Annotated in this window: 50 protein-coding genes (2 of these 50 running past the window's edge); 39 read left to right on the plus strand and 11 right to left on the minus strand. The window is 35.0% G+C overall.

Going from position 1 to position 57671, the window contains the following annotated elements; all coding sequences use genetic code 11:
* Together NiCM35_RS02930 and NiCM35_RS02935 are read left to right on the plus strand one after the other, a co-directional pair.
* On the plus strand, window positions 1-379 hold the 3' end of the coding sequence (locus NiCM35_RS02930) for a GntT/GntP/DsdX family permease (RefSeq protein WP_095329972.1). Its footprint begins 953 nt before the window's first position; 379 of the gene's 1332 nt are visible here — the last part of the coding sequence; the start codon falls outside the window, past its left edge; the stop codon is at window positions 377-379.
* 337 nt (window positions 380-716) lie between these two features.
* Window positions 717-1766 (plus strand): C45 family autoproteolytic acyltransferase/hydrolase, encoded by a 1050-nt coding sequence (locus tag NiCM35_RS02935; RefSeq protein ID WP_095329971.1) that lies wholly within the window; start codon window positions 717-719, stop codon window positions 1764-1766.
* A gap of 105 nt (window positions 1767-1871) precedes the next feature.
* Here NiCM35_RS02935 and NiCM35_RS02940 read toward each other — a convergent pair whose 3' ends face one another.
* Window positions 1872-2717, minus strand: coding sequence for a MurR/RpiR family transcriptional regulator (locus tag NiCM35_RS02940; protein WP_095329970.1), 846 nt, complete (start codon window positions 2715-2717; stop codon window positions 1872-1874).
* Between the two features lie 179 nt (window positions 2718-2896).
* Between NiCM35_RS02940 and gnd the strand changes: the two genes are divergently transcribed.
* Together gnd and NiCM35_RS02950 are read left to right on the plus strand one after the other, a co-directional pair.
* Window positions 2897-3793 carry a phosphogluconate dehydrogenase (NAD(+)-dependent, decarboxylating) gene (gnd, locus tag NiCM35_RS02945; protein WP_095329969.1) on the plus strand — a complete coding sequence of 299 codons (897 nt, stop codon included), beginning with the start codon at window positions 2897-2899 and terminating at the stop codon, window positions 3791-3793.
* Between the two features lie 124 nt (window positions 3794-3917).
* A complete protein-coding gene (locus tag NiCM35_RS02950) occupies window positions 3918-4214 on the plus strand; it encodes a TIGR04104 family putative zinc finger protein (protein WP_095329968.1) in 297 nt (98 codons plus the stop codon).
* Between the two features lie 233 nt (window positions 4215-4447).
* Here the strand turns inward: NiCM35_RS02950 and gntK are convergent, their stop codons facing one another.
* Window positions 4448-5992 carry a gluconokinase gene (gene gntK / locus NiCM35_RS02955; RefSeq protein WP_123257267.1) on the minus strand — a complete coding sequence of 515 codons (1545 nt, stop codon included), beginning with the start codon at window positions 5990-5992 and terminating at the stop codon, window positions 4448-4450.
* A gap of 271 nt (window positions 5993-6263) precedes the next feature.
* On the opposite strand from gntK, the gene NiCM35_RS02960 reads away from it, so the two are divergent.
* Window positions 6264-6512 (plus strand): hypothetical protein, encoded by a 249-nt coding sequence (locus NiCM35_RS02960; RefSeq protein WP_095329966.1) that lies wholly within the window; start codon window positions 6264-6266, stop codon window positions 6510-6512.
* 3 nt (window positions 6513-6515) lie between these two features.
* Here NiCM35_RS02960 and NiCM35_RS02965 read toward each other — a convergent pair whose 3' ends face one another.
* Complete coding sequence (locus NiCM35_RS02965; RefSeq protein WP_095329965.1) at window positions 6516-7385, minus strand: AraC family transcriptional regulator; 870 nt, start codon at window positions 7383-7385, stop codon at window positions 6516-6518.
* 248 nt (window positions 7386-7633) lie between these two features.
* Between NiCM35_RS02965 and NiCM35_RS02970 the strand changes: the two genes are divergently transcribed.
* From NiCM35_RS02970 to galT, 3 genes are read left to right on the plus strand one after another with little or no spacing between them, the layout of a single operon-like run.
* On the plus strand, window positions 7634-8806 hold the full coding sequence (locus tag NiCM35_RS02970) for a galactokinase (RefSeq protein ID WP_123257268.1): 1173 nt from the start codon (window positions 7634-7636) through the stop codon (window positions 8804-8806).
* 30 nt (window positions 8807-8836) lie between these two features.
* A complete protein-coding gene (gene galE, locus NiCM35_RS02975; RefSeq protein ID WP_095329963.1) occupies window positions 8837-9826 on the plus strand; it encodes a UDP-glucose 4-epimerase GalE in 990 nt (329 codons plus the stop codon).
* Window positions 9827-9861: 35 nt separating this feature from the next.
* Window positions 9862-11379, plus strand: coding sequence for a UDP-glucose--hexose-1-phosphate uridylyltransferase (gene galT / locus NiCM35_RS02980; RefSeq protein ID WP_095329962.1), 1518 nt, complete (start codon window positions 9862-9864; stop codon window positions 11377-11379).
* Window positions 11380-11508: 129 nt separating this feature from the next.
* Here galT and NiCM35_RS02985 read toward each other — a convergent pair whose 3' ends face one another.
* Window positions 11509-13056: a glycosyltransferase family 2 protein gene (locus NiCM35_RS02985; protein ID WP_164463593.1), complete on the minus strand. Its 1548-nt coding sequence runs from the start codon at window positions 13054-13056 to the stop codon at window positions 11509-11511.
* Window positions 13057-13330: 274 nt separating this feature from the next.
* Here NiCM35_RS02985 and NiCM35_RS02990 point away from each other — a divergent pair, with 274 nt between their 5' ends.
* The 6 genes from NiCM35_RS02990 to NiCM35_RS03015 all read left to right on the plus strand — a co-directional run bounded on the left by NiCM35_RS02990 (window position 13331) and on the right by NiCM35_RS03015 (window position 19223).
* Window positions 13331-14314, plus strand: a complete 984-nt coding sequence (locus NiCM35_RS02990; RefSeq protein WP_303982636.1) for a LacI family DNA-binding transcriptional regulator — start codon at window positions 13331-13333, stop codon at window positions 14312-14314.
* Between the two features lie 283 nt (window positions 14315-14597).
* On the plus strand, window positions 14598-15806 hold the full coding sequence (gene nagA / locus NiCM35_RS02995) for an N-acetylglucosamine-6-phosphate deacetylase (RefSeq protein WP_433778568.1): 1209 nt from the start codon (window positions 14598-14600) through the stop codon (window positions 15804-15806).
* Window positions 15803-16555, plus strand: coding sequence for a glucosamine-6-phosphate deaminase (nagB, locus tag NiCM35_RS03000; protein ID WP_095329958.1), 753 nt, complete (start codon window positions 15803-15805; stop codon window positions 16553-16555). The genes nagA and nagB overlap by 4 nt, the downstream gene beginning before the upstream one ends.
* Window positions 16552-17271 (plus strand): GntR family transcriptional regulator, encoded by a 720-nt coding sequence (locus NiCM35_RS03005; protein ID WP_095329957.1) that lies wholly within the window; start codon window positions 16552-16554, stop codon window positions 17269-17271. The genes nagB and NiCM35_RS03005 overlap by 4 nt, the downstream gene beginning before the upstream one ends.
* Window positions 17272-17587: 316 nt before the next feature.
* Window positions 17588-18352, plus strand: a complete 765-nt coding sequence (locus NiCM35_RS03010) for a LamB/YcsF family protein (RefSeq protein WP_433778569.1) — start codon at window positions 17588-17590, stop codon at window positions 18350-18352.
* Between the two features lie 379 nt (window positions 18353-18731).
* Window positions 18732-19223, plus strand: a complete 492-nt coding sequence (locus NiCM35_RS03015; protein WP_095329955.1) for an RNA polymerase sigma factor — start codon at window positions 18732-18734, stop codon at window positions 19221-19223.
* A 96-nt stretch (window positions 19224-19319) separates the two neighbouring features.
* Here the strand turns inward: NiCM35_RS03015 and NiCM35_RS03020 are convergent, their stop codons facing one another.
* The gene (locus NiCM35_RS03020; protein ID WP_371472254.1) at window positions 19320-20813 is read right to left on the minus strand and encodes a peptide MFS transporter; all 1494 of its coding nucleotides are present in this window, start codon (window positions 20811-20813) and stop codon (window positions 19320-19322) included.
* A 263-nt stretch (window positions 20814-21076) separates the two neighbouring features.
* Here NiCM35_RS03020 and NiCM35_RS03025 point away from each other — a divergent pair, with 263 nt between their 5' ends.
* Both NiCM35_RS03025 and NiCM35_RS03030 read left to right on the plus strand, forming a co-directional pair.
* Complete coding sequence (locus NiCM35_RS03025; protein ID WP_433778572.1) at window positions 21077-21865, plus strand: hypothetical protein; 789 nt, start codon at window positions 21077-21079, stop codon at window positions 21863-21865.
* Window positions 21862-22305 carry a hypothetical protein gene (locus tag NiCM35_RS03030; protein ID WP_433778574.1) on the plus strand — a complete coding sequence of 148 codons (444 nt, stop codon included), beginning with the start codon at window positions 21862-21864 and terminating at the stop codon, window positions 22303-22305. The genes NiCM35_RS03025 and NiCM35_RS03030 overlap by 4 nt, the downstream gene beginning before the upstream one ends.
* A gap of 38 nt (window positions 22306-22343) precedes the next feature.
* Here the strand turns inward: NiCM35_RS03030 and rpe are convergent, their stop codons facing one another.
* From rpe to pepT, 3 genes are all read right to left on the minus strand, one after another.
* Window positions 22344-22988 (minus strand): ribulose-phosphate 3-epimerase, encoded by a 645-nt coding sequence (rpe, locus tag NiCM35_RS03035; RefSeq protein ID WP_095329951.1) that lies wholly within the window; start codon window positions 22986-22988, stop codon window positions 22344-22346.
* Between the two features lie 191 nt (window positions 22989-23179).
* On the minus strand, window positions 23180-23602 hold the full coding sequence (locus NiCM35_RS03040) for a hypothetical protein (protein ID WP_123257273.1): 423 nt from the start codon (window positions 23600-23602) through the stop codon (window positions 23180-23182).
* A 457-nt stretch (window positions 23603-24059) separates the two neighbouring features.
* Window positions 24060-25292, minus strand: a complete 1233-nt coding sequence (gene pepT, locus NiCM35_RS03045) for a peptidase T (RefSeq protein WP_433778575.1) — start codon at window positions 25290-25292, stop codon at window positions 24060-24062.
* Between the two features lie 215 nt (window positions 25293-25507).
* Here pepT and NiCM35_RS03050 point away from each other — a divergent pair, with 215 nt between their 5' ends.
* The 16 genes from NiCM35_RS03050 (at window position 25508) to rhaD (ending at window position 45072) form a co-directional block, all read left to right on the plus strand.
* Complete coding sequence (locus NiCM35_RS03050; RefSeq protein WP_095329948.1) at window positions 25508-26113, plus strand: thioredoxin fold domain-containing protein; 606 nt, start codon at window positions 25508-25510, stop codon at window positions 26111-26113.
* Window positions 26114-26252: 139 nt separating this feature from the next.
* Window positions 26253-26378, plus strand: coding sequence for a hypothetical protein (locus NiCM35_RS03055; protein ID WP_433778578.1), 126 nt, complete (start codon window positions 26253-26255; stop codon window positions 26376-26378).
* Between the two features lie 250 nt (window positions 26379-26628).
* Window positions 26629-28698: a bifunctional aldolase/short-chain dehydrogenase gene (locus NiCM35_RS03060; RefSeq protein WP_123259750.1), complete on the plus strand. Its 2070-nt coding sequence runs from the start codon at window positions 26629-26631 to the stop codon at window positions 28696-28698.
* A gap of 369 nt (window positions 28699-29067) precedes the next feature.
* Window positions 29068-29670, plus strand: coding sequence for an NDxxF motif lipoprotein (locus NiCM35_RS03065; RefSeq protein WP_095329946.1), 603 nt, complete (start codon window positions 29068-29070; stop codon window positions 29668-29670).
* 255 nt (window positions 29671-29925) lie between these two features.
* Window positions 29926-30891: an AraC family transcriptional regulator gene (locus NiCM35_RS03070; protein ID WP_095329945.1), complete on the plus strand. Its 966-nt coding sequence runs from the start codon at window positions 29926-29928 to the stop codon at window positions 30889-30891.
* A gap of 169 nt (window positions 30892-31060) precedes the next feature.
* On the plus strand, window positions 31061-32479 hold the full coding sequence (rhaB, locus tag NiCM35_RS03075; RefSeq protein ID WP_095329944.1) for a rhamnulokinase: 1419 nt from the start codon (window positions 31061-31063) through the stop codon (window positions 32477-32479).
* A gap of 15 nt (window positions 32480-32494) precedes the next feature.
* Window positions 32495-33748: an L-rhamnose isomerase gene (gene rhaA / locus NiCM35_RS03080; protein ID WP_095329943.1), complete on the plus strand. Its 1254-nt coding sequence runs from the start codon at window positions 32495-32497 to the stop codon at window positions 33746-33748.
* 454 nt (window positions 33749-34202) lie between these two features.
* Window positions 34203-34658, plus strand: coding sequence for an IS200/IS605 family transposase (tnpA, locus tag NiCM35_RS03085; protein WP_095330205.1), 456 nt, complete (start codon window positions 34203-34205; stop codon window positions 34656-34658).
* 213 nt (window positions 34659-34871) lie between these two features.
* A complete protein-coding gene (locus tag NiCM35_RS03090; protein ID WP_123259747.1) occupies window positions 34872-35873 on the plus strand; it encodes a substrate-binding domain-containing protein in 1002 nt (333 codons plus the stop codon).
* A gap of 19 nt (window positions 35874-35892) precedes the next feature.
* Window positions 35893-37695 carry a cache domain-containing sensor histidine kinase gene (locus NiCM35_RS03095; RefSeq protein WP_095332077.1) on the plus strand — a complete coding sequence of 601 codons (1803 nt, stop codon included), beginning with the start codon at window positions 35893-35895 and terminating at the stop codon, window positions 37693-37695.
* A gap of 6 nt (window positions 37696-37701) precedes the next feature.
* On the plus strand, window positions 37702-38928 hold the full coding sequence (locus tag NiCM35_RS03100) for a response regulator transcription factor (protein ID WP_095332079.1): 1227 nt from the start codon (window positions 37702-37704) through the stop codon (window positions 38926-38928).
* A gap of 328 nt (window positions 38929-39256) precedes the next feature.
* The gene (chvE, locus tag NiCM35_RS03105; RefSeq protein WP_235850310.1) at window positions 39257-40306 is read left to right on the plus strand and encodes a multiple monosaccharide ABC transporter substrate-binding protein; all 1050 of its coding nucleotides are present in this window, start codon (window positions 39257-39259) and stop codon (window positions 40304-40306) included.
* Window positions 40307-40336: 30 nt separating this feature from the next.
* Entirely contained in the window at window positions 40337-41872 is a 1536-nt protein-coding gene (mmsA, locus tag NiCM35_RS03110) for a multiple monosaccharide ABC transporter ATP-binding protein (protein WP_249878944.1), read from the plus strand.
* A gap of 88 nt (window positions 41873-41960) precedes the next feature.
* The gene (mmsB, locus tag NiCM35_RS03115; protein ID WP_235844462.1) at window positions 41961-43073 is read left to right on the plus strand and encodes a multiple monosaccharide ABC transporter permease; all 1113 of its coding nucleotides are present in this window, start codon (window positions 41961-41963) and stop codon (window positions 43071-43073) included.
* Window positions 43074-43221: 148 nt separating this feature from the next.
* Entirely contained in the window at window positions 43222-43986 is a 765-nt protein-coding gene (locus NiCM35_RS03120; protein WP_095332085.1) for a DeoR/GlpR family DNA-binding transcription regulator, read from the plus strand.
* A 249-nt stretch (window positions 43987-44235) separates the two neighbouring features.
* Window positions 44236-45072: a rhamnulose-1-phosphate aldolase gene (gene rhaD, locus NiCM35_RS03125; RefSeq protein WP_433778583.1), complete on the plus strand. Its 837-nt coding sequence runs from the start codon at window positions 44236-44238 to the stop codon at window positions 45070-45072.
* Between the two features lie 291 nt (window positions 45073-45363).
* Here the strand turns inward: rhaD and NiCM35_RS03130 are convergent, their stop codons facing one another.
* Entirely contained in the window at window positions 45364-46215 is an 852-nt protein-coding gene (locus tag NiCM35_RS03130) for an STAS domain-containing protein (RefSeq protein WP_420915973.1), read from the minus strand.
* 695 nt (window positions 46216-46910) lie between these two features.
* On the opposite strand from NiCM35_RS03130, the gene treC reads away from it, so the two are divergent.
* The 6 genes from treC (at window position 46911) to rfbG (ending at window position 55246) form a co-directional block, all read left to right on the plus strand.
* A complete protein-coding gene (treC, locus tag NiCM35_RS03135) occupies window positions 46911-48593 on the plus strand; it encodes an alpha,alpha-phosphotrehalase (RefSeq protein ID WP_433778586.1) in 1683 nt (560 codons plus the stop codon).
* 111 nt (window positions 48594-48704) lie between these two features.
* Entirely contained in the window at window positions 48705-49178 is a 474-nt protein-coding gene (locus NiCM35_RS03140; RefSeq protein WP_095332091.1) for a PTS sugar transporter subunit IIA, read from the plus strand.
* A 330-nt stretch (window positions 49179-49508) separates the two neighbouring features.
* Window positions 49509-50255 carry a sugar phosphate nucleotidyltransferase gene (locus NiCM35_RS03145; RefSeq protein ID WP_123259745.1) on the plus strand — a complete coding sequence of 249 codons (747 nt, stop codon included), beginning with the start codon at window positions 49509-49511 and terminating at the stop codon, window positions 50253-50255.
* A gap of 24 nt (window positions 50256-50279) precedes the next feature.
* Window positions 50280-53198, plus strand: coding sequence for a cell envelope integrity TolA family protein (locus NiCM35_RS03150; RefSeq protein WP_433778588.1), 2919 nt, complete (start codon window positions 50280-50282; stop codon window positions 53196-53198).
* A gap of 12 nt (window positions 53199-53210) precedes the next feature.
* Window positions 53211-54155, plus strand: a complete 945-nt coding sequence (locus tag NiCM35_RS03155; RefSeq protein ID WP_172859646.1) for an NAD-dependent epimerase/dehydratase family protein — start codon at window positions 53211-53213, stop codon at window positions 54153-54155.
* Between the two features lie 20 nt (window positions 54156-54175).
* Window positions 54176-55246, plus strand: a complete 1071-nt coding sequence (gene rfbG, locus NiCM35_RS03160) for a CDP-glucose 4,6-dehydratase (protein ID WP_123257281.1) — start codon at window positions 54176-54178, stop codon at window positions 55244-55246.
* A 166-nt stretch (window positions 55247-55412) separates the two neighbouring features.
* On the opposite strand, the gene NiCM35_RS03165 is transcribed toward rfbG, so the two are convergent.
* Window positions 55413-56504, minus strand: a complete 1092-nt coding sequence (locus NiCM35_RS03165) for a polysaccharide pyruvyl transferase family protein (protein WP_433778591.1) — start codon at window positions 56502-56504, stop codon at window positions 55413-55415.
* Window positions 56501-57457: a glycosyltransferase family protein gene (locus NiCM35_RS03170; protein ID WP_249928264.1), complete on the minus strand. Its 957-nt coding sequence runs from the start codon at window positions 57455-57457 to the stop codon at window positions 56501-56503. The genes NiCM35_RS03165 and NiCM35_RS03170 overlap by 4 nt, the downstream gene beginning before the upstream one ends.
* Window positions 57458-57613: 156 nt before the next feature.
* Here NiCM35_RS03170 and NiCM35_RS03175 point away from each other — a divergent pair, with 156 nt between their 5' ends.
* On the plus strand, window positions 57614-57671 hold the 5' portion of the coding sequence (locus NiCM35_RS03175) for a polysaccharide pyruvyl transferase family protein (RefSeq protein WP_095332107.1). It continues 1052 nt past the right edge of the window; 58 of the gene's 1110 nt are visible here — the first part of the coding sequence; the start codon lies at window positions 57614-57616; its stop codon lies off the right edge, out of view.

The raw sequence follows: 57671 nt of genomic DNA on the forward strand, positions 1-57671 counted from the left end.
AGTGTTAATTGCTAGTGGAGTAGGCGATACAATTGGATCAATGTCAGAGAGCTTATCATTATCCCCACTTGTATTAGCTTTTATGATTGCAGGATTGATTCGGATAGCAACTGGTTCTGCAACAGTAGCCTTAACAACAGCAGCAGGGATAGTGTCACCAATAATCGCAGGAATGTCTGGCGTAAATGTGGAACTATTAGTGATTGCAACCGGTGCTGGTTCCTTAATGTTCTCCCATGTAAATGATGCTGGGTTCTGGATGGTAAAAGAATATTTAGGACTAACAGTCGAAGAAACCTTCAAAACATGGACAGTATTAGAAACGATATTATCATTCATTGCATTTGCAGGCGTCTTGATTTTAGATTTAATTGTTTAATAGACAGTTGTATAAGTTAATAAAAGGCAAGAGGGATTATTCCTTCTTATATGATATGTACTTTAGTTAATCGTTTAATGGTAACCAGTTTATTGGAACGGTAAGTGATTGGTCAGATCTAAGTTAGTTAGAAAAATTTACACGAGCAATTTATTTGTCATTCCCCCTTGCTTCATGTACAGTAAAGCTCTCACCTTTTTAGGTGAATGCGCGGAAGGTTGACGTCTGTAAAACTCGAATGGTTCAATTATTCAGTTGAACTGCTAGAAGTTTTCCTTTTACTGAAATAGAGTATTCTTCAACTCTCCATAGGGAAGCAATTAAAGGGGAAATGTTAATGAAACAAGTATATAGTGATTTCATCCAGTTTCGCGGAAGTCATTATGATTTTGGATACATGCAGGGAGAATTATTAAAGGATTCACCCATTCTCCCTAATCGCATAAAGCACTGGACATCTAAGCGAAAACGCTATTTTACCATAAATGAAAAAGAATCTATCCAACTCCTAAATAAATTTATTCCTGGAATGCTAGCAGAAATCACTGGATTAGCTGACGCTCTTCAGTGGAGAATAGAGGATGCATTACGAGAATTTGGCGGCCATTATGTAGAGTATGGAAGAAGTGGATGCTCTATTTTAGCAGGCTCCCAGTATTTAATTAGAAACTATGATAGTCATCCAGGTTCCTATGAGGGTCGCTATATGATCTATCAGCCAACTGATACTGGATATGCAGTAATCGGTCCATCTATGCAAATAACAGGAAGAATAGATGGGATAAATGAAAAAGGTCTCGCAATGGGTTATAACTTTATTAATCGAGTTGGTTCAGGGGATGGTTTTATTTGTAATATGATTGGTCGAATGATTTTAGAGACATGTGCAAATGTAGAAGAGGCCATTGATTTATTAAAAGAAATACCACACCGAACATCCTTTAGTTATGTGTTATTAGATCCAAGTGGAGAGGCGTATGTTGTAGAAGCAACTCCACGATCTGTCATTGCCAGAAAATCTAATATTAGTACGAATCACTTTGAAATATTAAAAGAAGAAAACCGCTATCAGATGGATGAATCTATACAAAGAAAGCAGAATATCGAAAAGCAGCAGGGAAATCATTCAAATGTGTATGAGGCCTTTCGAATATTGAATGACAGAGATAAAGAGATATTTTCAAATAAGTATAATGCTTGGTCTGGAACACTGCACACCGCAGCATATTTACCTAATGAAAGAAAAGCGTGGTTTGCGCTTGGGAGTGATCGAATGCCTGTTATCATCGATTTAGAATCTTTCTTAAAGGGAGAAAAGCTGAACTTTAAAAAAATTATAGGGCAGCTTGATTATGATACTCCCTTTATTAATATGGAGCTATTATAGTGTATTTATATAAAAAGGAAGTTAGTGATGGTAAGAACAATCATAATTAACTTCCTTTTTTGCGTTTGCTGAAACTCTGAAGTAGGGAATATTGTTTTTCTTCCGTTAGATTCGTGTATCAGAAATGGCATTCCTAATTCTTTCTAATGATTGATTAGCAACATTTTTATTTAAAATCATTACATTGACATACAATGCATCTATTAAACTAAGCTGGCCAATTCTTGATGATAAAGCTTCCGAACGATATTCTGTTTCCTCAGAGCTTGTGAACAGTGCTACATCTGTATTCTGGCCGATTGGTGATTTAGGATACCCAGTGATACCGATTGTTTTGGCACCATTGTTTTTTGCTGTTTTCATTATGTTAATAGTATCTTTATTAGTGCCAGAATGTGAAATAATTACAGCTACATCCTTCTCTGAAAGCTGAGAAGAGGACATTAGTTGAAAATGAGAGTCAACGAATGAAAACGCTTTAATTCCAGTTCGGACAAATTTATGAAAAGCATCCATAGCGATAACTGCTGAACCACCTGTACCATAGAATTCAACCCGATTTGCCTGTAAGAGAAATTCCACTGCTTTTTGAATCGAATGACCATTTAATATTTCTAATGTATTTTCTAGTGTACGTACATTCGACTTAAATACTTTTTCAGTAACGGTTTTTACACTGTCATTTTCATTAATCTCTTCATGTATTTGCTGAATAGGTTCAATTACTTCTGAGGCCAATGCTATTTTCATTGCTTGATAGCCTTTAAATCCAATTCGTTTACAGAAACGAAAAACAGTAGCATCTGCTACTCCTAGATCCTCTGCTAATTCGTTAATGGTGGAATGAATGATTTTTTCTGGATTCTCAAGAATATAATCAGCGATTTTTTTTTCTTTTTCACTCAGTCTAGCGTAATAGGAACGAATTTTCCCAAGACAATTTTGCGCCATTGACTTCTATCCTTTCCAAATTAATATAGTTGTAGTATAACACAATTAGTCTCTTGAAAAAAAATTTCTTATTAAAATAATTTTTTTCAAAAAATATTTTCAAGGGGGTATATTTTCGAAAAAAATTTCTATATAATAGTATATAGAAAGAAATATTTTTTCAAAAGGAGAGATAACGAATGAACATCGGTCTTATAGGTTTAGGAAAAATGGGTTTTAACTTGGCTTTAAATATGGTGGACCATAAGTATAGTGTAACAGCTTTTGATATAAATGAAAGCGCTGTAAAAGAAATTTCTAATAAAAATGTAACAGGAGTTAATACAATTGAAAAATTAGTAAGAAATTTGCCAGCTCCAAGAGTAATTTGGCTAATGGTGCCAGCAGGAGAAGTAACGGAAAATGTCTTGCGTGAAGTAAAGAAATATGTGGAAGCAGGGGATATTATTATCGATGGTGGGAATTCCCATTATAAAGATTCCAAGAGAAGAGGATTAGATTTACAAGAGTTAGGAATCTTCTATCTAGATGTTGGCACAAGCGGCGGAGTAGATGGAGCTCGACATGGTGCCTGTATGATGATTGGCGGCAATAAAGGAATATTTGATAAGGTAGAAGGATTATTTAAAGATTTATGTGTGGAAAATGGTTATACGTATACCGGCGTGTCTGGAAGCGGCCATTTTCTGAAAATGGTTCATAATGGAATTGAGTATGGCATGATGCAATCCATTGCAGAAGGATTTGAATTGTTAGAGAAAAGTGAGTATGATTTTGATAATGAAGGAGTTGCAAAGGTTTGGAATAATGGCTCTGTTATTCGTTCGTGGTTAATGGAATTAGCACAAAATGCCTTTTCTAAGGATTCAAAACTGGAAGGAATCAAAGGAGTAATGCATTCCTCTGGTGAAGGCAAATGGACGCTAGAAACAGCCCTAGATTTACAAACTGCTATGCCAGTTACAGCCTTATCTTTAATGATGCGTTATCGTTCGTTAGAGGAAGATACCTTCTCTGGAAAAGTGGTTGCTTCCTTACGAAATGAGTTTGGTGGGCATAGTGTAGAATCAAAATAGAATGACAAGAAAATCCTTTAGCAGGTAGAAGTAATGCTGAAGGATTTTTTTGATAAAATAATATTAATGTATCGGAATGGTTTCTTAACTATGGTAAGAATACAGAAAAAGGAGGCGGAAATACATGAGAACTTGTCAGAATTGTGATCAAAAATGGACTTGGAAGCAAACTTTAAAAAGCTCTTTTACATTAGATAATAAACTGATTTGTCCACATTGCAGGGAAAAGCAATATGTTACCTCTCGAACAAGAGGGATAACGTTTATGGCAACTATTTTAATAATCACATTTACGCTGCTTAGCAATCTTCTCTTTGGACCTTCCTTTGTCTTTGTAGTTATTCTAATAAGTTTTATCCTAATCGTTCTTGGACTTTATCCTTTCTGGGTCGAACTTTCCAATAAAGAAACAGGGTCATAGCAATAAGCAGGCTAACTAATAAAAGGTGGAAAGACAAAATCTTTAATTTAGTAGCGCGGCCCAATTCGTTACACTACAGACTGTGGATGATCCACAAACCTTCTTTCTTAAAAAGCATAAAAAACCCAAACAATTATACGATATATTGGTATCACCGTAAAATTGTTTGGGTTTGAATTCGTTCGACTGAGTTACTTTATATGCAGGTAATTTTCTTAAGATGTTTGTGGTGCTTATTTAACCCATTTATTCTGAAAAGATGCTATGGCATCATATTCTTTTTCTAAAGCTCGAGAAATACGGATATAAATAGCGGTTAAATCTTGATAGATATCAACATTCTCTTGAATTGGCTGATGGGAATGTGTACTACCGACTAATTGTTTCATAATCGAAAAATCATCAATTTCTCCGAGTGCATACATACCTAAAACGATGGCACCAAGACAAGAGCTTTCAAAGCTTTCTGGAACGACTACTTCTTGATCAAAAATGTCTGCCATCATTTGTCTCCATAGTTCAGAACGAGCAAAGCCACCTGTTGCTTGAATTTGCTTTGGTGCTCCAATCACTTCTTGTAAGGCTAACATCACCGTATAAAGATTTAAGATAACTCCTTCTAATACAGCTCTCACCATATGTTCTTTTTTATGATGTAAACCTAGTCCAAAGAAGGAGCCTCTTGCATTGGCATTCCATAAAGGCGCTCGTTCCCCAGCAAGATATGGATGGAATAATAAACCGTCCGCACCAGGTGTAACTCTAGAAGCAATTTTTGTTAAAACTTCATAAGGATCAATTCCGAGTCTCTTTGCCGTTTCCACTTCCGAGGAAGCTAATTCATCACGAACCCAGCGGAATGTCATGCCGCCATTATTTACAGGGCCACCAACTACCCAGTGATCTTCTGTTAAGCAATAACAAAAGATTCTTCCTTTAGGATCGGTTACTGGTTTATCGGTTACAGTACGAATCGCCCCGCTTGTACCGATTGTCACAGCGACAACTCCAGGGTCAATAGCATTTACCCCAAGATTAGATAGTACGCCATCACTTGCGCCAACCACAAATGGAGTTTCAGCAGGAATTCCAAGTTCCGCTGCATAGTTATCCTTCAGTCCTGTTAAATAATGGGTCGTCGGAACGGGTCTTGCCAACTGCTCAGATGTTACGCCGGCAACTTTTAAAGCTTCTTGATCCCAATTTAAGTGTTCAAGATTAAACATTCCTGTTGCAGAAGCAATTGAGTAATCGATCACAAATTCGTTAAATAAGCGATAGAAAATATATTCTTTAATGCCAATAAATTTAGCTGCCTTTGTAAAAATATCTGGTTGATCATTTCTTAGCCAAGTTAATTTTGATAAAGGAGTCATAGGGTGAATTGGCGTTCCTGTTCTGCGGTATATTTCCAAGCCATTATATTCTTCTTTGATTTTTTTTGCCCAAGAGGAAGAACGGCTGTCAGCCCAAGTAATACAACGTGTTATTGGTTTCCCCTTTTCATCTAATGCAATAACACTGTGCATTGCTGAACTAAAGGAAACTAATTTTATTTTACTAGTATCCACGTTCGCTTTTTTAATAGCTGTTTTCATTGTTTCCATTACAGCCTGAAAAATTTGCTCTGGATCTTGCTCTGCGATGGCTGGTGCAGGGCTATGCAGCGGATATTCGACATGATGCATGCTTAATACTTTGCCAGCTTCAGCAAATAAGACAGATTTTGTACTCGTTGTACCAATGTCTACACCTAAATATAGGGATGATAATTGCATATTAAAAACTCCTTTAATAAAAAGTCTAAAAAATATTTCATAAAAATATAAATTCGCAGAAAAAAATTTCTTTAATTATATTTTAAAGGAAACAAAATGATTTTGAAACTGTTTTCATTCATTATTTTAAATTAATTTCCCATTATTCTTCCTCAAAAGATAAAATAATTGTTGATTTCTCAGATAGCTGTAAATTTTTGCCCTGGTTAGCATAAAAATAAAGCAAAAATATGCTAAACTTAATCTATCTTATGGGGAAGGAGTTTTTTGAATGAATAACGAGATTGAAACGACTTATGAGGCTATTTATAATCAAATTCTCCATTTTCAACTGCAACTGGAAGCGTTGAGTATACAAGCAGGTTCATGGCAAGAAGAGGATCAAGAACAGTTAATTAGAATGTCTATTGCCCTTCAAGCCTCGAAAGATATTTTGGAAAATATGCTTACACCAGGGAAAAAGCTGAACTTTATTTATGAAAAAGGAATGTTCAGCTTGGAAATGTTTGATGAAAAATAAGCATTAAAGAAGAATATCCTCGCTTGGCCGAATATTCTTCTTTCGAAATTCTCCAGGAGTAATACCAGTAGATTTCCGAAATACTTTTGTAAAATAGTTGGCATTCGCAAAACCTACTTGGACTGAAATGTCTTCAATAGAATATTTGGTTTGATATAATAACTCTGCTCCCTTTATGATACGGATATTCGTTAAATATTGAATCGGTGTAATTCCAAGTACCTTTTTGAATAAACGAGTGAAGTGGAAGCGGGAAAGCGCAGCAGCCTCTGCCATATCATCTGGTCCGATTGGTTTATGATAGTGATTTTGAGCAAATAATGTCGCATTTAGTATACTTTCAGGAAGCTGAATGTCTCCTATGTTCTTCTTATATTGATACAATTCCATGATAAAGGAATAGGCGAGACTTGAAGCATAAAAAGCGTTATTTATCTGTTTATCTTTTGCTAGCTGATAAATATGCAGAAGGTGCTGAATGGGTCTCGAGTCCGAAGCTAATTGAATAATTGGCTGCTCGTTTTCCGTAAAAGAACGCCAGCATTTTTTTACCGTTTCACCATATAGTGTAATAAAAATAAATTCCCAATGCTCACTAGTTGGAGGCAGATAGTATCTGTATTCCTCTGAAATATCAATTAAAAATGCCTTTCCAGCTGTCAATTTATGATTTTTACCTCCAAGTTCAATAGCACCAATTCCAGATATGGTATATTGAAAAACATACATACTATCCTCTTTACGCTTTTTTCCTTTCCAATTATATAGATGGGAGGTTTGATTTTCCCATCCGATTGACCAAATTTGGGCTACCTCTTTTGTAATTTTTTCCGTAAATCTGTAAGCAAATACATTATTATCTTTTTTGGACAATAGAATGCTCCTTTCTTAGTAGAGCTGGCATTGGTAGATACTTGCCTTGGATAAGATAGGAGTAATAGATAGAAATTAAGTGTTTGGCATAAAAATTTGAAATTTATTAGCAAATTATTACCCTTTTCCCTTTCTTATTTTACCATTGAGAGAGAAAGGTTTGAAGCATAAAATAAAATTGTAAACGGTTTAATGGAAGTCTAGAAATATGAGTAAGCATAAATGTTCATAAAAAAGGAGAGATAGAAATGGCAAAAAATCTATTTGCAACTTTTACAAATATTTTTAATGAAACAGAAACAAGCATCCGTACTTTTTTTGCACCAGGACGTGTGAATTTAATAGGTGAACATACTGATTATAATGGAGGACATGTTTTTCCTTGTGCCTTATCTATTGGTACGACAGCACTTGTAAGAAAAAGATCAGATCGAGTGATTCAATTTTATTCTACAAATTTTGCGGATTTAGGTATTATTAATGTTTCTTTAGACGATCTATCCTTTAATCAAGCAGATGATTGGGCGAATTATCCAAAGGGAGTAATAGTAACGCTTGCGCAATATGGATATCAGCTCGATGCTGGATTCGATGTTTTATATGAAGGAGAAATTCCCAATGGTGCTGGCTTATCTTCGTCTGCATCCATTGAAGTAGTGACAGCCATTATGTTAAATGAGTTGTATTCCTTTGCAATTGATCAAGTCAGCTTAGTAAAAATGTGTCAAAAAGCAGAAAATGAATATATTGGTGTGAGCTGTGGAATTATGGATCAATTTGCAATCGGAATGGGCAAAGAAAAACATGCTATATTACTAGATTGCGACACACTTGACTATGTGTACAGCCCACTAGATTTAGATGCAGCTTCTTTAATTATTGCCAATACAAATAAACGCAGAGGGCTAGCGGATTCTAAATATAATGAGAGACGAGGAGAGTGTGAAAGAGCATTAAGAGACTTGCAGGGAGAATTAGAGATTCGATCATTAGGTGAATTAACGCCAGAGGAATTCGATTCGCATGCTCATTTGATTAAGCAAGATGTCGATAGAATGAGAGCAAAGCATGCTGTGTATGAAAATGCTCGAACAATAGAAGCTGTAAAAAAACTTCAAGCAGGAGATATTGCAGGATTTGGACAATTAATGAATGCATCACATATCTCCTTACGTGATGATTATGAAGTGACCGGAAAGGAATTAGACGCATTAGTGGAAGCTGCTTGGGAACAAGCAGGGGTTATTGGATCTCGTATGACGGGAGCAGGCTTTGGCGGTTGTACGATCAGTATTGTCAACAATGAGCATATTGATTCTTTTATCGAGACGGTCGGAGCGAAATATGAGGAGCAAACAGGATTGAAGGCAGACTTTTATGTTGTTCAAGTTGGAGATGGAGCCAAGGAAATTGTTGAATAGTAACAGTAAAATAAAAAGGAGAGAGAAAATATGGCGATATTAGTATGTGGTGGTGCCGGTTATATCGGAAGTCATATGGTTTCTGAATTATTAGACCTAGGTGAAGAAGTAATTGTTGTTGATAATCTTCAAACTGGGCATAAAGCTGCTGTAAGAGCGGAAGCAACCCTTTATATTGGCGATTTACGGAATGAAAGCTTCTTAGAAGAGGTCTTTAAGAATCATACGATTGAAGCGGTAGTCCATTTCGCTGCTGACTCTTTAGTAGGTGAAAGTGTAACAAATCCGTTGAAATACTATGATAATAATGTAAACGGTGCGATGACTTTATTGAAAGTGATGCACGCAAATGATGTGAAGAGAATTGTTTTCTCGTCAACTGCAGCAACTTATGGAGAGGCAAAGAATTTTCCGATTCAGGAGAGTGATGACACGATTCCAACGAATCCCTATGGAGAAACCAAACTAGCCATCGAAAAAATGCTAAAGTGGTGTGAAGCAGCATATGGGATTCATTATGTAGCTCTTCGTTATTTTAATGTAGCAGGTGCGCATATAGATGGGAGATTAGGGGAAGATCATTTTCCAGAAACGCATTTAATTCCCATTATACTGCAAGTAGCGTTAGGAAAGAGAGAAGTAATTAGTATTTTTGGTGATGATTATGAGACACATGATGGGTCATGTATTAGAGATTATATTCATGTCACCGATTTGGCTAATGCTCATATCCTTGCTTTAAAAAAATTGCAGAAAGAAGAAACAAGCGGTATTTACAATCTAGGGAGTGGAACAGGTTTCACGGTGAAAGAAGTAATTGAGACAGCGAGAAAGGTAACGGGGCATCCTATTCCAGCAGAAATTGCTCCAAGAAGAGCAGGGGATCCGGCGCGATTAGTTGCTTCATCAGAGAAAGCGCAAGTAGAGTTAGGGTGGAATCCACAGTACACTTCACTGGAGACAATGATAGGAAGTGCATGGAACTGGTTCCAAGCAAATCCGAATGGCTATAAAGAATAAATGAGAATGCACTAAGAGGAAAGGAGCAATGTTATATGACAACCACTATTTATCAGCATGTAGAACAATTGCTTCATTATGGAATAGAATCAAACTTAATTACAAAATGGGATATAGATGTAGTGCGGAATAAATTACTCGAAATCTTAGAATTGGATGATTTTGTCCCATCAGAGATTAGCGCTCCAGTGAAAATAGAGTTGCGTGAACTATTAGATACTATTTTAGATTGGGCTGCTGAACATAATCTCTTGGTAGAAAATACAATTACCTATCGAGATTTACTAGATACTAAATTAATGGCTTGCTTTGTTCCGCTGCCCTCTGAAATAAATAATAGATTTGCCATGCTCTATAAGGATAAGGGAGCAAAGAGTGCAACTAGTTGGTTTTATGACTTTTCAAAAAAAGTTGATTACATCCGCACGGATCGAATTGCTAAAAATGAAGAGTGGCTGGCGCATACGAGTTATGGAGATTTAGAGATTACGATTAACTTGTCTAAGCCAGAAAAAAATCCACAAGAAATAGCTGCTCTAAAAAAAGTAAAACAAGGTTTTTATCCTAAATGTTTGTTATGTAAAGAAAATGCTGGTTATGCAGGAAGAGTTAATCATCCGGCTAGACAAAATCATCGTATTATACCAGTGACTCTAGAAGAGGAACAATGGTTCCTGCAGTTTTCGCCATATGTTTACTATAATGAGCATGCTATTTGTTTTTCTGAACGGCATGAGCCAATGACCATTTCGAAAAGAACATTTACTAGATTACTAGAATTTGTTCACCAATATCCTCATTACTTTATGGGGTCTAATGCCGATCTGCCGATAGTTGGAGGGTCCATTCTTGCCCATGAGCATTTTCAAGGGGGATATCATGAATTTCCGATGGCAAAGGCAGAAATAGAAGCTGGATTTACGTTGGAGCAGTTTCCTGCTATCCATGCAGGAATAGTTAAATGGCCGATGTCTGTTTTACGTCTAAATGGTACAGACAAACAACAATTAGTGGAAGCATCTGATTATATATTAAAAAAATGGCTGGATTATAGTGATGAAAGTGTTGATATTCTTGCATATACAAACGGTGTTCGTCATAATACGATCACGCCAATTGCAAGAATGCGCAATGGCCAATATGAAATGGATTTAGTGCTCCGTAATAATCGTACAAGTGAAGAATATCCATTCGGGATCTTCCATCCACATGAGGAAGTTCATGCGATTAAACAAGAGAATATTGGTTTGATTGAAGTGATGGGGTTAGCAGTTTTGCCAGGAAGATTGAAAGTAGAAATGAGCTTACTTGCAGAGAATATCGTCAAAGCTGATTTTGAAGAGCGCATCCGTCTAGAGCCAGCTATTGTAAAACACTTAGCATGGGCAAAAAAAGTTAAAGAAAACAATCCACAGATGACAAAAGAAAATGTAAGTACTATCTTACAAACAGAAATAGGAATTGTTTTTGAGACAATCTTACATCATGCCGGTGTATTTAAAAGAGATGACGATGGAACAAAAGCCTTTTATCGGTTTATAGAGACACTATAAAAAGTGCAGAGGAAAAAGATTAGATTGGTTAAGGTTAGAATATGAATGAGAGATGAAAAAAATTCTTAGAGATCACTCGTTTTATAAGAAAACAGGCGGTCTCTAAGAAATCAACTCTTAAACTTAATATTAAAGAACCTTTAGCGCCAAGTGATTGTGAATGGTTTTATAAAAATGCTGCTTATCTGTTTGCTGCTTTTTTAACCGGAGCTTAGGGTTCGGGATATGTAATTGGACTTTATGATAATCTCTATAAGATAAATAAATAGTATAAACTGATTTTCCAAGAGCGGTAAAGAATGCTTCTGGTACCATAATTCTCTTTAAAGCCCCTTCATATGGTTCAATCGAAAACATAAACTGGTTATGGATGTTGTTTCGATCGCGGAACAGGAGATGTTCAATCTCTTTTGGGTGATCACCTGCAATACGAATATCGAAGCGGAAGAAACCATTCGTATATTCACAATTTATTAATTCAGCATACATAGGGACTCTAATAAAGTTATAAGGCGAGCTTAGCGGAGAAACCCAGTAAGCAGTATCATCTTTAACTACATGTTTTTTTATTTTTTCTTGATTCATCCATCGAAATAATGTTTCGATATCCTTATAGCGTTTTTGTGAAAATAACTGATAACAAACCTTATTATAAGGATGGTAAAAATGGTCACTGATCTCATAATCCAACGAAGAAGTCGTCCGTAACATTTTTTTCATGGTGGATATATATGCTTTCCTTTTTAAAAACTCATCTAATTTCCCTTTAAATGTTTGATTGTTTTCCGTTCTTAGCGTATGATACCGATTTATAAATCGATTAAAGCAATCAAATTCATACAAGCGATTAAGGACCATTCGCTTTAACTCTGAATCCATTTCTTTCTCTTTAAAGTAGTTGATTACTTTTCGATTACAATGCATTTTATTTAATACATTCGTCTGCTTCGTCAAGGATTCGTCATTATCATCTAAGCGATTTAAATAGTAGATAACAGCTTCTGTTGTTGAGATTTTTTTACAATTAGTCAATACTTCCATGAAAAATTGCTTATCTTCTCCATACTTCATCTCAGGAAATTGAATTTGGTTCTGTTTTATAATGCTAGACTTCATTAATCTTGCCCTAGGTCCTAAATGATGAAAAATATGTGGGATACTCGCCGGGGGGATACTTCTTCTTTCTTTCCATGATTCGTGTTCGCCTACTATGGCATTTTTTTTAGACGTGACTTTAATTGTTTTTCCCACTATATAATCATCATCTGTTTCATTTAGTACACTATAGAGTTTTTCCAAGCCAGTCTTTTCAAACCAATCATCTGCATCTAAAAAAGTTAAGTAAGGGGCCGATGAAAGTTCAATTCCTAAATTTCTAGGATAGCCAGGTGTGCCTGTGTTTTTCGCTAGAAGAGCGAGTTTAATATTAGGATGCTCGTTAACAAATTTCTTCAAGATAGAACGAGTTTGATCTTTAGAGCCATCATCAATAAGTATATATTCAATCTGTGGCATAATGGATTGCTGTAAAACCGATTCAATCGTCTTCTGGATCGTTTTTTCATTGTTAAATACGGGGGTAATAACAGAAATAATCGGCTGTTCTAAATAGTTTGCACTCTGTAATAGTTCATATTTATATTTATTGTTTTTTCGAAGAGATGATATATTTTTCATTGCATTCCCTACCTTCATAATTAAAACTAAAAGAAAGTCCTTATAGCAATCATTATGAATCAACAAGCTACAAGGTATACTTCCATAAATAGAAAAAATAGTGCATACGTTATTGTTTTTTATCCTGTATAATATATAGAGAGAAGAACAAGTAAGGAAATCTAGCTTTACATCAAGGAAAAATGAAAAGGCTTTCTTAATTAGCGGGTTTCAAAGAATGCCTGCTCTATAATTGATTTTTCTGGAAGAAAGCAATGTATAAGGAGGTTTATAGGTGACAACTATTAGTGATATCGCTAAACTTGCGGGCGTGGCCAAAAGTACTGTTTCTCGATATTTAAATGAAGGTTCTGTCAGTGAAGCCACGAAAAGAAAAATACAGCATATTATCAAAGAAACCGGCTATACGCCTAATGCATTTGCTCAAAGCTTAAAAGCAAAGAAGACAAATATTATTGGAACAATTGTGCCTCAATTAGATTCGTATGCTTTTTCACGGACTTTAATAGGAATAGATGAAGAGTTGAAGGCAAGGAATTATCAAATGTTAATTTCTCATTCAAATTTAGATTTGGAACGGGAAATAGAAAATATTCATTCTTTAGTAAGACAGAAGGTTGCTGGGATCATTTTATTAGCAACAGAAGTTACGAATCGCCATTTAATGATCATTAAACAACTAGGAATCCCTGTGCTTATTGTAGGGCAACAGCATGAGGAGATTCCAAGTTTAATTCATAATGATTATGAAGCAGCATATGAATTAGGGAAATATATACTTTCTCAAGGGCATAAAAGAATCGCCTTCCTTGGTCTCCAAGAAAAAAATGTTGCAATAGGAATTGATCGGAAAGAAGGGTTTAAGAAAAGTATCGAGGAAACAGCAAATATAGATGTCCAATTTTTTGAGGTGAAGATGGATCAAGAAACACAATCATTTTCCATTGTTTCTGAAATAATCGATCGATTTCACCCTAGCATCATTGTATGTGCTACAGATAATATTGCTATGGGAACAATGAAAGCAATCTATTCGAAGGGGATTTCTATTCCTTGCGATCTGTCCATAACCGGGTTTGGTGGGTATGAAATGACTGAGATGATATATCCAGGTTTAACCACTGCAAAGTTTTTTTATAAAGATGCTGGCAATCTAGCAGCCAGAAAGATGTTAAGTCTCATTAAAGGTGATGATACTCCCATGAAAACAGTTTCTGGGTATGAAATTATTTACCGCGAAAGTGTTAGGCAAATGTAAGTTCAACTAAATGATATCAGCTAAAAGTGGATTTAGCCGATATCATTTATTCATATTTTTAGAAATAGCAGCAAGAAGGACAATAGGAACTTGACGAAATAAAAGGAAATAACTATAATTTGAGGTGAAACCGATTACCGCTAGTTAGTTTGGGGAAATAGAAAAATAGTGAATATCTGATAGGTTAATATTTAATCATCCAAGAAGAATAAGTATAAATCAACTGGTATAGACATCTAGATATATAGATACGTATATTTTAAAAAAAGGAGCTTTTAGAATCATGATAACGGATGAACCAAAAGAATTAATATTAAAAAATGTATGTATTTACACAGAAACGGAAGTTAATCCAAATGGGTATGTAGTTGTGAAGGAAGGGAAAATTAATTCGATTGGGTTAATGGACTCCTTCCTTGAAAAAGAATGGGAAAATGCACATATACTAGATTTTCCAAAGGGTATGAATTTAATACCAGGGTTTATTGATATTCATATCCATGGAGCAAATAATGCTGACGCAATGGATGCGTCACAGCAAGCCTTAGAAATTATGGCTGAGACATTGCCAAAAGAAGGAACAACAAGCTTTTTAGCAACTACCATGACACAAGAGGTAGAAAGTATTGAAAATGCGCTCACAACTATTGCCCAGTATGTCGAGACAGCTAATCAATCAGGAAAAGCAGAAATCATCGGGATTCACTTAGAAGGTCCCTTTATCTCCGAAAAGAGAGTTGGAGCACAGCCAGTCCAATCTGTTAAAAAGCCGAATGTAGAGTTATTTAAAAAATGGCAGACATTATCCAATAATCAAATCAAACTTGTTACGATGGCACCTGAGGAAGATGAAAACTTTGAGCTTGTTCGCTATTTAAAGGCAGAGAATATCGTTCCATCAATAGGGCACTCAGATGCAGTTTATGAGCAAGTATTATCAAGCATTCAAGCTGGTGTAAATCATGTTACTCATCTGTTTAATGGAATGAGAGGTCTGCATCATCGTGATCCAGGAGTTGCAGGCGCAGCCTTGCTCCATTCGGAGTTAATGGCTGAAATGATTGTCGATGGTGTTCATATTCATCCAGAAATAGTTAAACTTGCTTTTTTACAAAAGGGGGCTGAACATATCATTCTCATTACAGATAGCATGCGGGCAAAATGGCTTGCGGATGGTATTTCATCCTTAGGTGGGCAAAAGGTAATTGTTCGTGATGGAAAAGCGTTATTAGAAAATGGTGCTCTTGCGGGTAGTACATTAAAAATGAATGATGCTATCAATAATATGATGAAATTTACAGGATGCTCTTTACAGGATGTTGTCAAGATGGCATCTTATAATCCAGCTAAGCAAATTGGTGTCTTGGATAAAAAGGGAAGTATTGCAAAAGGTAAAGATGCAGATTTAGTCGTATTAGATGAAAATAATCAAGTGGCACTAACAATTTGTAAAGGGAAAATTGTATATTCGAATGGAGGATTTTCAGCATGAAATTAATTGAAGTTCAAAACTACGATGAAATGAGTAAAGTAGCAGCCAAAAAAATAATAGAGCAAATACAAACGAAGCCAAATAGTGTGCTAGGTCTTGCTACTGGGGGAACTCCAGTAGGAACCTATCAGTATTTAATAAAGGATTTTACGGAGAACCAAACATCCTATGAAAAAGTTATCACCGTTAATTTAGATGAATATGTTGGTTTAGAAGAGGATAATCCTCAAAGTTATAGCTATTATATGAAAGAACACTTATTTAATCATATAAATATTCCTGAAAATCAAACTCATTTGCCTTTTGCCAAAAATATTGATGATAAAGAAGCAGGAAAAAATTATGAGAAACTGATTGATTCTTTTGGTGGAATGGATATGCAAGTTTTAGGAATAGGTGAAAATGGACATATCGGTTTTAATGAACCAGGTACTTCGTTCTCTTCTACAACTGATGTTGTTCAATTAGCTGACTCGACAAGAGAGGCAAATGCTCGCTATTTTACTAGTATGGATGAGGTACCAACACATGCTATCTCTATGGGGATTTCCACTATAATGAAAAGTCGGAAAATCTTATTGCTCGTGTCTGGAGTGAAGAAGGCATCTGTGCTTAATCAGTTATTTCATTCCGATATAAAAGAGGATCTTCCAGCTTCTATTTTGAAAAAGCATCCGGATGTTACAATTATCGCTGATCAGGAGGCTTTATCTATTTTGAAAGAAAATAAAGGAAGTGTGTATAGTTGATCATTAAAGATTCACATATTCCTATCTATTATCAATTAGAAATGGAGATAAAAGAAATCATTAAAGAGCTAAAGCCTGGTGACCCTATTAGCTCGGAACGGGAGTTTTCCGAAAAATACGGTATTAGCAGGATGACGGTTCGTCAAGCTATTAATAACTTAGTAGCTGAAGGTGTACTTGTTCGTCAAAGAGGGAAAGGGACTTTTGTTGCTGCACAAAAGGTAGAACAAGAGCTTTCTGGATTAACAAGTTTCTCGGAAGATATGCATTCAAGAGGGTTAACACCAAAAACTAAAATTCTTGATTTTAAAATAATTCCTTGTCCAAGAGGCATTGCCAGTAAGTTGAAGATAGAAGAGGGCGACCAAGTTTATGAGGTTAGCCGATTACGGATTGCGGATGATATCCCAATGGCCCTTGAAACTTCCTACCTTCCAACGCTCTTGATTAAGGAGCTGCAGGAAGAGACTTTACATGGTTCTATATATGAATATGTGGAGCAAACTTTACATCAAAAGATTAGTCACGCTACCCAAACAATTGAATCAACGTTATCCCATAAAAATGAAAGTGCATCTCTTGGGATTAAAGAGGGGGCACCGGTGCTGCTGATGGAGCGTTTTAGTTATTTGGCTAATGGAACTCCTTTTGAATATGTGAAATCTATTTATCGCGGAGACCGGTATAAATTTATTATTGATATGAAGAGATCTTAATCACGATGCTAGATTACTACAAAGTAGTTACATGAACTGATGATAAAGAGATGGAGTCCCTACAAATAGAGACTGTATAAATATGGTCAGTAATTGCTTCTGACGACAGCATATTTAAAATAAAGTTTGATGAAAAACATAAATATAACAATGGAAATACGGTAGCCCCTTTGTAGGACTTCCGTATTTTTTTTTGTAAAGTGAAAAGGGAAATAGTAGAGAAGAGGAGGTTTAGTCATCTGTATTCTAGAATTCATTATATTGGGCTTGAGGTGAATAAATAGGGGAAGAAATTTACTAAATAGGAGGAGCCTATATGTCTATTGATATAAATTGTGATTTAGGGGAAAGCTATGGTGCTTATCGAATTGGGAATGATGAAACAATTATCCCCTATGTAACTAGTGTAAATATTGCTTGTGGTTTTCATGCCGGTGATCCAACTACCATGAGGAAAACGGTGAATCTTGCACTGGAGAATAAAGTGGCGATTGGTGCCCATCCAGGCTTTAATGATGTTCTTGGCTTCGGAAGGAGAGAAATAAATATATCACCCAATGAAGTATATGATATAGTCATTTATCAAATAGGAGCATTAGAAGCATTTGTGAAAGCAGAGGGCGGAACCTTGCAGCATATAAAGCCACATGGTGCGTTATATAATATGGCTGTGAAAGATGGACGATTGGCTGATGCGATTGCCAAAGCTATTTACAAGATAAATCCTGCGTATATTCTATTCGGTTTAGCGAACAGTGAATTGATTAGAGCAGGGAAACGTTATGGCTTAGAAACTGCTAACGAGGTATTTGCAGATCGAACTTATCAATCAGATGGAAGTTTAACCCCACGTACACATAAACAAGCTCTTATCGACTGCCCTAAACAGGCAGCTAAACAGATAATTGATATGGTTAAGAATAAAAAGGTTACCTCTGTACAAGGTGAAGAGATACCTATTCAAGCAGATACCATATGTATTCATGGTGATTCCACCCATGGTATATCCATTGTAAAAGAAGTAACATCTACGTTACTTCAATCGACAATAACCATCTGCAATTTTATGGAGAAAACATAAGGATTTCAATGTAGTATTGCTAAAAAACCCCCTCAACTAGAATGTTGGAAACTAATTACAATACCAAGAATTTAGTTACAATTAATGATCCGATGAAATAAATAGAAAATTAATCAATTTTTAAAGAAAAAACTGGAATTTTTATTACGTTAAGATGTATAATATATTTCATTGATGTTACAATAAAGTAGTTTTGTAATTGCTTTGTAACAAAAAAGATAAATACTTTAGGATAGTAATAATTAAATGAAGAACTCGCAAGAAATACATACTTACTATTTAATAATGGAATAAAAAATGCTCTCTGGAATTTTAGTAATAGGAGTTTTTTGATTGTTATCTGTCCGTTGATTCACTGGTTTTGTTAGGGGTGGGGGAAATGGGTTCGATTGAAGAGCTCTATGAAAGATATAGTCAAGAATTAATTCATTTTCTGATCTATTTAGGGGTGAAAAAGGAAGAGGCAGAAGATTTAGTACAAGAAGTTTTTATACGATTGCTAAAAACAAAGTGTCTCTTTAAAGGGGAAAGTAGTGAGCGAACTTGGCTATATACAATTGCTAAAAATATTGCCATTGATCATTTTAGAAAACAAAAAAATTCCTATACCTTTGATTGTGAAATACCTATCCATATAAAGGATGAACAAGCTCTTCCTGATGAAGTTGCCATGAAGAAAGAACAGCTTGATTGGATTAAACATTTACTTTATTGTTGTACAGAAGATCAAAAAAAAGTAATTTACTGCAGATATTTAAAGGAATTGTCTATAGGAGAAACTGCTTTGAATTTGGGGTGGTCTGAAAGTAAAGTGAAGACGACACAGCATCGGGCTTTAAAATTGCTCAAAAAGAATTTAGTAGGCATATAAAGTCCGCAAGGTAACAGAAGGAGTTAAATGTGTTAGGGACAAATTTAACTTTCACTTACATTAAAAAAGTGGAGGCATATCCTCCACTTTTTTTGTTTACTTTATTCCTTTCATCTTGTTTTGAATCATAGGTGATAACAAGAAAAGGATAATACTTAAGAAAATAGCTACTCCTCCAAGAATACCGAAATATGCAACTTCAGATATTTTTGTGAATAATGGGGCGATTTGTGCATTTAGTGCTTGGGCAGCAGCGCTGGATAAGAACCAAAGACTCATTGTCTGTGCAGAGAAAGCCGCTGGCGCCAGTTTAGTTGTAGCAGACAGGCCAACTGGAGATATACATAGCTCTCCAACTACTACTAGGAAATAGCTTAATACTAACCATAATGGGCTAACTAATGTGTTTACTCCGCTTAAATAAGCAGGTAACATCATAATGATAAAGGATAAACCGGCAAACAATAAAGCAATTGAAAACTTCTTAGAAACAGAAGGTTGACGATTTCCAAGCTTAACCCAAATCCATGCAAATACCGGTGCAAATATAATAATGAACAATGGATTGATTGATTGGAAAATAGTTGGTGAAAGACTAAATCCGCCAAACTCTAATTGTGTTCGTTTATCAGCATAGGCAGCAAGAATGGTTGATCCTTGTTCTTGAATCGCCCAGAACATAACGGCAGCTAAAAACAGTGGGATATAGGCAATCAATCTAGAACGCTCATCACGAGTAGTTTTTGGACTGCGATACATAACAATAAAATAAATAGCTGGAATTAAGAAGCCGAGAATTCCGACAATTGTGACAAAAGATTCGAAAGTTAAGATTTTCAATGGAATTAAAATAGCTAAAATGATGGCAATGACCACTATGCTAATACCAATAGAAGAATATACCTTTTTCTTTTCTTTTTTAGATAATGGATTTGGCACAAATGTACCAGCAAGACCTAAATTCTTCTTCTTTGTCATCATGAATACAATTAATCCACATAACATACCAATTGCAGCAAGTCCAAAACCAAGATGGAAACTATAATTCATTCCAATTTCGCCAACAATAATTGGTGACAGGAATCCACCAAGGTTAATTCCCATGTAGAATATACTAAAACCTGCGTCACGACGCGCATCCTCTGGACTATACATTTCTCCAACAATACTTGATACATTTGGTTTTAATAATCCTGTTCCGATAACAATTAAAATCATGGAAATAAAGAACATGGTAATACTACCCGGCACAGCTAATACAATGTGACCAAGCATAATGAATATACCGCCATAGAAAACGGCCTTACTTGTCCCAAATATTCTATCTGCCAACCATCCACCAATAATACCAGACATATAAACGAGTGAACCGTATATAGATACAATGGCAATCGCCGTACCTTCGGAAATACCTAATCCACCTTTAGATACTTCGTAGTACATATAATAAACTAGGATGGCTCTCATCCCATAGTAGGAAAATCTTTCCCAAAATTCTGTAAAGAAAAGTGTGAACAACCCTTTAGGATGACCAAAAAATCCCTTTTGGGGAACACTGTCCACAATTTTCTGTTTATTTAAATCTGACATTAAAGAAACCTCCTCTATTATTTTAATATAATACTGAAAAGATACTAGACTTGTCAAAAAAAATTTTGCTAGAACATAAAATTGGAATAATTTGTGGCTTTTTAGAGTCTGAATTCATAATAATCATTTTATTATGAAAAATAATAATGTTTTTAATATAATTTTTTTCGCTTCAAGTGAGTAGTTTTAATTTGATTCGAAATATATGTATAAAAAATTAGCAGAAGGAAGCATACTAGAAAAAAACGAGTTGGTGAGCACGGGTGCAACAATTCAATGAGCAAGCATATAGATATAAAAACATGAATATGTCTATTATTGGAACAAATTATTTAAGTGTAAGCAATCCTTTGATGCCACTATGGTGGGCTCTTGCCATGCCAGGTACTGGTCATATTATGGTTGGAAAGTTATTGATAGGAGTACTTTTATTTATATGGGAATTTTTGATTAATACACAGGCGCATTTAAATTTAGCTATTTTGTACTCCTGTATTGGCGAATTTCAATTAGCTGCTGAATCGCTGGATATAAGATGGTTTTTTTTCTATGTAGGAATTTATATTTTTAATGCATGGGATGCATACAGAATAACTACGGATATTAATCAATTTTCTAAGTTAGCTAAAGAGGAAAGATATCCACTAATGCCATTTGTCATCCATCCATTGGGAATCAATTATTTGCAGCGAGTAAATAAATGGGTACCAGTATTTTGGTCCATCATTACTCCAGGTCTTGGTCATTTAATTCTTAGAAACTTTTTAACGGGTTCATTTTTATTAGCTAGTCATCTAATCATAATCTACCATTCAAAAGCATTAGAAGGAATTTATTTCACTTGCAGAGGATTGTATGGTTTAGCGACCTCCATTATTAATATAGAATGGCTTCTGTTTCTGCCGTCCATTTATCTATTTGCTGCATGTGATACATATTACCATGCCATCGAAATGAATCAACTGTTTAGACTAGAACAGAGCCATTATCTTGAACAAAAATATTCTTTTTATCTTAAAAGAAACTTTAAAATAAAGGACAATAATCCATGAATATTATCTCCGTCTTTGATCATTCCTTAAAAGTCGAATTGGTACTACATGAATTAGAAAAACATCATATTCGCAAGGAAGATATATTTGTATCATCTCTTAATAAAAAAGGGGTAGAGAAAAAATATATGGATCCTTTCAATGCAGATGGTTTTAATATGTTCTTTGTTGCTAGTGTGAGTATGATTATGATGCTTTTGGGGACCATCTATGGATTTGTTCTTTATTTAGGTCCAATTCTTTGGGGATTAATTGGTTTAATAGCGGGAATTTGTATCACTATTCCGGTAGATTATTTGTATAAGCGGTGGAGAAATAAAGAAGAGATAAAGCCAAGTAAAGCGGAGTTAGTTATCGTTATTCATTGTGAGGAGACTCAAGTAGCTTTAATAGAAAGTCTATTGTACCAACATCATACAATTGGGTTAGTTAAAATATAAAAAAAGGAATCTAAATTTATAGACTCCTTGTTACTATTTTATCCACGTATTGCTTTAATTGCTTCTTCACGATTAGGATTGTTATAAATAAATGATCCGGCAACAAGAACATTCGCGCCTGCCTCTTTGACTAATACAGCAGTTTCAGTATTAATACCACCGTCTACTTCAATATCAAGTGTTGGATTTAACAGATCTGCTAACTGACGTACTTCTTTAATTTTAGGAAGGACATTAGGAATAAAAGCCTGTCCGCCAAAACCAGGATTAACTGTCATTAATAGAACCATGTCAATATCTTCGATAATATGCTTAATCATTTCTACTGGCGTACTTGGATTTAATACTACTCCAGCCTTTACGCCCTGTTCTTTTATTAATTGAATAGTACGATGCAAGTGGCGAGAGGCCTCTACATGTACGGTGATGATATCAGCACCAGCCTTAGCGAATGCTGGAATATAAGCATCTGGATTTTCAATCATTAAATGAACATCTAATGGCAAAGTTGTCACAGGACGAATTGCTTCCACAATAAGTGGGCCAATAGTTATATTTGGTACAAAATGACCATCCATTACATCCACATGAATGTAATCAGCGCCACCTCGTTCTACATCTTTCACTTCATCCCCTAGCTTAGCAAAATCAGCGGAGAGAATGGAGGGTGCAATCTTAATCATTTGTATGCCTCCCTTTCTTAATCTATGTATTACATCAAAATTATAGCAGATTGTGAGATATCGAACAAGCTGATTGGATGCGCTTGCTTGTTTTTATGAAAGGTTGAGGATAAAAAATTGTAGCCACTTCGTTCGAATAAGAGGATAAATAGAAGTGGCTATCCATAAGTGAATCTCATCATAGTGAAGAATTATAGTTTAGTTATGATTTCTTTTTGAATATCAGCTGGTGCTGCAGCATAATTTGTTGAAATACATGTAATAAGCATTTCTTTATTCTTGTAGAAAGGTTCTTTGTTTTTATTATAATAAAAACGAACACTTTCTTCTTCTTTAAAAAATTCTTTCCCGATTTTTAATAGAGTAGTAACGGGTAGTTTCTCAAAGGAAACAGTGCTTACTTCTTCTTTTCTAGAAACTACAGGCTGTTCTTGGTCTGTATTCTTAAATTCGCTCACCAATTTTTTTAGAACTTTTTCTTGCGAGATTACTTGTTTCAAAAGTTTTTTACGAACTCTTTTTTTCTTCGATTGAAGTCCAAAAGTTTCTAATATATAGTGATGTAATTCTGTATTTTGTGTTACTTCTTCTTGCATCTTACTCATTGTATCCATTGCAAAACTCCTCTAATCTTTTCTTTCACCACTAAATCCATAGAAAATAGGGATTTGGCACTGAATCATTATATACTAAACTGTTAAAAGTACAAAATTTACTTCGGTTAACGAAATAAACATCTGTAAAAATAAGGTTAGCAAACTTAGAAAAAAAGGCATCAAAAGCCTTCTTTCAGACTGTCGACAAACTCCTAATTCGGTAATTAGGAGTTTGTCTTAGTTTATAAATATACATTATTTTAAATAAGAGTTAATTTCAGTTGCAGGGGTTCGCTTTCCGTGGGGCTCGCGCTGAGCCGCTTCGGCCTAAAGGCCTGCAGGGTCTCAGACTGTCTCGCAGATCCCACAGGAGTCTCACCCCTTTCACTCCAATAAATGCATAATAATTCCATTTGCATTTCCTAAATTCCTTTTGTCAACAAGCTGAAAGAAGGCATCAAAAGCCTTCTTTCCTTTATCCACGTTCTTCAAATAGGCGGACAATTTCTACGATTACATTTGTTGCTTTTACCATGTTATCGACAGAAATGAACTCATATTTACCATGGAAGTTTTCTCCACCTGTAAAAATATTGGGAGTTGGCAATCCCATATAAGATAACTGTGAACCATCTGTACCACCGCGAATTGGCTGAACAATTGGTGTAATACCGAGATTTATCATTGCTTGATAGGCTACATCCACGATTTCTTTTACGGGTTCAATTTTTTCCCGCATATTGTAGTATTGGTCGTTTAATTCCAGTTTTACTGTTTCGGCACCATACTTTTCATTTAACTCCGCTACAATTGTCTGCAGGATTCTTTTTCTCTCTTCAAAAGAAGTACGATCAAAATCACGGATAATATAAGCAAGCTTTGTTTCTTCCACGTCTCCCTCAAAGGATAGTAAATGATAAAAACCTTCATAGCCCTCCGTATATTCAGGTGCCTCATTTGCTGGTAAGCGGTTTTGTAATTCCATCGCTATTTTCATACTATTAACCATTTTTCCTTTTGCTGTACCAGGATGAACATTCGTTCCCTTCACTGTGATTTTTGCGCCAGCAGCATTGAAGCTTTCATATTGCAATTCGCCTAATGGCCCGCCATCAACAGTGTAAGCAAAATCAGCATTAAAGGCTTTTACGTTAAATTTATGTGGACCTCTGCCGATTTCCTCATCTGGTGTAAATGCCACTCTAATTTTACCATGTTTAATTGCTGGGTTTTCTTTTAAGTAAATAAGAGCTGTTACAATTTCGGCAATACCTGCTTTGTTATCTGCTCCTAGTAAGGTTGTGCCATCCGTTGTCAACAAAGTATGTCCTACGTAATTTTTTAATTCTGGAAAATCTTTAGGAGATAAAACGATATGTAAATCTTCGTTTAAGGTAATATCCTCCCCATCATAATTTTCCACTTTTTGTGGACGTACATTTTTACCTGTAAAATCAGTAGCAGTATCTAAGTGAGCAAGGAAGCCGATTGTCGGCACTTTTTTCTCAGTATTTGCTGGCAAAGTTGCCATCACATAACCGTTTTCATCAATCGTTACTTCTTCCATACCAATTTCTTTCAGCTCTTCCACCAATAAATTGGCTAATGTTAATTGTCCTGGTGTAGACGGACATTCTAAATTATTTTCATTTGATTGGGTATCGACAACTGCATACGATACAAAACGATTTATTATATTTTCTTTCATGCGATTCAACTCCTTTATCAGATAGTTTGATTTTATCATAGGAGGAATGAATAAGACGAATATTGTGAATTTATGCTAAAAAGTCTCCCATTTCAGTTGTCGTTGGTAAATAGGTATGTTCACAATTATGTTGAATTTAGTGGAGGATTGATGCTTTATTTACAGAGCTTTTTAGATAGAATATAGTTAATAGGGTTTGAAAAAGGAGATTGAGAATGAAAAGAAAAAATAGACCGATTATTATATTTAGTGTAATTGTGGTAATTATTATTATTTGTATCGCAGCTATATGGACACTAAAGAGTAAGGATAATGACGCAATTGAAGACATACAGAAAATAAATGCATCAGCTACTTTTAATCAACAAGAGGAAGAATACATCGTTTATTTCTGGCAAGCCACTTGTACATACTGTAAACAAATTGAAAAAGATGTTCTTTCTTTTAGCAATAACGGTGACACACCTATTTATGTTGTAGATATGCAGGATGAAAAAAATGAATCGAGCTGGTATGACTGGGAAGAGCATCATAAAAAGTATGACCAAGTAATTGGGAAAATCGAAGACGGGAAAGAAGTATGGAATGAGGGCATAAACATAGAGAATTTCCAAAATGATAAAAATACTGCTTGGGGAATTGTCGCGAACGAAGAAAACCAAATCATTGCAACACATAATACTGCTTTCGGAAACGAAGTACCAGAAAACGCGGAAGAAATTGAGATTACAGGAACACCAACGATGATAAAAATCAAAGATGGGAAATTTGCAGCATATGCAGTCGGCGTGGAAGAAACTGTAGAAATGCTAGGGAAGTAAACAGTAAAGAAGCTTTAAGATAGGGTGAACCTGTCTTAAAGCTTCTTTTTTTGAAGAAGAGCGACAAAGTGACAGAATTCGGCGGGAGGGATGTTCATAAAAGGAATGAAAGCCAAAAAGTAGGACGGGAAAAAGAAAAGTGGCATTCATTAAAAGGATGAAAGCCCAAAAAACAAAAACATTCGGAAAACGTAGTGTTCATAAAGGGAATGAAAACCAAAAAGAAGAAGGTCAAAGAGAAAAGTGGCGTTCATCAAAAGAATGAAAGCAAAAAACAGAAGCATCCGGGGAAGGTGGCGTTCATCAAGCAAAAGAAAGCGAAAATACATCTTAACTCACTAAAAAACAATAATAAGCGAAAGCGTAACATAGATACACATCATATTCTTTCCCTTTTAAGAGGATTAGTCTTTAAAAAGATAAATAAAAACAAATAAACCATTTCAAAAACAAACAAACATATTATATAATGTATTTGGGGTATAAAAAAACAATTTCTGAAGGGAGAAATATTAATGGTACAGAATTTATGGAATAATGAAAAAGCTTCGCAGTTAAATAAGGGATTAGAAGAACTTGTATATCGTTCCAACTTAATCGGAACAGATCGAGCAGTATGTAATTGGGGTGGCGGTAATACTTCAATGAAAACAATCGAAAAGGATTTCCGTGGTAGAGACATAGAAGTAATGTGGGTAAAAGGAAGTGGTTCAGATTTAGCAACAATGAAAGCGCATAATTTTACTGGTCTAAAGCTAGAGGATATAAAACCGTTAATGGAAAGAAAAGAAATGTCAGATGAGGAAATGGTTGCTTATCTATCTCATTGTATGATTGATCGTTCTCATCCAAGGGCATCTATTGAAACTTTATTACACGCTTTTTTACCGTATAAACATGTAGATCATACACATCCCGATGCTATTATTAGTATTTGCTGTGCTGATAATGGAAAACAAATTGCCGAAGAAATATATGGGAATCGTTTCGTTTGGGTACCGTATATTCGTCCTGGCTTCACCTTATCTAAAATGATTGCAGAAGGTGTGAAGAATAATCCAAATGCAGAATTAGTATTAATGGAAAAACACGGTCTTGTTGTTTGGGGAGAAACTGCCGAAGAAAGCTATAACAAAACAATTTCAATTATTAACGAAGCGGAAAAATATATTCATAATAAAATAGACGAGGAGCAAGTATTTGGCGGAGAACAATATCCTGCTTTAAATGAAGAAGAGGCAGAAGAAATTTTAAGCCAAGTAATGCCAGTAATCCGGGGCGCGGTTAGTGGAGAAAAACAAATGCTGTTAACCTACGATAGAGGGGCTGATGTGCTTCAATTTGTAAATAGCAAGGATGCGAAAACCTTATCACAAATTGGTGCAGCATGCCCAGATCATCTTGTACATACGAAAAGACAGCCTTTATATATTGAATGGAATCCAACAACGAAAGATATTGCTAGTTTAAAAGAAAAGATTAAATCAGGTGTAGAAGAATTTAAAAAAGAATATACATCGTATTTTGATAGAAACAAAGAGACTGGAGATCAAATTTCTGAAACTGCTCCGCGTGTTATTCTAATACCTGGCATTGGGATGGTTAACACTGGGAAGACACTAGCTATGGCAGCAGTAAGCGGCGCTTTATACCACCGTGCAATTTCTGTTATGAAGGGAACTACCACCTTAGGTAATTTCGTCTCGTTAAATGAAAATGAATCATTTAAAATAGAGTATTGGCCACTAGAATTGTATAAATTATCCCTTGCCCCGAAAGAAGCTGAATTCTCTCGTAAAGTCGCATTTGTTACAGGTGGAGCTGGCGGGATAGGCAGTGAAACATGTCGACTATTTGCAGAGCAAGGGGCACATGTTGTTATTGCAGATCTTAATATAGAAGGTGCCGAAAAGGTTGCAGCAGAAATAAATGAGAAGTATGGTTCCATGAGAGCATTAGCTGTTAAGATGGATGTAACAAAAGAAGATGCGGTGAAAGAAGCGTACAAGAAAACAGCTCTAACCTTTGGTGGTGTGGATATCATCGTCAATAACGCTGGTCTTGCTACTTCTAGCCCGTTTGACGAAACGTCTCTACAAGAATGGAATTTAAACTTAAATGTTCTTGGTACAGGGTATTTTCTAGTTGCAAGAGAAGCGTTCAAACAAATGAAGGAACAAGGACTAGGTGGAAGTATGGTCTTCATTGGTTCTAAAAACTCTGTCTACGCAGGGAAGAATGTTACGGCCTATAGTTCTGTAAAAGCAATGGAAGCGCATCTTGCACGATGTATTGCAGCAGAGGGAGGAGAATTCGGTATACGTGTTAATACTGTCTTACCTGATGCCGTATTACAAGGATCCGCTATTTGGGGCTCTAAGTGGCGTGAAGAGCGAGCAGCTAACTATGGAATTGAACCAGATCAATTAGAAGAGCATTATAAAAAACGGACCACTTTATTAGTTAATATTTTTCCAAAGGATATAGCGGAAGCGATTTGTTATTTCTCTTCCTCCAAAGCGGAGAAAACTACTGGATGCATGCTGACAGTAGATGGAGGAGTTCCAGCGGCCTTTACGAGATAATATTGGTTAGATTATTATTCTAATTTGTGCTTTTGAGAGCCTCAAAGAGATAAAGATAAGCATAAAGGAAGTGTGATTTCCATGAAAATCATACTTCTTTTTAATGTTAAATAAGGTAATATATGTTAATATGATTTATGAATGTTTATTAAACTAACGGATGAAAATTGGTTAAAAGTTGTTTTGTATTCCTGAATAAGTCGAGGGAAATGAGGACATCTCTGTGAAATAGTATTAACGAATGACTAAAATATTTTTCCAGCTAATACCCTCAACTAATGGAAGGTCAATTTGGTTAAGTGGATATACCATTTGTGATAGTCCTCTAAAGCCAGGGAATATTAAATTTGCAAAGGGGAGTAGGCGTTAATGAAAAGAATATTTTATAGTATGCTAATTCTTTTTCTATTAAGTGCATGTTCAAAAGGAGGTGGAATGGAGACGGAAGAGGAAATAGTCGATACAAATAATGTGAAGGTTCCTAGTACCATTTTTTATTCTGACAAACAAAATAGTGTAATTGATGAAGAAGAAATGAAATCAAGCATAAAAACATACTTAGACACCCATGAAGAATTATCTCTTGCTAGTTCCCCTTTTCAAGAGATAATAGACGAAGAAAAAGAATTAACGAAAAGTGATTTAGAGAAGTTAAAGCAAATTAACAGGCTTACAAGAGAAAATGATGATAACTTTTTAAACTATATCTCACAAAATACATTACCCCAGGGTTATCAAGAAGAATCCGAAAGAATAAGTAGATATATTACAAGTTTAAATGGGATGCTAGATGAATTAGATACAGTGCTCGACCAACTTACAGACGACTTGAATGAAGATGTCATTCCTACAGTAAACATGGACTCTTTATATAAAAGCAGTAAGGTAGTTAACGGAAGAGAACAGAAAAAAATAGAAGAGTTTCTGGAAAATAAAAATATCAAGACTAAAGCATTTGGACGTAAGCAATAAGAAAACAGCAGATTAGAACTGTAAACAGGGCTGTTCTTAAAAATAGAATGGCAAAACAGATAAAGCAGCATAGCTTCTTTTATAGGGAGAGCTGCTTTATGTATTCACCGTTTACAGTTTAACTTTCTGTGTGTTAGCGTTAATTCCTCCCCACCTTATTTATCAAAAAATATGTAAGATTCCTCGGAATAGTTGCTAAATTATTCTGTACTCTCATAATAATACAAAGATAGTTAAATTAGGAGGCAGACCTTCTTGGATCATGTTTTAATGGAACAATTAAGGAAGTTAACAGAGGAAGAAATATGCATTGTTCAGCAAAAACAAGGGGTAATAAAAGACATCTATACTAGTCAAAGTAATTTTATCATAGAAAGTGAAAAGTTTTTGCGTAATGATAAAATGATAGCGGTTAGAAAGCATACACGTTTTATTGATTTTCCTAAACATAAGCATAATTATATTGAGATTAATTATGTCGTAAATGGTCAGTTAAAGCAGAAAGTTGGGAACGATGAAATCGTGTTGAAAAGAGGAGAACTTCTATTTTTAAATCAGCACATGGAACATGAAATAGAGGCGTGTGATAAGGACGATATCGTCGTTAATTTCATCATTCAGCCGCCATTTTTTCAATTTATATTTCAATATTTACATGAAGAAAATAAGCTGACAGATTTTTTAATTAGTAGTTTATTTAAACATAAAGAGAGTGGTCAGTATTTATATTACAAGGTTTCAGAGGTCATAGAAATTCAGGATATAATTGGGAAACTATTAAAAGAAGAAAGTAATAATTCCATTTTATCTGAATCGACGATGAAGCTTTATATGGGATTATTAATGATTGAACTGATAAAAAATACTGATAAGATTCAACAAAATGAAGGAGTAACACAAGATCATTATGTAGTCATAGAGGCTTTGAGTTACATCGAAGAGCACTATCAGCTAGGGACACTGAATGAACTTGCTGGACGCCTTCACCAATCAATGTCTTCATTAAGTAAAAATATTAAGAAAGCAACAGGCTATACTTTTAAGGAATTGCAGCAGGAAAAGCGACTGAGCGAAGCAAAGAATCTATTAGAGACAACGGATCTTCCAATTAAGAGGATTGTAGAAGAAGTAGGTTATGATAATATAAGTTATTTCTATCGGATATTTAAAGAAAAATATAGAATGACGCCAAAAGCGTTTCGGTTGAAACTAGCAAAATAGTAATATGCTAGTTTTTTCTTTGTAATCTAATTCCTTTTATAAAACAATGAAGGAGATATGGAAAATAAGGACAATAAAAAAGAAAAGTGCGTTATTTTATTTAAAAATGAAACCCATTACAATATCCCTAAGAAAACGTTTTTTAATTCCTTTTCAAGGAGAGGTGTAAATGACTAGATATACACTGGCAGTAGATATTGGGGCCTCAAGTGGTAGGCTTATTCTCGGGTCTGTTTCATTAGAAAAATTAGAACTGAAAGAAATTCACCGGTTCGAAAATAGGATGATCAAAAAAGGACAGCATTATTGCTGGGATATAGAAATGATATTTTCGGAAATAAAAAAAGGAATTAAAAAATGTAATGACATAGGAATTACTCCTGAAAGTATTGGTATCGATACATGGGCAGTAGATTTTGTATTACTAGATGAAAAGGGGGAACTTTTAACAGATGCTGTTGCTTATAGGGACGATCGAACGGATGGCATGATGGAAGAAGTATTCCAGAAAATAATGAAAGAAAGATTGTATTTAGAAACGGGAATTCAATTCCAAAAATTTAATACTATTTATCAGTTATATTCGTTAAAAAAGACACAGCCAGAAGTATTCGCACAAGCGAAAACCTTTTTAATGATACCTGATTATTTACACTATTTATTATCAGGTATTGCAGTGAATGAATACACCAATGCTACTTCGACACAGTTATTAAATGCTTTCACCAAAAAATGGGATAAAACGATACTTGATACATTAGAGATCAATAAAGAAATATTCCAAGAAATTAAAAAGCCAAATACGATTCTTGGGAATTTAAGACCAGAATTAGTGGAAGAGTTTGGCTTTGATATGAAAGTGATTTTGCCAGCGACTCATGATACAGGTTCAGCAGTAATTTCAGTTCCAGCTTTTAATGATACAATCTATATCAGTTCGGGGACATGGTCATTGATTGGTGTGGAAAATAGATTTCCAATTTGTGTGACAAAGGCTTTAGATTATAACTTTACTAATGAAGGAGGAATTGATTATCGCTATCGTTTCTTAAAAAATATTATGGGACTATGGATGATACAGGAAGTCAGACGCAATTATAATAACCAATACTCTTTTGCCAAGTTTGTTGAATTAGCAAAAGAGGCACAAGGTTTTTCAAGTATTGTAAATGTAAATGATAATCGTTTTCTAAAGCCTGACAATATGGTAGAAGAAATTCAGAACTATTGTCTAGAAACAGGACAGCAAGTTCCGGCAACACCTGGAGAAATAGCGAAATGTGTTTATGATAGTTTAGTAGATAGCTATGTTATAGCGATAAATGAGATAGAAGAAATTTTTGAAAAAACTTTTCCGAGTATTAATATTATTGGCGGCGGCTGTCAGAATGAAATGCTAAACCAGCTACTTGCAGAAGCGTCTCAGAAGGAGGTATATGCTGGACCGATAGAAGCGACAGCAATTGGGAATATTGTTTCTCAATTCATCGCATTAGGAGAAATAGATAGTTTATCAGAGGCTAGACAAATGATAAAGCAATCATTTGAGATAAAAGTATATAAAGCTGCGGAAGATGCAATCAAATAAAAGGAGGACACAAACATGTCTGTTAAAGAAAATTTTGAGCTGGCAAAAAAACAATATGAGCAATGGGGAGTAAATGTAGAAGAAGCATTAGAAAAGCTAAAGAATATCCCGATTTCAATCCATTGTTGGCAAGGGGATGACATTGCTGGATTTGAAGTAAATCAAAGAGAATTATCTGGTGGTATTGATGTAACAGGGAATTATCCTGGGAAAGCAACGAATCCGGAGGAATTAAGAAGCGATTTAGAGAAGGCGCTCTCACTTATTCCTGGAAGACATCGCGTGAATCTCCATGCTATTTATGCAGAAACCAATGGGCTAGCCGTAGAAAGAGATGAGCTAGAGCCAAAGCATTTTGAAAATTGGGTGCAATGGGCAAAAGAAAATGGCTTAGGGCTGGATTTTAATCCGACTTTATTTTCCCATGAAAAAGCAGCTGATGGATTAACGTTAGCTCATCCAGATCAAGAAATTCGTGATTTTTGGATTCAACATTGTATTGCTAGTCGAAAAATTGCTGAATATTTCGGGAAAGAGCTCGGAACGCCTGCATTAACGAATATATGGATACCGGATGGCTACAAAGACATTCCAAGCGACCGTTTAACTCCAAGAAAAAGACTAAAGGATTCCTTGGATAAAATTTATGCTGTAGAAACAGATGAACGCTATAATTTAGATGCAGTAGAAAGCAAGGTTTTTGGAATTGGTTCAGAATCTTATGTAGTCGGTTCCCATGAATTTTACTTAGGCTATGCCTTGAAAAATAATAAATTATGCCTCATGGATACAGGTCATTATCATCCGACCGAGACTGTTTCGAATAAAATTTCTTCCATGCTTTTATTTAGTGATAAATTGGCATTACATGTATCTCGACCAGTAAGATGGGATAGTGATCATGTTGTTATTTTAGATGATGAACTAAAAGAAATTGCTGTAGAAATCGTACGTAATGATGCATTAGATAAAGTAATTATAGGTCTTGATTTCTTTGATGCAAGCATTAACCGCGTAGCAGCATGGACAATTGGTACAAGAAATATGATTAAAGCACTTTTAAATGCATTATTGCTTCCAAATGATAAATTAAAACAATTACAAGAGGAAGGAAATTTTACAGAGAGATTGGCATTAATGGAAGAATTTAAAACATATCCATTTGGGGCAATTTGGGATTACTATTGTGAACAAATGGATGTACCGGTGCGTGAATCTTGGCTGAATGAAGTGAAAGTGTATGAGGAAGAAGTTCTTTCCAAAAGATAAAATAAAAAGAAACCACTCTCAACCGTGAGTGGTTTCAGACTGTCGACAAACTCCTAATTCAGTAATTAGGAGTTTGTCTTAGTTTATACATATACATTCTTTTAAATAAGAGTTGATTTCCGTTGCAGGGGTTCGCTTTCCGTGGGGCTCGCGCTGAGCCGCTTCGCCCTAAAGGCCTGCAGGGTCTCAGACTGTCTCGCAGATCCCACAGGAGTCTCACCCCTTCCACTCCAATCAATGCATAATAATTCCATTTGCATTTCCTAAATTCCTTTTGTCAACAAGCTGAAACCACTCTCAACCGTGAGTGGTTTCTTTTTATTTACTCTTTTTAAACCACAGGCTCTGCCTGTGTGAAAATAAAACTTGTAGAGTCGTATTAGAAAAAAACTCCAATCGTTATAATAGAAGATGGCCGTCAAACCAACTTCAAATAACGAGAGGAGTTCTGCTCATGTCGAGCGACAATAGTTTATCACATACAAGATGGAATTGTAAGTATCATATCGTATTTATTCCCAAATACAGAAGGAAAGTAGTATATGGGAAATTAAGAAAAGATATAGGTGCTATATTGAGAAAACTATGTGAAATGAAAGATGTAGAAATAATGGAAGCACATGCCATGCCAGATCATATACACATGCTGGTAAAAATACCACCGAAAATGTCTGTTTCGTATTTCATGGGATATTTAAAAGGTAAAAGTTCATTGATGATCCATGATAGACATGCAAATTTAAAATATAATCATGGAAATCGAACGTTTTGGGCGAAAGGATATTACGTAAGTACGGTTGGATTAAACGAAAAAACAATTGCAAAGTATATACGAGAGCAAGAAGCAGAGGACCGTTTGCGAGATAATATGAGCAAACGAGAATACGTCGATCCATTTAAAGATAAGTAGGGAGAGTAAACGGTTGGCGGTCAATTTAGAGGTCCCTTTAGGGGCTTCGTTGGTAAAGTGCCCTTATAGGGCGAAATTAAAACCGCCGGTTCTACCGGCGGATACTTACTGGTTAAAAGGTGGAATTGCATGTTGGATACTTGTTTTTCTTTTCACTGCAAATGTTTCCATGTATAATGATACATACAGTTTTTTCCTTTGGAGGTGTGGTTTTTGAAGCGGTTACTGTATGTATATATGTTTGTTTTTATATTATTTGGTATTTATTTTTATTATTCTCATTTGTATAATGCTTTAGACGATAATAACGGTGTAAAAAGAGAGCGCTTACAAGGTGTCGTTAATGACGAGTTTGTGATGGTCACCTTTCTGGCAGGGATGGATTACTGGAAGTCGGCATTAAAGGGATTTGAGGATGCGGCTAATGAATGGAATGTTTCGGTTGCTTATAGAGGTGGAACGCAATATGACCTGCATGAGCAAATTACTATATTAGAGCAAGTGATTGCCAAGAAGCCTGCTGGGATTGCTCTTTCTGCCATAAATCCGAATAATCTAAATGCCACCATTGATAAAGCTGTGGAGATGGGAATCCCAGTTGTATTGTTCGATTCTGATGCACCGTTAAGTAAAGCATCAGCCTTTTTAGGTACTAACAATTATGAAGCGGGTGTAAAGGCAGCAGATAAACTGTCATCCCTTATAAATAAAAAGGGAAAAGTAGCCGTCATTACGTTACCAGATCAGTTAAACCATCAAGAAAGAACAAAAGGGTTTGTGGAAACCATTAAATCAAACTATCCGAATATTGAAGTGGTGCAAGTCCAAAATGGAGAAGGCGATCAACTGAAATCGGAAAAAATAGCAAAAGAGATAATGAAAAACTATCCAGATATTAAAGGGATATTTGTAACAGAAGCAAATGGGGGAGTCGGAGTAGCAGATGCAGCAAAAGAAAACAAGAAGATGGATGTAAAGATTATTAGCTTTGATGTAGACAGAAAGACATTAGATAACATAGAAAACGGAACTATATCTGCAACCATTGCTCAGGGAACATGGAATATGGGCTATTGGTCCATGCAGTTTCTTTTTAAACTGCATCAAAAGGACATCATTAGCGATCCTCATGGCCTGCCTTCTTATGTCGATACGGGAATTACCATTGTTACAAAGGATAATGTGAAAGAATACTATGCCGAATATACAAAGTAAGGAAGAAAGGTTTAGATAAATGTTTGCGAAATTAAGGAAAGTTAATGATTTTTCACTAAGAGATAAATTGATTGCTTTGTTTTTACTAATTAGTATTATCCCAGCCATTGGACTAGGTTTATTAGTCGGTGTAACAGTGGAAAAAATTTTAGGAGAACAAGCAACAAAAAATACCTTGCAATTAATCAATCAAGTAAACACGACATTAGAATCTTCCATAACAAATGTACAAAATGTAAGTTATCTCATTTCGATGGATGCACAAATTAAGACTTTTTTTTCCTCAAATCGAAAGGAAGGCAACGAGACGGATCAAAGTTATTCTATTCGCCAAACAATGCAAGGGTTTACATCCTTGTACCCAGAAATTGCAGGAATCCTATTAATCAATAAGCAAGGAAAATATATTAGTAATGAACTTTATGCAGAGGATAAGGTTGATTTAACAAAGGAGGAGTGGTACAAGGAAGCAGTCCGTAATAAAGGGATCTTTAAAATTATTGGGAAGCCTGAAAAGCGTCATATTATCAGCCAAATTAATTACAAGGATGAAGATGTCGTGACTGTTGTTAGGGCAATCGTCGATAGAGATACACAAGAAATAACCGGTGTCTTATTAATCGATTTAAAATTAAGAGTCATTGGAGAAGCGATGAATAATGTCCATATTGGATTATCGGGATTTTTAACTGTAATAGATGAAAATGGCAAAGAGATTTATTCTACTTCTAATAGTGAAGCAATCGAGATTCCAGAAACGATTTTATTGGAAGGAGATTGGGGGGCTTATAAAAAGGTAGTAGATGGGGAGAAGATGGAGTTTATTTATCAAAGAACCCCTTTTTCCAATTGGACAACAGTTGGGATATTTCATTCAGATGAATCAGTAGCAGAGGTAAAAGAAATTCAATTGTATTTGTTCTTTTTTGTATTTTTTTTATGTTTTGCCGGTATAACGGTGTCTTATTATTTTTCTCATTCTATTTCCAATCCGATCATTGAATTAATGACGATGATGAGAAAAATTGAAGATGGCCAGATGGAAATCCGCTATAAGGGGAAACGAAAAGATGAGATTGGCAGACTAGGAAAAACATTTAATCATATGATTACAAAGATTAATAGTTTAATAACATTAACAGAAGTGCAAGAAAAACAAAAGAGAGAAGCAGAATTAAGAAGTCTTCAAGCACATATAAAGCCACATTTTCTATACAATACATTAGATACGATTAATTGGATGGCAAGAAAGCATGGAGCAAAAGATGTTGCAGAGGTAGTTGCATCATTATCTTCCTTTTTCAGAATTGGTTTAAGTAAGGGCAATGATATGATTCCCTTAAAAGACGAAATGAAGCATATTCAAAGTTATCTTATGATTCAAAAGGCAAGATATCAGGAGAAATTAAGTTATGAAATTATATATGATTCTAATTTGACAGAAGTAACAATCCTTAAGTTGGTCCTTCAGCCTATAGTGGAGAATGCAATTTATCACGGAATAAAAGAAAGGAGAGGACCTGGAAACATAATAATCTCTGCAATTCAGGAAAATGCGTGCTTACTTTTAAAAGTTACGGATGATGGAAAAGGCATGGAAGAGGAGGAGTTACATGCACTAAGAGAAAAACTAAATACACTTGTGATCTTAAAAAAGGAAAGGAAGGAACAGATAAATTTTGGCTATGGCATGATGAATGTACAAGCAAGAATTAAACTTACATATGGAGACGCGTATGGTCTCACAATTGATAGTGAGCCTGATAAAGGAACAACAGTAACGATAAAACTTCCCATGAATCTAGAGGAAAAGAAGGAGTGAGAATGAATGGATAAACAAATATGGAATGTGTTAATTGCCGATGATGAACCCATTATTCGGGAAGGGATACGGAATGTCATCGATTGGTCTGCACTTCAGATGAATGTTATAGCAGAAGCGGAGGATGGGGAAGAGGCGATAGAGCTTTCGCTGATGCATTCTGTCGACATCCTCCTTATAGATATAAATATGCCAATTGCAAATGGATTAATGGTGATTAAACAGGTAAAAGCCAAGCTGCCAGACTGCCAAATTATTATTATAACGGGGTATGATGAATTTAAGTATGCCCAAGAAGCCGTTCGATTAAATGTATTCGATTATTTATTAAAACCTATCGATCCAGATCATCTAATGGGATTGTTAAATAAGATAAAAATGGAGTTAGTAGAAGTAAATAAAAAAAGGGCTTTATTGGACAGAACGTCCGAGCAATTCACTAAAAATCTGCCGACCTTACAACATAATTTCTTCCGTGAATGGATAGGGGGCAAATTAACGAACGAGGAAATAAAGGAACAATTAGCTTTTTACTATTTAAATACGAGTATACCTAAACAACTAGTAGTTATTTCTTGTTTGGAATTTCTCGAGAACAAGTCTATCTTAAGTGAAAAGGAAAAAGGAGAGATTCAAGAATCGTTAAAATATCATATTCTCTTATTCTTAAAACACAAGGAAATAGGTTATTTTCATGATGAATCAGGTTTGATCGCTCTAATTATCTGGCAAACTATCACTAATGAGGTAGCTTTACAGTTGGAGGAATATATCAGAAAAGAACTAAAAATGTCTATTGCCATCTATATAAATAACAATGAAGTGGATTACAAACAACTCTTTTCCTTATATAAAAACTGTAAAGAAATGATCCAAAAGGAAATGAATATTTCACCTATTGTGAGAAGGGCAAAGAGTATTATTGACCATCAATATGCAGATTCTTCCCTTTCACTCGAGAAGGTTGCGATCACTTTACAGGTATCTCCTGTTTATTTAAGTAGATTAATGAAGCAAGAATTAAAAGTAAGTTTCGTCCAGCTCCTTACAACGAAACGAATGAAACAGGCAATATACTTACTTCAATCAACGGATTATCCAATTATCACGATATCTCAGCTAGTAGGGTATGAAACGCAGCATTATTTTAGTACAGCGTTTAAAAAGATTATGGGCGTTTCCCCTAATAAATATCGTAGAAATATTATGGAGGAAACAAATAATATAAAGTGAAGGAAGTAGGGGCCATGAAAGATGGGCTTCTTTTTTTTGCGTAATAAGCCTAAACGCTGACCAGGAAAATAGGTGGAAGATCAACTGTCCGTATAGCCAATTGAATTAACTAAGATGGGTAAAGGGATAGATAAGACATCACAAATCTTTTTTTAGTGAAATGAAAGCGTTTTAATTTAAGTTAAAAAAGTATAAAAATAGTAAATTATTTGAAAAGACCATCCTTGAGGCAGATGCTATAGTAAGTTTAGTCAAAATAAATGCTTAAGAAAAATGTAGAAAGGGGGAAGTTTGTTTGTGTAAAAAAGTGTATACATTTATTGCTGTCATTGTACTAACATTTATTACTACTGCATGTGGAGTTGAAAAAACATCTGGAGAGTCAAAAGGGTTTATTGGTATTTCCATGCCTACCAAATCATCAGAAAGATGGGTAAATGATGGAGAAAATATGAAAAAACTGTTTGAAGAACTTGGCTTTAAAACGGATTTACAATATGCAGAGGATGTGATTGAAAATCAAACAGCACAAATTGAAAATATGATCACAAAAGGCGTAGATATTCTTGTCATTGCCCCCATCGATGACCGATCTGGTTTAACAGGAGTTTTAGAGAGAGCCCATAAGGATGGCATAAAAATTATTTCTTATGACCGTTTAATACAGCACAGTGAATATGTAGATTATTATGCAACATTCGATAATTTTAAAGTAGGAGAGCTGCAAGGACAATATATTGAGGAGAAGTTAGGATTGAAAGAATCTGAAGGACCATTTAATATAGAGATTTTTGCAGGATCACCAGATGATAACAATGCATACTTTTTCTTCGATGGAGCAATGTCAGTCCTTCAGCCATATATAGATTCTGGCAAACTAGTCGTAAGAAGTAAGCAAACAAAATTTAGTCAAGGAGCGACACTCCGCTGGGATGGGGCACTAGCTCAAGCTAGAATGGATAATTTATTAAGCGCACATTATTCCTCTGAACGGATAGATGCCGTCTTGTCTCCCTATGATGGTATTAGTATTGGGGTTATCTCGTCTTTAAGGGGTGTTGGCTATGGAAGCAAAGATAAACCGATGCCGATTATAACAGGGCAAGATGCAGAGCTTGCTTCTATTAAAGCAATTATAAATGGAAGACAAACGCAAACCATTTTCAAAGATACACGAGAATTAGCTAAGAAAGCTGTGGAAATGGCAAGGGCATTACTCAATGGAGAGGAAGCAGAAGTAAATGATACGGAAACATATAACAACGGAAAAAAAGTAGTTCCTGCTTATCTTTTGAAACCGGTTTCTGTGGATATAGAAAATTATGAAGCTGAATTAGTTGATACGAATTATTATACGAAAGAGCAGCTGGGACAGTAATAGTAAGAAAAAATAGAGGTGGTGAAGGACATGGCAAATATAATTCTTGAAATGCAAAATATTACAAAGGAGTTCCCAGGCGTTAAAGCTTTAGATGATGTTAATTTAAAGGTTAAGCAAGGAGAAATACACGCCCTTTGTGGGGAAAATGGTGCTGGTAAATCAACTTTAATGAAGGTATTGAGCGGAGTTTACCCACATGGTACTTATTCTGGAGATATTTTCTTTCATAATGAAGTTTGCATATTTAAAGACATCAAACAAAGCGAAGAGCTAGGAATCGTAATCATCCATCAAGAACTTGCATTAGTATCGGAATTGACGATAGCAGAAAATCTCTTTTTAGGAAATGAAATCGTTAACAAGGGCGTTATTGATTGGAATAAAACAATTTTGCGTACACGGGAATTGCTTAAAAAAGTCGGATTAAGTGAATCACCAAATACAAAGGTAAGTGATATTGGAGTAGGTAAACAACAATTAGTAGAAATCGCAAAAGCTTTATCAAAGGATGTTAAGCTGCTTATTTTAGATGAACCAACAGCTTCTTTAAATGAGAATGACAGCGAAAACTTACTAAATTTATTATTAGACCTTAAAAAACAAGGAATGTCTGCCATCATTATATCGCATAAACTGAATGAAATTGAAAAGGTTGCCGATTCTATTACCATTTTAAGAGATGGAAAAACGATTGAGACATTGGATGTAAAGAATGATCAGGTGGATGAAAACAGAATTATCAAAGGTATGGTAGGGAGAGATCTTACCAATCGATATCCTGAGCGAATTCCTCATATTGGAGAGGTTGTTTTTGAGGTAAAAGATTGGAATGTATACCATCCAAAGCATATGGATAGGAAAGTGATCGATAATGTCTCCTTAACAATCAGAAGGGGAGAGATTGTCGGGGTTGCGGGGTTAATGGGAGCTGGACGTACAGAATTAGCAATGAGCCTATTTGGAAGAGCATATGGAAAGAATATTAATGGAAAAATAATAAAAAATGGGAAAGAAGTGCAATTCAAAGATGTAACTGCAGCTATCAATAATGGGCTAGCCTATGTTTCGGAAGATAGAAAAGGCAATGGTTTAATCTTAATGGAAGACATTAAACAGAATATTACGCTTGCAACGCTTGACCGTATTTCTAAACATTCTGTGTTAGATAAGAATCAAGAGATAAAGGTTGCAGAAGAATATCGGCAGAAATTCAGAATAAAAACGCCAAGCATCTTTCAAAAAGCTGGAAATCTGAGTGGCGGTAATCAACAGAAAATCGTATTAAGTAAATGGGTTTTTTCAGAGCCGGATATCTTAATTTTAGATGAACCTACTAGAGGAATAGACGTTGGTTCTAAGTATGAAATTTATACAATCATTAATGATCTTGTCAATGAGGGAAAAAGTATTCTAATGATTTCGTCTGAATTACCAGAGTTATTAGGGATGTGTGACCGTATTTATGTAATGAATGAGGGGCGCATAACAGGAGAAGTTCTTAAAGAAGAAGCAAATCAAGAGAAATTAATGAAATATATGACCAAAAGTAAAGTAAGGGGGTAAGCGAACAATGCAGCCACAAATAAAACCAAATCCAGTAGGTTCACAAAAAAGCAAATCACTTTTTCATGTTAATTTCCGTCAGTATAGTATGATTATCGCTTTAGTATTCATCATGGTATTGTTTCAAATTATTACGGATGGATTATTACTAAAACCCTTAAATATTACAAACTTAATCTTACAAAATAGCTATATATTAGTTTTAGCAGTTGGAATGTTACTTGTTATCGTCACGGGACACATTGATTTATCGGTAGGATCAATTGCCGCATTTGTTGGAGCCATCTCTGCCATTATGATGGTAAATTATGAAATGTCACCATTTTTAGCAATCGTCATTTCTTTAGTATTAGGTGCTGTTATCGGAGCATGGCAAGGTTTTTGGATTGCATATGTCCGTATTCCAGCATTTATAGTCACACTAGCAGGAATGCTCCTATTTAGAGGGTTGACGATGATTGTATTAGAAGGGAAATCGATTGCACCTTTTCCTGAATCCTTTCAGAAAATCAGCTCTGGATTTATTCCTGATATAAGTGGAGGATCGCTGCATCTATTAACGATTTTAATTGGTGCTGTTTTATCTATCATTATCATTTTCCTTCAATTAAAAAACAGAAGGAATCAATTAAAACATCAATTTGATGTCCAACCATTTGGCCTATTTGTATCGAAGTTAGTAGGAATGATTTTAATTTTGAATATCTTTACCTTTGTTCTCGCAACCTATGAAGGCATCCCCAATATTTTAATTGTATTAGGTATTCTGATTGTTATTTATACATTTGTAACAAACAAAACAAAAGCAGGAAGACATATCTATGCAATCGGAGGAAATGAGAAGGCAGCTTTGCTTTCTGGGATTAAAACGAAAAAGATGACATTTATGGTATTTGTTAATATGGGAGTACTTTCTGCATTGTCTGGTCTCTTATTCGCTGCACGTTTGAATGCGGCTACTCCAAAAGCTGGTAATCTTTTTGAACTGGATGCCATTGCAGCTTGTTTCATCGGTGGAGCTTCTGCATATGGGGGTATTGGAACCATACCTGGAGCAATTATTGGTGGTTTGGTAATGGGAATCATGAATAATGGAATGTCACTAATGGGACTTGGCATTGACTGGCAGCAAGGAATTAAAGGGCTGGTACTTTTAGCAGCTGTAGCATTTGATATTTATAATAAAAACAAAGCACAATAGTTTGATAGGAAGGGATGGAGTAAGGATTATCTTATTTCATCCTTTTTTTGATGGGAGGGCCTTCTTATTAAAACGAAAAATATGCTATAGTAATAAACATATATCAACTTAATCCCAAGAAAACAAAAATGGAGGGAGAACTTCGAAAGTGCTTGTAGCAGAAAGACGTAGAAAAATTGTGGAGCTTGTGAATGAAAGAATAAGTATACGCGTATCAGAATTAAGTGAAATTTTTTCGGTAACGGAGGAAACGATTAGAAGAGATTTAGAGAAATTAGAGCAGGATAAGCTTTTGATGAGAAGTCATGGAGGGGCAGTGAGTATTGAAAAAGAACCAAGTGATACTCCTTTCATGGAGAGAGAGGTTACGAACGCAGAACAAAAGAGAGCAATAGCCCGAGAAGCGGTAAAGCGCATACAGCCTGGAGAACAAATCATCTTGGATGGTAGTACTACTGCCTGGTATATGGCGTCACAATTACCTGATATGCCTTTAACTGTGATTACTAATTCTATTAAAGTAGCGTTGGAATTAAGTAAGAAGGAACAGATTAGAGTAATATCAACAGGTGGAATGCTTTTGTCGAAATCATTATCTTATGTAGGACCACTGGCTGAACGTTCCCTTGAACGATATTATGTTAATAAGCTGTTTTTATCATGTAAAGGAGTAGATATGCAAAGTGGTCTAAGTGATGCTAATGAATGGCAGGCATTATTAAAGAAGCAGATGATGAATATATCATCAGAGGTTACTCTTCTTGTTGATTCAAGCAAATTCGGAGTAAAGACTTTTGCTCATATTGCCAATCTAGATCAAATACAATATGTCATTACAGATGAACGTATTCCGGAAGAATATGCAAACTGGTTTCAAGAAAAAAATATCTCTTTTCAGGTCGTTCCGTCATAAAATGATTTGTTCAAGCTTACGGGCAGAAAATGAAAGATGGCACCAATATTTTTGATAATAGATTGGTGCTATCTTTTTTTATTTGGAGAGAATGTGATTTTAAAAACAAATCAAAATAAAACAAAAAAAATCACAGAAAATACAAAATAATAAGTTGTTTTTATTTTTGAATGTGTTGACTTATTTTTGTTTAAGTCATAAAATAAGGATATGAAAAACAAGATTAATAGATTAAGGGAGTGAAGAGAAATGGTTGCGATTATGCAAAAGCAAAATATTTTAGAGGCTCCATTTATTAAAGAAATGTGTGAAGCAACATTTAATATGTGGAATATGGGCTGGGATGAACGGAATGGAGGAAATATCAGTTATCTTTTAGAAGAAGAGTTAGTGGAACAGTATTTGGATACTGGCAAAATTATTCGGTCTATCCCTTTGAAGTTTCCAGTACCAGAATTGGCAGGGAAGTATTTTATTGTAACAGGATCTGGGAAGTATTTTAAAAATGTGAAAAAAGATCCTGCAAATACACTTGGTGTTTTAAAAATAGATAAGAGTGGAGAAAAAGTGCATATACTATGGGGATTTGAAGATGGGTCGAATCCTACAAGTGAGTTACCCTCCCATTTTATGAGCCATATTGCACGTTTACGAGTAGACCCAAATCATCGGATTATCATGCATAACCATGCCACAAATATACTTGCAATGACATTTATGCATGATTTAGATGAAACAAGTTTTACAAAAACACTATGGCAAATGTGTACCGAATGTATTGTTGTTTTTCCGGATGCAATCGGGATTCTGCCTTGGATGGTTCCTGGAACAGATGAAATTGGAGAAAAAACAGCAGCGAAAATGAGAGAGCATCGTTTAGTTGTTTGGCCACATCATGGAATATTCGGTGCCGGATCCACAATGGATGAAACATTCGGGCTGATTGAAACAGCAGAAAAAGCAGCACAAATTTATACGATTATTGGGGATGCTTCAAAGATTAAGCAAACCATTACGGACCAGCAGTTACAAGACTTAGCAGATGCTTTTCAAGTAGTACCTAGAGAAGGCATATTACATCTATAAAAGAATCAGGGCAAATCGCTCTTTCTTTATAAATAATCATGTGAATTATTGAACAAATAAAAGGAGGCAAATCAAATGTGTGCACATGTATTTTATGTTCCAAGTACAAATTTAATGGGAAGAGGCTGCCTGCAGGAAGTGCTGATGACAATTTACATGTTTATTCCTTGCAACCAACATATATGAAAAAATCGGTGGACAGTTAGCTAAAGTTTTAGATGAGAAACGATTGCGTAAAAATAATAAAGGATGTCTTAAAGAGTTTAACTAACTATTTAAGACATCCTTATTTTATTCTACGACTCGCTTTAAGCCAATGCTAGCTAAAGCCGTGTGTAAATTGGCACATGTCGTAATTTTACTAAAGTCGATTCCTAATGAAATAATCGTTTGAGCAATTTCTGGTCTAATACCAGAAACGATGGATTTAACACCAATTAAATCTAAGGCATGAACGACTTTAAATAAATTGTCTGCCACCATTGTATCGACGATTGGTACTCCTGAAATATCTAAAATGAGATATTCAATTTTTAAATTGGCAGATTCCTGCAAGGCAACTTCTAAAATTAATTGAGATCGCTGTGTATCAATTTCCCCAATAAGAGGTATGATGGCTGTTTCTTTTGCTATTGGAACAACTGGTACAGACAGCTCTTCTAAAGCTGTATAAGCAAGCTTCATTATCTGTGTGTTATGCTCTTCATAAATATGCCCTATGTAAGCACTAATTTCATCGAGTATAGGATCAATAATCTTGCCAACATCCAACATGGTAATTGGTGCGAAAGATTTCTGTTCTAATTCTTCTGTGAATACGTCCCAGATCACATTTCGGTATATCGATAAGGAACGCAGAGCAGATTGTAATGGAATATGGTTCTTTACAAAGGCTTTCCCAGTTTTATCCGACCAATACTCTATTCCTTCCGAATTTTTTTTATCTTTTAACGCTTCGGCCAAGATAAAGAAAAGCTTAGCGTTCCATTTATGCATATCTTCTTCGGGATAAGGAAGAGAAAAATCAGATGCCTGCTGCTGTAAAAATTGCGAAAGCAGCCTATTTGTGTTTTCAGCAAGGATGTTCTGGTTTTCTATAATTTTGTTCCCAATATAAGCTAATTCATCCTTCAAAATGCTCACTCCTAGTTTAAATCTATTAATAGTATACATGTTCTTTCATTATATGTGGAGTAAATGAGCTTTTCCACCATTGATAAATTAATAATTTCGCAGAAAAAAATTGAGTAAGCTTTCTATGTCTTAATCAACCCTTTTTATTCTACTTAATTTTTTCTGTGCTGTCTGTAAATATAAAGATGAACCGTTTTTACATTTCTATTTAGCAATATCTATAGGCAATGTTTTTCATGTCCATACAAGCTAGAGTATGGGAATATCATTGATTAGTTAAATCAAATTCTAAAAATTATAGGGATATCTTATCAAAAAAAGCAGTAAATAACCAATGAATTTTAAGGGATTTACAAAAAACCTTTTTATTAGGGAATACATAAAAAAGTGGAAAATGTAAGGGGATTATCCGGACAAGTAGAGGTAAGAGCTAACTTGGTTTATGACAAAGAAAGTTTTGAAAACGCATTACTAATCAGTTGACAACTTGTATATACATGTTATGATGAAAGAGAATAAAAATTATTAGTCTTGTTCAAATTCCGAATCATATAGAAGAAACGTTTCTATAATGTCAAACCAACTCGTAAATCTATTGAGCAAGTACTAGTAATCAAAAGGAAGTAAAAAAACGTAAATGCTAACTGTATTGTGTTTTACAGACAGGAAAAAGAACATAATTTTCACATCGGTGGTGTATATAGATGAAACAAGCATGGTGGCAAAAGGCAGTTGTGTATCAAATTTATCCGAAGAGTTTTCAAGATACAACAGGAAACGGTGTAGGAGATATTCAAGGGATTATTAAAAGATTAGATTATTTAAAAGAATTAGGGGTAGATGTATTGTGGTTAACACCTATTTATGCTTCTCCTCAAAAGGATAATGGCTACGATATTAGTGATTATTATTCCATTCATCATGAATATGGAACGATGGAAGATTTTGATCAGCTATTAAAGGAAGCCCGTCAAAAAGGCCTGAAAGTTATTATGGATATCGTTGTTAACCATACTTCAACGGAACATGAATGGTTTAAACAAGCAGCATCTTCTAAAGATAATCCATACCGTGATTTTTATATTTGGAAAGATGGAAAAGAAGATGGCAGTGAACCAACGAATTGGCAATCTAAATTTGGTGGAAATGCATGGCAGTATGATGAAAAATCTGGCCAATATTATTTACACCTTTTTGATGTAACGCAAGCTGATTTAAATTGGGAAAATGAGCATCTTCGTGATGAAGTGTATAAAATGATGCAATTTTGGTTTGAAAAAGGCGTAGATGGTTTTCGCCTTGATGTCATTAATTTGATTTCAAAAAATCAAAATTTCCCAGATGATGACGGATCCGTAGCGCCTGGAGATGGAAGGAAATTTTATACAGATGGACCTCGTGTGCACGAATTTATCCATGAAATGAATCAAGAAGTATTTTCCAAATATGACAGTATGACAGTTGGAGAAATGTCTTCTACAACACTAGAGCATTGCGTTAAATATACAAAGCCAGAGCGAAATGAGTTAAGTATGACTTTTAATTTCCACCACCTAAAGGTTGATTATCCCAATGGAGAGAAGTGGGAAATTGGCGAAATGGATTTTCATGCTCTGAAACAAATTTTATCTAAATGGCAAGTTGGTATGAATGAAGGAGGAGGATGGAACGCACTTTTTTGGTGTAACCATGATCAACCACGTATTGTTTCCCGTTATGGGAATGACGGGGAATTCCACAACGAATCTGCTAAAATGCTTGCTACTACTATTCATATGATGCAAGGCACACCTTATATTTATCAAGGAGAAGAATTTGGCATGACAGATCCTAAATTTACTTCGATTGATCAGTATAGAGATGTGGAATCTTTGAATATGTATAATATTTTACAAGCAAACGGTAAATCAGAAGAAGAAATTCTCGAAATTTTGCGCAGAAAATCTCGTGATAACTCTCGTACACCTGTTCAGTGGAACGGTGAGAAAAATGCTGGATTTACGGATGGAACGCCATGGATTGAAACGGCTCGAAATTATCGAGAACTAAATGCAGAAAATGCATTAAAGGATAAAGACTCTATTTTTTATCACTATCAAAAACTTATCCAGCTGCGGAAAGAATACAATATCATTACAGACGGAGATTATGAACTAATTGCTCCTGAAGATGATAAAATATTTGCCTATTTACGCAGTACAGACAAAGAGAAATTATTAGTCGTTAATAATTTCTATGAAGAAGAAGTGACATTTACTTTATCAGAGCACATTGATTGGACAGGATTAACAGGTACCATTCTTCTATCTAATTACCCTGATTCCGATTCCATGAGAGAAAGTATAAAGCTAAGAGCATATGAGTCTATTGTCTATTATATAAAGTAATAATATTTCGTGCAGATATAGGCTTTTAGAAATATTATTTATTAGATTTATGGGAAAATTTTTGTTATTAAGTTAAAATAGGAAGTGAATCTTTTATTGGAGGGTGCTACCTTGTTTAAAAATCTATTTAAGAGAAATAAGGAAGAAAAAACGAATACGACTCAAACTTATATTCAACCATTAGAAGGAAAGCTATTAAGCATTACAGAAGTTCCAGATCCAGTATTTGCGCAAAAAATGATGGGAGACGGCATAGCGGTTGATCCATCCAATGGCGTATTAGTTGCTCCAGCAGATGGTCAAATTATGAATGTGTTCCCAACAAAGCATGCAGTAAGTATGACTGATAACAATGGAAAAGAAATCTTAATTCATGTTGGATTAGATACAGTTAGTTTAAAAGGGGAAGGGTTTACTTCTTTTGTTAAAGATGGAGATAAAGTAAAACAAGGACAAAAATTAATGGAAATTGATTTTGATGCAATCAAATCAAAGGTTCCTTCCATCATTACGCCAATGGTATTTACTAACCTTGAAGAGAATGAAAAAGTGATAGTAGAAGGTAATGAGATTAGAATAGGATAATAATGAATGCTATGAGGTAATTTTACCTTATAGCTTTTTTTATTCGGAATAGGGATAAACTGCCTACAGGTAAAACTGTAGGTTTTTTATATTGTTTGAATTTCCCCTCTTTCTTTAGGGATAATTTTATAAAAAGTATTGCTGTTCTCTTCTATAGCAAGAAGAGTAAGGACTCATAATATCCTTCAAAAAAGGACAGTCTGATCAGTATTTTCTTCGAATTACTCGAAAAATTCGCCTATATCTTACCAAACCTAATGAAACAACCTACGCATAATTAGTAGCCTGTACATATAATGGCATGAAAATACTAAGAGAAGAGGTGAAAGCATGAAAGTTGTAATTTTATGTGGGGGCAAAGGAATGAGAATGAGAGGCTTAACAGAGAATATACCGAAAGCCTTAGCTGATGTTAATGGGAAGCCGATTATATGGCATATTATGAAGCATTATAGTGAATATGGTCATCAAGATTTCGTTTTACCAGTGGGCTATAAAGGAGAGCAGATAAAAGATTACTTTGTTAATTCAGCCTGGAGAAATAATGATATCCAAATTGATTTAGCAAACAATCAATATAACATTCTAGAAAAAACAGAGCCATGGACAATAACTTGTATAGATACTGGTCAAGATACAATGACTGGAGCACGAATTAAACAGTTAGAACCATATATAGATGATGATATCTTTCTATTAACCTACGGAGATGGTTTGTCTGATATTGACTTAGATAAACTTATTGCCTTTCATAAAGAAAAAGGAAAAACAGTTACACTTACAGGCATCAAAAAAAATAATCAATATGGAGTACTGGATATAGAAGATGGTATTGCTAACCGCTTTGCCGAAAAGCCGATTTTAGATGACTGGATTAATGGGGGATTTTTTGTTTGCAATAAGGAGTTCTTTCAGTATCTATCAGCCCAGCCGGATTGTGTGTTAGAGGAAGAGCCATTAAGAAAGTTAATTGAAAAGAGAGAACTTGCTGTCTATTTGCATGAAGGTATATGGGTATCTATTGATACGCCAAAGGACTTGGAAGATGCAAGAAAGATTTGGAAAAAAGAACAATAGATATAAGGGAGAGAGAGGATTGCCATGAAATGGCTAAAAAGAAATATCATATCAGACTTTTTAAAAGCATTGTCGAGTGAGGAGAAACAAGAAAAGTCAGCGACGTTAAATATTCAACTGTTTTCAAAAGAGATTTCAGTGAAATTCCATGTAGATAATCTAGTTGATATTATAAATGGGGCAAGGAAAAATAATAAGGTACTGGAATTACCCTCACCACAAGCAGAAACTTCCACACCGGAGATTATAGATGCACAAGCATCAGTTGTTAATGAAAATGCCCAGGAAACAATGGGGGCTATTATACAAAATGCAGAAGTAATCGATCAAGAAAAAGCGAGACAAGAAGCGGAAGTGAAAGAAAAAGCAAGACAAGAGGCAGAAGCGAAAAAAGCAAGACAAGAGGCAGAAGCGAAAAAAGCAAGACAAGAGGCAGAAGCGAAAAAAGCAAGACAAGAAGCGGAAGCGAAAGAAAAAGCAAGACAAGAGGCAGAAGCGAAAAAAGCAAGACAAGAAGCAGCGGCAAAAGAAAAAGCAAAACAAGAAGCAGCGGCGAAAGAAAAAGCAAGACAAGAAGCAGCGGCAAAAGAAAAAGCAAGACAAGAAGCGGCGGCGAAAGAAAAAGCAAGACAAGAAGCAGAAGCGAAAAAAGCAAGACAAGAAGCAGCGGCGAAAGAAAAAGCGAGACAAGAAGCAGCGGCAAAAGAAAAGGCAAGACAAGAAGCGGCGGCGAAAGAAAAAGCAAAACAAGAAGCAGCGGCGAAAGAAAAAGCAAAACAAGAAGCAGCGGCGAAAGAAAAAGCAAGACAAGAAGCAGCGGCGAAAGAAAAAGCAAGACAAGAAGCAGCGGCGAAAGAAAAAGCAAAGCAAGAAGCAGTGGCGAAAGAAAAAGCGAGACAAGAAGCAGCGGCAAAAGAAAAAGCAAGACAAGAAGCGGCAGCAAAAGAAAAAGCAAAGCAAGAAGCGTTAAAAGAAGCAAAAGATCAACAAATAGTATTAGTAAACACAAAAGAGCAAACTAAATTATCGCCAACAGAGCCAATCGCATCAACCAATCAAAATTTTTGTGTGATTGCCGGTAAAGAATATTGCATTAAAATTATGGCGGTTTATGAGTCTCTTGCTAAAAATAGTGATAACTTCAACTTATGGGTATGTTGTACGGATGCCATTACGCACAAATTTTTAAATGAAAAGAATCTAAAAAATATGCATCTTATTAGAGTAGAAGAAATAGAGAATGATCAATTAAGAGCAGTTAAACAAGAACGAATGATTAATGAATATTGTTGGACATTAAAATCTTTCCTAATTGAATATATCTTAAAAAATAACGATATTGAGCAAGTATTATACTGCGACGGAGATATTTATTTCTTCTCTAATCCAGCAAGTATTTTTAATGAGTGGGGTTCTGCTTCCATCTTTTTAACTCCACAAAGAGATCTAGATTGGGTAGAACAAAAATATGGGAAGTACCAAGCAGGTATTATTGGATTTAGAAAAGATGAAATTGGATTGTCAGCTGTTCAATGGTGGAAGGAGCGCTGCATTGAATGGTGTGGAGTAGTTGAGAGCAATGGACGTTTTGGAGATCAAAAGTATTTAGATCAACTGCCAATAATGTATGATAACGTGCGAATATCTTCTAATTTAGGAGTAAATGCTGCACCTTGGAATATTATCTACAATAATGATTTCAACGTTTCTTTACAAGGAGATAAAGTTTTTATCAATAACGATCCACTTGTTGCTTATCATTTTTCCTGTATAACCATATATGATAGTGATAAATATGATTTATGGAGTATGCATCAATTAAATATTCAAAAGGAAATTATGAATTATATTTATGTTCCATACCTTGATTTATTAGAAAATTTAATCAAAAACTATCAAAATAGTTATCCTGGTATTATTAAGGCAACATTATCGACAAAAGACTTTATTCAAGCGAAGACAAAATATCAATCAACAAAATTGAAAAAAAGAATGATTCAATACAATAACTATTTATTATTAACCTCCATATTTAGTAAAGAATATTTAGTTAAAGGACTTGCAATGTATCACTCGCTTAGCAGACAAATAGATAATTTTCACATATGGATTTGTACAATGGATTCAGAAACCTATGATGTCTTATCCAATCTTAACTTGAAAAATGCTACGCTAATACCAGTAGAGACATTTGAAACCCCACAATTAAAAGAGATAAAACAACAACGAACGCTGCAAGAATATTGTTGGACAATAAAAGCGACGTTACTAGAACATTTACTATCCACACATGCAGATATTGACCATCTCTTCTATTGTGATAGTGATTTATATTTCTTCTCTAACCCACTTTCTGTAATTGATGATTTTAGTAGATACTCTGTTTATTTATGTCGCCAACGCGGAACAGATACACTGGAACATTTTCATGGACAATATCAAGCGGGATTTATCGGCTTCAAAAACGAACGAAATAGCCGGAAAATTCTAAATTGGTGGAAGAAGAAGTGTTTAGAAGAATGTTCAGAGGTTTATAACGATGAACGTAAATCATGGGGAGACCAATTGTATTTAGACCGCATCCCAGAATTATTTGAAAATATAAAAGTGAATCAAAACCCAGGAATCAACGCTGCTCCATGGAATCTTATTTTGAACAATACAGACCAAGAAGTAACCATGAGGGAGAATAATGTATATATTGACAGTAATCCATTGATATTCTTCCATTTTGGAAGCCTCCTGATCTTAAATGAGAATGAATTTGATCTATGGAAGCTAGAAAAAGTAGACATTTCATCCGCCACTTTAACGTATATTTATAATCCGTATTTAACGAAAGTAAGGGAGCTATTGAGCAGCTTATCTAATAACGCCCAATTCTTTGCTAATCTTCCTAGCGGATATATAGCCAAAAATCCTTATTCCATTGCCTCATTATAAGAGGTGGGTGACATGAAGTTAAAAAATAAAAAAGTTTTAGTTACAGGTGCTTATGGTTTTATTGGCTCCCATCTTATTAAACGGTTAGTGAAAGAAAATGCGTCTGTCGCTGTTATTATTCGAGAACATTCCAATCCTTGGAGAGTACAGGAATATTTGCCTCATTTAAAAAAATATGAGGCAAATATTCAAAATCGCTCAGACATATGTCGGATTATTCATGAATTTCAACCAGATTATATTTTTCATTTAGCAGCTTATGGAACAAACCCAAGTAACAGAAATGACTTACTTGCATATGAAACTAATATTGTTGGAACAATGAATATTTTATTTGCAGCCAAAGGTACAAAGTGTAAAAAAATTATTTGCCTTGGCAGTAGTTCTGAATATGGAGATAAAAAGGAAAAGATTCATGAAGATATGTTATTAGAACCAGTTGATATCTATGGAAGTACAAAAGCAGCATCTACTATTATTTCCCATCAGTTAGCACAAGAATATAAGCTTCCCATTATCACTTTACGGGCATTTAATATTTTTGGGGAAGCAGAAGATAATCATAAATTATTCTCTCATATTATTGAAAAAGTATTACGTGGTGACGAGGTGAAATTAACGTCGTGTGATCAATACCGTGATTATAGTTATGTCGGCAATATCGTCGATGGCTTAATCCTTGCAGCCACATATGAAGGAAGTAATAATATGATTTTAAATATAGCTTCTGGAAATGCCTATCCTTTACGATATTTTGTTGATTTGATTTATCAGCATTTAGGCACAAAGCAAGTACCATTATATGGTGCCATTCCCAAAAGGGAGAATGAAAGAAATGCGCCTATCCCTGATATTACAAAGATTCAAAAAGTGCTTGGATGGACTCCTGCTGTTTCCATAGAAGAGGGGATAAAGAAAACCATTGCCTGGTATAAAAGTTATTATCATTTTCATTAATGGGAGTGGAGGTGTTACTTATGACAACTGATTGGCGAAAAATTTATAAAAATAAAACGGTACTGATAACTGGTCATACAGGTTTTAAAGGTTCTTGGCTGGCTATTTGGTTAATGAAGCTAGGCGCGAATGTAATTGGTTATTCTTTAGATCCAATTGGAGAAGAGAGTTTATTTAAATTAACAGAACTGAATAATAAAGTGAAGGATATTAGAGCAGATATTCGTGATGCTGCTAAACTACAAGCAGTTTTTGAAGAATATCAACCTGAAATTGTCTTTCATTTGGCAGCACAGCCATTAGTGAAACAATCTTATCGAGACCCTATCTATACGTATGAAGTGAATGTAATGGGGACAATGCATGTATTGGAAGCAATCAGAAAGTCACCTTCTGTAAAAGCAGGTGTAATGGTAACCAGTGATAAGTGTTATGATAATAAGGAATGGGTATGGGGCTATCGTGAAACAGATCCGATGGGAGGATATGATCCATATAGTTCCAGTAAAGGATGCTGTGAACTATTGATTTCTTCTTATCAGCATTCCTTCTTTCCAATTGAGTCTTATTCTAAGCATGGTAAGTTAATTGCTTCTGTACGAGCGGGTAATGTAATTGGGGGAGGGGATTGGTCGGAAAATCGCATTATCCCTGATAGCGTTCGCTCCTTAATGTCTGATCAAGCGATAAAATTACGTTCTCCTCATTCTGTTCGTCCGTGGCAGCATGTATTAGAGCCGCTTTCAGGTTATTTGAAAATAGGTGCTTATCTATACGAGGGGAAAACACAATATGCCGAAAGCTGGAACTTTGGGCCAGAATCTGATAGTGTGACAACCGTACAACAATTAGTCGAAAAAATTGTTGAACACTGGAATGGTGGCACATGGGAAGTAGAACCATCATGTTCTGCAGAACATGAAGCAAAGCTTCTTAGTTTAGATATAAATAAAGCAAAGTATTATTTAGATTGGCATCCCAAATGGAATATTGATCAGACCGTTTATTATACAATGGAATGGTATAGGTTGTATCAAAAAGTGGACGTTTACGAGCTATGCTTAAAACAGATAAATGAGTATGAAAAATAAAATCATCCGATTAATAGAAGCTTTCCTTCCCTTTAATAGAGAATGGCTCCAAAAAGGGAAAGGTTTAAAGAGCTTCTATTTTTATTTTTTTAGGTTAATATAGCTTATACCGGCTTTTTATATGTATAAAAGGGATGTTCCGTAGAATAGGAACATCCCTTTTAAATTACTTTTTTAATGACAAGATAAAGTTTTTATGTCTTGCGACAATTCTCTCTTTTGCTTGCCTAAGCTTTTTTCGGTTCTTATTGCTTGTTAAATAATATTCTTTGTTTTCAATCGTTTCCGCTAGTTTCTCCGTATTGGATAGTAACGTATAAGGTAATTGATGGACAGAGGCGGCGAAATCTACACCTTTTGAGCGATAAGCTAATTGGAAGAATGGGGTACCGCTTGATGCAGAAAGTACATTTGCATGCAGCTTTAAGTTAAGCGAAAAGTGGCATAGCGATAAGAAAGAATAAATTTGTGAAGCTGTGCAAACTTCTGGAATGAATGTGACTTTTCCTTTCTTCTTTATGCTCTCATATAGTTCCTTGCAGTGAGGAACATCTAAATCCCACATTGGAAAAATTACAATTTGGTATCCTTTTTTTAAAAGATTGGTACATGCTTTAATGATTTGCTTTTTAAGTTTATATTCATCATAGCCAAAAAGGATGTTTTGGGTGGTACCCCAATTGACCGCAATTATTTTTTTATCGTGATCTTGCAAGTATTTGCTTCTTATATAGTCGTCCTTTTGGGGAGTAAACAGCATCCCAGAATCACCGATTATCTGGTAATTACTCGTTGGCGAAGGAGTTAAAGTCTTAATATACTTTTGTGTAAGTGGGCCTCTAAGACCTGCGAATGTGGAGTATTCAATCACTTTTTTTATTTTTTCTCTATTAATCTCTTTATTATTGAAGGTGGTGGAGGATAATTGGAATTTTCCCCTTTTAAAGGATTCAATTGTTTCTTCCGTCATATAATCAATACCTGTTCCATAGCAATATAGTGGAAGTTTCATTTCGATTGCCTCTAATGCCAAATCGATAAAGAAATTGCCCTGAAATAAAGAGCCACCTCCTAAGATAACGATATCAAATGGTTTTTCTCCATATAATTCTTTTAGGGTTTTAGAAGAATTAATTGGGTAGGAGAATAAAGTATAGTCCTCGTGAAGCCATCTTTCGCAAGCTTGAGCAAATGCTTCATAACAAACTTCATCTCCGATATTATTAACACCCAAATAACCAAGATATAAGATTCTCATTGCTCGTTGCCCCCTTCTTTAGCAAGAATTTCTTCAATATGAGCAAGGAGCTGCTGCGCACGAACTTGTACAGAATGTTTTTTTCTTACCATTTTATAGCCATTTAAAGCAATTTTTTTCCCTAATGTTTCATAATTTCTTAAATGATATTTAGCCTTACGCATAAAATTTTCTTCATTGATTTCAATGAAATGAACTCCAGGGATAAATCCTAAATCTTTAATTTCTTTTGTGCAGGAAGCTAGTAATAAAGTATTACAAGCTAAAGTCTCGTAGTATTTCATTACAGGATAATGATAAATGGAATCACAAGTAAAAAACATTTTTGCTTTGTTCAGTTCTTGTGCGAAGCTGCTCGCTACTTTAAATGATCTCTCATCATACTGTTGGTGGAAATAGCCAGGATGCGCATGATAGGTGAAATTTGATAAATTCTTCATTTGATCAAGAATTTTTTGACGTAATGGATAAACAGTAGGATGTACAGCCCCCATCATTAAATAATCAATGGTTTTCGGTTGCTTGAAGTCTTTAAATACATCAATATTTACATAATGAGGAAACCATATCATTTTATCTTTAAATTCTGGATACCATTCTAAAAAAGTATCTCTATAATGGGTGAAGATATATTTAACATTATTTTCTTTAATGAATGCTCTTCTTTGATCCATTTGGTAGTTTAAATCATGCATGATAATCCCAAATGGAATATTGCAGTCCTTTAGACCAGTTACTTTTGGTGATCGGGTAGGACGTAAATCATTAACTAGGATAAAGTCAGGCTGAAAGTTCATTTTTTGTATCGTCTCACTTATATTACCGTCTTCCTCCCAGGTTCTAATATCAACGTATTTTTTTAATTCTTTTGTTAAATAATACGTATTTCTTTCTATCCCATTTTCCCAATTTTTTGTAATAAAAAGTATCTTTCTTTTCTTCTTTAATGTCATCAGCATCATGTCCTTTCCCTAATGTTTACTATATATTCTATTCTTGTCCCCCATAAATCGGACCATAGCAAATGGTCCAAATGTTAGCTGCTGGTCACCTTTTTATGGATTGTCCATATACTATTAAGAGATATGAGAGGTAGGAGGAGTACTTAGATGAGTAAGATTATTCTTTCAGGTTATTATGGAGAACAGAATGGCGGAGATGATGCAT

It is taken from the genome of Niallia sp. M35 (assembly GCF_050971705.1).
GTDB classification, from domain to species: Bacteria; Bacillota; Bacilli; order Bacillales; family Cytobacillaceae; genus Niallia; species Niallia circulans_A.

What these genes read in the sequence shown, in the direction of transcription:
- gntK (WP_123257267.1), bottom strand. Translation starts at nt 5,992, where the DNA reads ATGCAATTATCATCCCTATATTTAGGTGTAGACATTGGTACAACGAGT.
- nagB (WP_095329958.1), top strand. Translation starts at nt 15,803, where the DNA reads ATGAAATTAATTGAAGTTCAAAACTACGATGAAATGAGTAAAGTAGCA.
- NiCM35_RS02970 (WP_123257268.1), top strand. Translation starts at nt 7,634, where the DNA reads ATGGCAAAAAATCTATTTGCAACTTTTACAAATATTTTTAATGAAACA.
- rhaD (WP_433778583.1), top strand. Translation starts at nt 44,236, where the DNA reads ATGGTTGCGATTATGCAAAAGCAAAATATTTTAGAGGCTCCATTTATT.
- NiCM35_RS03015 (WP_095329955.1), top strand. Translation starts at nt 18,732, where the DNA reads ATGGGTTCGATTGAAGAGCTCTATGAAAGATATAGTCAAGAATTAATT.
- NiCM35_RS03010 (WP_433778569.1), top strand. Translation starts at nt 17,588, where the DNA reads ATGTCTATTGATATAAATTGTGATTTAGGGGAAAGCTATGGTGCTTAT.
- NiCM35_RS03030 (WP_433778574.1), top strand. Translation starts at nt 21,862, where the DNA reads ATGAATATTATCTCCGTCTTTGATCATTCCTTAAAAGTCGAATTGGTA.
- rpe (WP_095329951.1), bottom strand. Translation starts at nt 22,988, where the DNA reads ATGATTAAGATTGCACCCTCCATTCTCTCCGCTGATTTTGCTAAGCTA.
- NiCM35_RS03060 (WP_123259750.1), top strand. Translation starts at nt 26,629, where the DNA reads ATGGTACAGAATTTATGGAATAATGAAAAAGCTTCGCAGTTAAATAAG.
- galT (WP_095329962.1), top strand. Translation starts at nt 9,862, where the DNA reads ATGACAACCACTATTTATCAGCATGTAGAACAATTGCTTCATTATGGA.
- NiCM35_RS02950 (WP_095329968.1), top strand. Translation starts at nt 3,918, where the DNA reads ATGAGAACTTGTCAGAATTGTGATCAAAAATGGACTTGGAAGCAAACT.
- NiCM35_RS02960 (WP_095329966.1), top strand. Translation starts at nt 6,264, where the DNA reads ATGAATAACGAGATTGAAACGACTTATGAGGCTATTTATAATCAAATT.
- treC (WP_433778586.1), top strand. Translation starts at nt 46,911, where the DNA reads ATGAAACAAGCATGGTGGCAAAAGGCAGTTGTGTATCAAATTTATCCG.
- NiCM35_RS03095 (WP_095332077.1), top strand. Translation starts at nt 35,893, where the DNA reads ATGTTTGCGAAATTAAGGAAAGTTAATGATTTTTCACTAAGAGATAAA.
- NiCM35_RS03150 (WP_433778588.1), top strand. Translation starts at nt 50,280, where the DNA reads ATGAAATGGCTAAAAAGAAATATCATATCAGACTTTTTAAAAGCATTG.
- rhaA (WP_095329943.1), top strand. Translation starts at nt 32,495, where the DNA reads ATGTCTGTTAAAGAAAATTTTGAGCTGGCAAAAAAACAATATGAGCAA.
- NiCM35_RS03100 (WP_095332079.1), top strand. Translation starts at nt 37,702, where the DNA reads ATGGATAAACAAATATGGAATGTGTTAATTGCCGATGATGAACCCATT.
- pepT (WP_433778575.1), bottom strand. Translation starts at nt 25,292, where the DNA reads ATGAAAGAAAATATAATAAATCGTTTTGTATCGTATGCAGTTGTCGAT.
- galE (WP_095329963.1), top strand. Translation starts at nt 8,837, where the DNA reads ATGGCGATATTAGTATGTGGTGGTGCCGGTTATATCGGAAGTCATATG.
- rfbG (WP_123257281.1), top strand. Translation starts at nt 54,176, where the DNA reads ATGACAACTGATTGGCGAAAAATTTATAAAAATAAAACGGTACTGATA.
- NiCM35_RS03050 (WP_095329948.1), top strand. Translation starts at nt 25,508, where the DNA reads ATGAAAAGAAAAAATAGACCGATTATTATATTTAGTGTAATTGTGGTA.
- tnpA (WP_095330205.1), top strand. Translation starts at nt 34,203, where the DNA reads ATGTCGAGCGACAATAGTTTATCACATACAAGATGGAATTGTAAGTAT.
- mmsA (WP_249878944.1), top strand. Translation starts at nt 40,337, where the DNA reads ATGGCAAATATAATTCTTGAAATGCAAAATATTACAAAGGAGTTCCCA.
- rhaB (WP_095329944.1), top strand. Translation starts at nt 31,061, where the DNA reads ATGACTAGATATACACTGGCAGTAGATATTGGGGCCTCAAGTGGTAGG.
- NiCM35_RS03040 (WP_123257273.1), bottom strand. Translation starts at nt 23,602, where the DNA reads ATGGATACAATGAGTAAGATGCAAGAAGAAGTAACACAAAATACAGAA.
- NiCM35_RS03170 (WP_249928264.1), bottom strand. Translation starts at nt 57,457, where the DNA reads ATGACATTAAAGAAGAAAAGAAAGATACTTTTTATTACAAAAAATTGG.
- gnd (WP_095329969.1), top strand. Translation starts at nt 2,897, where the DNA reads ATGAACATCGGTCTTATAGGTTTAGGAAAAATGGGTTTTAACTTGGCT.
- NiCM35_RS02940 (WP_095329970.1), bottom strand. Translation starts at nt 2,717, where the DNA reads ATGGCGCAAAATTGTCTTGGGAAAATTCGTTCCTATTACGCTAGACTG.
- NiCM35_RS03145 (WP_123259745.1), top strand. Translation starts at nt 49,509, where the DNA reads ATGAAAGTTGTAATTTTATGTGGGGGCAAAGGAATGAGAATGAGAGGC.
- NiCM35_RS02985 (WP_164463593.1), bottom strand. Translation starts at nt 13,056, where the DNA reads ATGAAAAATATATCATCTCTTCGAAAAAACAATAAATATAAATATGAA.
- NiCM35_RS03155 (WP_172859646.1), top strand. Translation starts at nt 53,211, where the DNA reads ATGAAGTTAAAAAATAAAAAAGTTTTAGTTACAGGTGCTTATGGTTTT.
- NiCM35_RS03165 (WP_433778591.1), bottom strand. Translation starts at nt 56,504, where the DNA reads ATGAGAATCTTATATCTTGGTTATTTGGGTGTTAATAATATCGGAGAT.
- NiCM35_RS03020 (WP_371472254.1), bottom strand. Translation starts at nt 20,813, where the DNA reads ATGTCAGATTTAAATAAACAGAAAATTGTGGACAGTGTTCCCCAAAAG.
- mmsB (WP_235844462.1), top strand. Translation starts at nt 41,961, where the DNA reads ATGATTATCGCTTTAGTATTCATCATGGTATTGTTTCAAATTATTACG.
- nagA (WP_433778568.1), top strand. Translation starts at nt 14,598, where the DNA reads ATGATAACGGATGAACCAAAAGAATTAATATTAAAAAATGTATGTATT.
- NiCM35_RS03065 (WP_095329946.1), top strand. Translation starts at nt 29,068, where the DNA reads ATGAAAAGAATATTTTATAGTATGCTAATTCTTTTTCTATTAAGTGCA.
- NiCM35_RS02935 (WP_095329971.1), top strand. Translation starts at nt 717, where the DNA reads ATGAAACAAGTATATAGTGATTTCATCCAGTTTCGCGGAAGTCATTAT.